The organism is Humibacter ginsengisoli (assembly GCF_054780095.1).
In genome coordinates this window covers 566,063-608,397 of record NZ_BAAGWZ010000011.1, presented here as the reverse complement: position 1 = coordinate 608,397, position 42,335 = coordinate 566,063, and the positions used below count along the sequence as shown (strand labels likewise).

38 protein-coding genes (1 of these 38 cut by a window edge) are annotated in these 42,335 nt (G+C 67.0%); 19 read left to right on the top strand and 19 right to left on the bottom strand.

Annotation, left to right across the window (positions count from 1 at the left end):
- Window positions 1-229: 229 nt before the first annotated feature.
- Window positions 230-670, top strand: a complete 441-nt coding sequence (locus ACYVI5_RS17035; protein WP_460581279.1) for a hypothetical protein — start codon at window positions 230-232, stop codon at window positions 668-670.
- 1,465 nt (window positions 671-2,135) lie between these two features.
- On the opposite strand, the gene ACYVI5_RS17030 is transcribed toward ACYVI5_RS17035, so the two are convergent.
- Complete coding sequence (locus ACYVI5_RS17030; protein WP_460581278.1) at window positions 2,136-2,336, bottom strand: hypothetical protein; 201 nt, start codon at window positions 2,334-2,336, stop codon at window positions 2,136-2,138.
- 334 nt (window positions 2,337-2,670) lie between these two features.
- Between ACYVI5_RS17030 and ACYVI5_RS17025 the strand changes: the two genes are divergently transcribed.
- A complete protein-coding gene (locus ACYVI5_RS17025; RefSeq protein WP_460581277.1) occupies window positions 2,671-5,895 on the top strand; it encodes a LamG-like jellyroll fold domain-containing protein in 3,225 nt (1,074 codons plus the stop codon).
- A gap of 14 nt (window positions 5,896-5,909) precedes the next feature.
- Here ACYVI5_RS17025 and ACYVI5_RS17020 read toward each other — a convergent pair whose 3' ends face one another.
- From ACYVI5_RS17020 to ACYVI5_RS16985, 8 genes are all read right to left on the bottom strand, one after another.
- Window positions 5,910-6,077 carry a hypothetical protein gene (locus ACYVI5_RS17020; protein ID WP_460581276.1) on the bottom strand — a complete coding sequence of 56 codons (168 nt, stop codon included), beginning with the start codon at window positions 6,075-6,077 and terminating at the stop codon, window positions 5,910-5,912.
- A 177-nt stretch (window positions 6,078-6,254) separates the two neighbouring features.
- Window positions 6,255-7,355 carry a substrate-binding domain-containing protein gene (locus ACYVI5_RS17015; RefSeq protein WP_460581275.1) on the bottom strand — a complete coding sequence of 367 codons (1,101 nt, stop codon included), beginning with the start codon at window positions 7,353-7,355 and terminating at the stop codon, window positions 6,255-6,257.
- A 118-nt stretch (window positions 7,356-7,473) separates the two neighbouring features.
- On the bottom strand, window positions 7,474-8,799 hold the full coding sequence (mmsB, locus tag ACYVI5_RS17010) for a multiple monosaccharide ABC transporter permease (protein WP_460581274.1): 1,326 nt from the start codon (window positions 8,797-8,799) through the stop codon (window positions 7,474-7,476).
- Window positions 8,796-10,319, bottom strand: a complete 1,524-nt coding sequence (gene mmsA, locus ACYVI5_RS17005; RefSeq protein ID WP_460581293.1) for a multiple monosaccharide ABC transporter ATP-binding protein — start codon at window positions 10,317-10,319, stop codon at window positions 8,796-8,798. Before mmsA ends, mmsB begins: the two co-directional genes overlap by 4 nt.
- 290 nt (window positions 10,320-10,609) lie before the next feature.
- On the bottom strand, window positions 10,610-11,854 hold the full coding sequence (locus ACYVI5_RS17000; protein ID WP_460581273.1) for a sugar ABC transporter permease: 1,245 nt from the start codon (window positions 11,852-11,854) through the stop codon (window positions 10,610-10,612).
- A 5-nt stretch (window positions 11,855-11,859) separates the two neighbouring features.
- Window positions 11,860-12,756 (bottom strand): sugar ABC transporter ATP-binding protein, encoded by an 897-nt coding sequence (locus tag ACYVI5_RS16995; RefSeq protein ID WP_460581272.1) that lies wholly within the window; start codon window positions 12,754-12,756, stop codon window positions 11,860-11,862.
- The gene (locus ACYVI5_RS16990; protein ID WP_460581271.1) at window positions 12,753-13,850 is read right to left on the bottom strand and encodes a type 1 periplasmic-binding domain-containing protein; all 1,098 of its coding nucleotides are present in this window, start codon (window positions 13,848-13,850) and stop codon (window positions 12,753-12,755) included. Before ACYVI5_RS16990 ends, ACYVI5_RS16995 begins: the two co-directional genes overlap by 4 nt.
- Complete coding sequence (locus tag ACYVI5_RS16985) at window positions 13,847-15,061, bottom strand: ROK family transcriptional regulator (protein ID WP_460581270.1); 1,215 nt, start codon at window positions 15,059-15,061, stop codon at window positions 13,847-13,849. Before ACYVI5_RS16985 ends, ACYVI5_RS16990 begins: the two co-directional genes overlap by 4 nt.
- 173 nt (window positions 15,062-15,234) lie before the next feature.
- Between ACYVI5_RS16985 and ACYVI5_RS16980 the strand changes: the two genes are divergently transcribed.
- The 4 genes from ACYVI5_RS16980 (at window position 15,235) to ACYVI5_RS16965 (ending at window position 18,467) form a co-directional block, all read left to right on the top strand.
- On the top strand, window positions 15,235-15,678 hold the full coding sequence (locus tag ACYVI5_RS16980) for a MarR family winged helix-turn-helix transcriptional regulator (protein ID WP_460535363.1): 444 nt from the start codon (window positions 15,235-15,237) through the stop codon (window positions 15,676-15,678).
- Between the two features lie 154 nt (window positions 15,679-15,832).
- Window positions 15,833-16,465: an NAD(P)-dependent oxidoreductase gene (locus ACYVI5_RS16975; protein WP_460581269.1), complete on the top strand. Its 633-nt coding sequence runs from the start codon at window positions 15,833-15,835 to the stop codon at window positions 16,463-16,465.
- A gap of 131 nt (window positions 16,466-16,596) precedes the next feature.
- The gene (locus tag ACYVI5_RS16970) at window positions 16,597-17,154 is read left to right on the top strand and encodes a hypothetical protein (protein WP_460535367.1); all 558 of its coding nucleotides are present in this window, start codon (window positions 16,597-16,599) and stop codon (window positions 17,152-17,154) included.
- Window positions 17,155-17,156: 2 nt separating this feature from the next.
- Entirely contained in the window at window positions 17,157-18,467 is a 1,311-nt protein-coding gene (locus ACYVI5_RS16965) for an FAD-dependent oxidoreductase (RefSeq protein WP_460581268.1), read from the top strand.
- Window positions 18,468-18,511: 44 nt separating this feature from the next.
- Here the strand turns inward: ACYVI5_RS16965 and ACYVI5_RS16960 are convergent, their stop codons facing one another.
- The 4 genes from ACYVI5_RS16960 to ACYVI5_RS16945 form a co-directional block, all read right to left on the bottom strand.
- Window positions 18,512-20,182, bottom strand: a complete 1,671-nt coding sequence (locus tag ACYVI5_RS16960; RefSeq protein WP_460581267.1) for a CocE/NonD family hydrolase — start codon at window positions 20,180-20,182, stop codon at window positions 18,512-18,514.
- The gene (locus tag ACYVI5_RS16955) at window positions 20,179-20,574 is read right to left on the bottom strand and encodes a DUF1304 domain-containing protein (protein WP_460535371.1); all 396 of its coding nucleotides are present in this window, start codon (window positions 20,572-20,574) and stop codon (window positions 20,179-20,181) included. The genes ACYVI5_RS16960 and ACYVI5_RS16955 overlap by 4 nt, the downstream gene beginning before the upstream one ends.
- 107 nt (window positions 20,575-20,681) lie before the next feature.
- A complete protein-coding gene (acuI, locus tag ACYVI5_RS16950; RefSeq protein ID WP_460581266.1) occupies window positions 20,682-21,686 on the bottom strand; it encodes an MDR family oxidoreductase in 1,005 nt (334 codons plus the stop codon).
- 77 nt (window positions 21,687-21,763) lie between these two features.
- Complete coding sequence (locus ACYVI5_RS16945) at window positions 21,764-22,228, bottom strand: hypothetical protein (protein ID WP_460581265.1); 465 nt, start codon at window positions 22,226-22,228, stop codon at window positions 21,764-21,766.
- Between the two features lie 119 nt (window positions 22,229-22,347).
- Between ACYVI5_RS16945 and ACYVI5_RS16940 the strand changes: the two genes are divergently transcribed.
- The 3 genes from ACYVI5_RS16940 to ACYVI5_RS16930 all read left to right on the top strand — a co-directional run bounded on the left by ACYVI5_RS16940 (window position 22,348) and on the right by ACYVI5_RS16930 (window position 25,686).
- On the top strand, window positions 22,348-23,607 hold the full coding sequence (locus ACYVI5_RS16940) for a multidrug effflux MFS transporter (RefSeq protein WP_460581264.1): 1,260 nt from the start codon (window positions 22,348-22,350) through the stop codon (window positions 23,605-23,607).
- 42 nt (window positions 23,608-23,649) lie between these two features.
- Entirely contained in the window at window positions 23,650-24,693 is a 1,044-nt protein-coding gene (locus ACYVI5_RS16935) for an NAD(P)-dependent alcohol dehydrogenase (protein WP_460581263.1), read from the top strand.
- A 117-nt stretch (window positions 24,694-24,810) separates the two neighbouring features.
- A complete protein-coding gene (locus ACYVI5_RS16930; protein WP_460581262.1) occupies window positions 24,811-25,686 on the top strand; it encodes a helix-turn-helix transcriptional regulator in 876 nt (291 codons plus the stop codon).
- Here ACYVI5_RS16930 and ACYVI5_RS16925 read toward each other — a convergent pair.
- The 3 genes from ACYVI5_RS16925 to ACYVI5_RS16915 all read right to left on the bottom strand — a co-directional run bounded on the left by ACYVI5_RS16925 (window position 25,672) and on the right by ACYVI5_RS16915 (window position 28,884).
- Complete coding sequence (locus ACYVI5_RS16925) at window positions 25,672-26,958, bottom strand: sugar ABC transporter permease (RefSeq protein WP_460581261.1); 1,287 nt, start codon at window positions 26,956-26,958, stop codon at window positions 25,672-25,674. The genes ACYVI5_RS16930 and ACYVI5_RS16925 overlap by 15 nt on opposite strands.
- On the bottom strand, window positions 26,955-27,707 hold the full coding sequence (locus tag ACYVI5_RS16920) for a sugar ABC transporter ATP-binding protein (protein WP_460581260.1): 753 nt from the start codon (window positions 27,705-27,707) through the stop codon (window positions 26,955-26,957). Before ACYVI5_RS16920 ends, ACYVI5_RS16925 begins: the two co-directional genes overlap by 4 nt.
- 118 nt (window positions 27,708-27,825) lie before the next feature.
- On the bottom strand, window positions 27,826-28,884 hold the full coding sequence (locus ACYVI5_RS16915; protein WP_460581259.1) for a sugar ABC transporter substrate-binding protein: 1,059 nt from the start codon (window positions 28,882-28,884) through the stop codon (window positions 27,826-27,828).
- Window positions 28,885-29,155: 271 nt separating this feature from the next.
- Between ACYVI5_RS16915 and ACYVI5_RS16910 the strand changes: the two genes are divergently transcribed.
- Window positions 29,156-30,667: an LssY C-terminal domain-containing protein gene (locus ACYVI5_RS16910; protein ID WP_460581258.1), complete on the top strand. Its 1,512-nt coding sequence runs from the start codon at window positions 29,156-29,158 to the stop codon at window positions 30,665-30,667.
- 6 nt (window positions 30,668-30,673) lie between these two features.
- Here ACYVI5_RS16910 and ACYVI5_RS16905 read toward each other — a convergent pair whose 3' ends face one another.
- Complete coding sequence (locus tag ACYVI5_RS16905; protein ID WP_460581257.1) at window positions 30,674-31,621, bottom strand: aldose 1-epimerase family protein; 948 nt, start codon at window positions 31,619-31,621, stop codon at window positions 30,674-30,676.
- Between the two features lie 108 nt (window positions 31,622-31,729).
- Between ACYVI5_RS16905 and ACYVI5_RS16900 the strand changes: the two genes are divergently transcribed.
- The 4 genes from ACYVI5_RS16900 to ACYVI5_RS16885 all read left to right on the top strand — a co-directional run bounded on the left by ACYVI5_RS16900 (window position 31,730) and on the right by ACYVI5_RS16885 (window position 35,677).
- Window positions 31,730-32,431, top strand: coding sequence for a YoaK family protein (locus tag ACYVI5_RS16900; protein WP_460581256.1), 702 nt, complete (start codon window positions 31,730-31,732; stop codon window positions 32,429-32,431).
- Between the two features lie 198 nt (window positions 32,432-32,629).
- The gene (locus ACYVI5_RS16895) at window positions 32,630-34,348 is read left to right on the top strand and encodes a glycosyltransferase family 39 protein (protein WP_460581255.1); all 1,719 of its coding nucleotides are present in this window, start codon (window positions 32,630-32,632) and stop codon (window positions 34,346-34,348) included.
- Complete coding sequence (locus ACYVI5_RS16890) at window positions 34,345-35,103, top strand: polyprenol monophosphomannose synthase (protein WP_460535401.1); 759 nt, start codon at window positions 34,345-34,347, stop codon at window positions 35,101-35,103. Before ACYVI5_RS16895 ends, ACYVI5_RS16890 begins: the two co-directional genes overlap by 4 nt.
- 55 nt (window positions 35,104-35,158) lie before the next feature.
- Complete coding sequence (locus ACYVI5_RS16885; protein WP_460581254.1) at window positions 35,159-35,677, top strand: YbhB/YbcL family Raf kinase inhibitor-like protein; 519 nt, start codon at window positions 35,159-35,161, stop codon at window positions 35,675-35,677.
- 51 nt (window positions 35,678-35,728) lie between these two features.
- Here ACYVI5_RS16885 and ACYVI5_RS16880 read toward each other — a convergent pair whose 3' ends face one another.
- A complete protein-coding gene (locus ACYVI5_RS16880) occupies window positions 35,729-36,367 on the bottom strand; it encodes a LysE family translocator (protein ID WP_460535405.1) in 639 nt (212 codons plus the stop codon).
- Window positions 36,368-36,474: 107 nt separating this feature from the next.
- Between ACYVI5_RS16880 and ACYVI5_RS16875 the strand changes: the two genes are divergently transcribed.
- The 3 genes from ACYVI5_RS16875 (at window position 36,475) to ACYVI5_RS16865 (ending at window position 39,831) form a co-directional block, all read left to right on the top strand.
- Entirely contained in the window at window positions 36,475-38,013 is a 1,539-nt protein-coding gene (locus ACYVI5_RS16875) for an MmgE/PrpD family protein (protein ID WP_460581253.1), read from the top strand.
- A gap of 43 nt (window positions 38,014-38,056) precedes the next feature.
- On the top strand, window positions 38,057-39,187 hold the full coding sequence (locus tag ACYVI5_RS16870) for a citrate synthase/methylcitrate synthase (protein WP_460581252.1): 1,131 nt from the start codon (window positions 38,057-38,059) through the stop codon (window positions 39,185-39,187).
- Between the two features lie 95 nt (window positions 39,188-39,282).
- Window positions 39,283-39,831 (top strand): acyl-CoA thioesterase, encoded by a 549-nt coding sequence (locus tag ACYVI5_RS16865; protein ID WP_460581251.1) that lies wholly within the window; start codon window positions 39,283-39,285, stop codon window positions 39,829-39,831.
- 1 nt (window position 39,832) lies between these two features.
- Here the strand turns inward: ACYVI5_RS16865 and ACYVI5_RS16860 are convergent, their stop codons facing one another.
- The gene (locus ACYVI5_RS16860; protein WP_460581250.1) at window positions 39,833-40,690 is read right to left on the bottom strand and encodes a helix-turn-helix domain-containing protein; all 858 of its coding nucleotides are present in this window, start codon (window positions 40,688-40,690) and stop codon (window positions 39,833-39,835) included.
- A 101-nt stretch (window positions 40,691-40,791) separates the two neighbouring features.
- Between ACYVI5_RS16860 and ACYVI5_RS16855 the strand changes: the two genes are divergently transcribed.
- Window positions 40,792-41,487 carry a Rossmann-fold NAD(P)-binding domain-containing protein gene (locus tag ACYVI5_RS16855; RefSeq protein WP_460581249.1) on the top strand — a complete coding sequence of 232 codons (696 nt, stop codon included), beginning with the start codon at window positions 40,792-40,794 and terminating at the stop codon, window positions 41,485-41,487.
- A gap of 48 nt (window positions 41,488-41,535) precedes the next feature.
- A protein-coding gene (locus tag ACYVI5_RS16850) for a DNA-3-methyladenine glycosylase family protein (protein WP_460581248.1) crosses the window boundary here: on the top strand, window positions 41,536-42,335 show its 5' portion. 193 nt of this gene lie beyond the right edge of the window; 800 of the gene's 993 nt are visible here — the first part of the coding sequence; it begins with the start codon at window positions 41,536-41,538; the stop codon falls past the right edge of the window.

Here is a 42,335-nt window from a genome sequence, read left to right as displayed (position 1 = left end):
GGTCTTCCCATATCGGACTCTCCGTTCAGGACTCAACTAACAGCCCTGCCACAAAGTCTGACGCGCGACAACGCGAACCAACGGCGGCGACTCCGGGGACAGCGGCGCACCACTGATCACCCACGTATCGCCGCCGAAACAATCGTTGCTCTCGCCGACCTCGCCAGGGCCGCAGTCTGGAGGGAATGGAACAAATTCCGCTGACGGGGGTGACAATCTCCATTCGGGGATGTTCGGTATTCATGTTCCATGGCTCGATACATGGAGCACCGACAATCTCGATCTTCTGAGCGCCGCGTTATCAGCCGCAGCTGCGCTCGCCGGAACGGCAAGCCTTGCACTAGACGCTTCAACGTTGCTCGGAAATCCGGCGGGGCCAGAGCTCGGGGATTCATTGGGCTGGGTGTCTGTGGGTCTGACCGGCGCGGCCGGCGTCGTCGACTGTGGCGTGCTCGACGCCGCAGTATCATGCGCGAGCGACGTCGTCGGCGTCGGGATCGGCAGCGTCGGTGGCATCTTCGGGTTGGGGGGCGTTGACGAAGGGATTGACTCCGCACTAACGGCAGCCAAGGTTGGTCATCTGGTCGCTAGCGCCGTCGGTGTCGACTGGGGATGGTTTGGGACCGCAGTTGCGGGTGGGCAGGCATATCATGACCGTGTAGCGCAGTAAGTGCGTCGAAAAGAAGGTCATGATGTGCGGCGGGGGAATATGAAAGCAGTGACGGCACTGCGAATGGCGCCATATTCGATCATTGCGTTTCTTGGATTTGGTGCTTTGGGATTTCTCCTCAGCTGGTTACAGAGTCCTCTTGCGGGTTGGTCGTGGCTACTTTGCCTCGTGGGATTCTTCTTTTACGGGTTCTGTCGCATAGGGGGCGCCGTCCTGCGCTCTAGAGAGTTCGCACGAGGATACACAACAATAAAAGCGTTCGCAGGCGAATATCGATACATTAAGAATACGTCCAAATTAGGATCAGACGACCTGGCCGGAGAAGGCACCAGATCCAGCAGTATTGACACGAAGATGCCGGTTCGCTCCGTAGAGACACCGCATCCGGAGTCACCTGCGTTGTTGAGCGCTCGACTCAAATATCGCCGCGTAGCGATTGGAACAATCGTTCTATTGGTTCTGGCTTGGATTGCGCTTATCGTCGTGCGGTTTTGGATGATCAAGGCTGGCGAAAATTCCGCGCTCGCTTTGGATTACGTACTGTTTCTCGGTGCCGGTTTCGTTCTTCTTTATGGTGGCATTGCGGCAACGCAGATATACATAGCGTCACGCGGTTATCGACGAGTACGGGCACGAGACGCGGGCCAATTGTTTCTTTCTCTTCGAAGTCCGGAGATGATAAGAGCGGCCATCGCTTCAAACCAGAGTACAATAATACGAACCTATATTGTGATCGGATTTGACGAATCCGGCATTCGGGTTTGGAACATAGCAGGTAGGCGTTCGAAGAGTCCCGCATACAAGATCGCTTGGTCTGACGTTATTAGGCTCGCGGACGCGGACGAGCAGTCTGAACGATCTCATAGTGGTGTCGCAGTTGTGGTCTCGATCGATGGGCGGGAACTTGCAATTCCCTTCCGAATTTGCAACCCATACATTCCCATTGTGCCGTCCGGGGGTGTATATCGAGCCCGGGTTATTTCACAGCTCTCTTCTGCATACGCTTCAAGCCCGGCTTAGCTTGCCGTCGAAGAAACGCCAATTGAATTCGGCAAGCGGGATCGTCGCCGGTTTGCTTCCGGACGGTCGAGATGTCGTGAACTTCTTAGGTGGACTCTAGAATGACACGATTGGGGACCGGCCCTAGTATCGCAATTGTCCTCGCGAGAGCCATCGCTCTATGGGTGATCGTTCCTGTGGGAGCCCTGACGTGGCTAGCTGTGATTGTGTGGTTCCGAGGGATCACTCTGGGCGCATTTCTTGGGTGGCTCGACTTGAATGCCGTCTGCGTATTAGAGCGGGCCATGTTGTTTCCTCAATTTGGAGTACCGGTCTCTGGCTGGACAGCGTGGCGCGATATTCGGACGGTCAAACATAGAATTGGTTGGTTGGATCTTCCGTAAGGAATCGCGGTGCGGTCGATGAGCGCGGACGTCGGTCTTCCACTTGTGGAGACCCTCCGGGTTCATTCGCTGGCGAGTGCCGCCGTGGGGAGGACGTTGTCGTCAGCTGCGTCGCGGACCGCGTCGAGCATCATCGCGTCGGTGACGGTCGGGCAGCCAAGCCCACACAGGTACGTGCAGCGATCTGCTCTCCCGCGAAGAAGGGCGTCGCCGCTTTCGGCGCGTTCTTCACCGGTCTGCCCGTCGCGGTCGCCCGCGTCCATCTCGGCCTGCGCAACCCATCAGCGCAGCGTTTCCGCACGATCGTCCTCCTAACGGGCGAAGGTTGCGAGCGCCCTCGGCCGTCAAGCGTCTCGGTCCTGTGCGTGAGAACGAATCTGCCAGCTCGTACCTGGAGCGTGGGATCAACCTCGTTCGGCATGGCGCCGTTCTTGCAACCCAGAAGGAACCGGCATCGAACCCGCACGGTCCAGGTTGGTTGACTGGGGCGTAAACGCTGCGGATATTGGCACCCCGAGTGCTATGTCCCCTGGACGGGTTCATGCTCTAGCGTCGGCGCCAGCCCATCTTGTTTGCGATGGGAGAGGTGCGGCAGGGATGTCTTTCAGTAAGCGAACAGTGGTCGCCGGTTCGGTTGTGGCGCTCAGCGTAGGGACGGGGCTTGTGCCGATCGCCGCATACGCGGTGGGTTCTGCGTCGACTCATCCGGGTCTGGCCGCGGGCGTGGTTGCGGATGCGTCGTCGGCGGGTTCGGAGGCGGATGCGTCGGCGATCGCTCGTGCGCACAATCACGTGGTGGTGGTGGATTCGGAGACGACGCCGACATCGCAGATCTCCGCGTTGCCGAACGGGTCGTTCCAGTACGAGGCGGATTCGGTTCCGGTGCGGGTGAAGCGAAACGGTGCGTGGGGCAAGATCGACACCGCGTTGACGCGGCTGAGCGATGGCCTGTGGGCGCCGACGGCGTCGGCGGCGCAGGTGCGCTTCGGTTCCGGCGGTTCGAACGTGCTCGACAAGGTGCAGACTGCTGGCGGGGACTGGGTCACCGAGACGTGGCCGTACGGGAACCTGCCGACACCGTCGGTGTCGGGCTCCACTGCGACCTATGCCGACGTGCTGCCTGGTGTTGATGTTCGTCTGACGGCTACGGCGTCGGGCATGTCGGATGTGCTCGTGATCGACTCGGCTACGGCGGCGTCGAACCCGAAGCTGCAATCACTGAGCCTCCCGGTTTCGGGGGCGACGATGGCGGCTGGGACGGCGGACACCGCGAAGGCACGTGCGGCGGATGGTTCCGCGGTGGTGTCGGCGTCTCCGTTGTGGTGGGACTCCTCGGATGGGTCTAGCGCGAAGGGCCCACACGGGGACGCGCCGGTGCGCCCCTTGCAGCATTCGACTGATGCGCACGGTGTGACGATGAACATCGCCTCCACGATCGCGGCGGCGAAGCCGATGTACCCGGTGTTCGTGGACCCGGACTGGTCGACGGGGGCGAACGCGTACTGGTTCACCGACGCCGCGTATCCGAACCAGTCGTATCTGAACGGCAACTATGCCGACGGGATCCAGGCCGTGGGCGTGTACGACCCTTACCGGTCGGACATGTTCTGGCAGTTCCCGATGGGCGCCGTCGCCTACAAGCACATCCTGAGCGCGGTAGTAGACACCACCCAGGTCTGGGCCGGCACCTGCTCGCTGTCACCGATCAGCGTTCACCTTTATGGGAACAACGGCCCGCAACCGGTGGGGTTCACCTGGAATCAGGAGCAGTCCTGGTCCGGGCAGTGGTGGGGTGCCGAGGATGACCAGAACCCAACCGCGGGTTGCCCTGGTCAGGGCGCAGGTGCGGTGGGCTGGAATGTGACTCCGGGGGTTGCGTTGTACGCGGAGTATGCGGATCCGAATATTCAGTTCGGTTGGACGTACGACAACCCGAACAGCAACTATTCGCGTCGGCACTATTCGCAGTCCGCGGCCCTGATCGTCACGTACAACACGCCTCCGAACACGCCGACGAACCCGGTGATGACGTCGCCGCCGCGCGGGTGTGAGTCGTCAACGTCACCGACGGCGGTGAACGGCAACGAGCCGATCACCCTGCAGGTCTACGTGACCGATCCGGATGCCGGCCAGTTAGTGAACACCGCTTTCTACGTCGCGGATGGTTCAACCCTGGCGCAGGTATGGCGTGGTGGTGTCCCTGATCAGGCGCAGGGCAACGCCGCGGCCACTGTTCCTGCGGGCACCTTGAGCAACGGAAAGACCTATGCGTGGCGAACTCAGTCGGGCGATGAGATCGACCTCTCACCTGGGTTCAGTCCGTGGTGTTACTTCACGGTTGATGACGTGGCGCCGGTGGTGCCGGTGTTGCCGGCGGGGCCTATCAAGGGTCTTACGGTGGGTACGGCGGCGAGTGTGGCGGTCACTCCGGGTGGTGCGGTGGGTGACGCGGCGGAGTTCGAGGTGTGGGTGAGGCCGGGGACGGCCTCGAGCACACCGCCGGTTCCGGGCGGTCAGACGACTTTGGTGTTGCCGGCTTGCGGTGCGGTGCAGGGTGGCGCGGTGTTCGTGTGTCCGGGCTCGGGCGGGACGGCCACGGCGTCGGTGGCGCCGGTGGATGTGACGAGCACGGTATGGGCGACCGCGATCGATGCTGCGGGGAACATGTCTGCACCTGTGGGAGTCGAGCTGGACGCGGCGGGCGCATCAGAAGCCGGGGCGCATGGCTGGCATTTGCAGTCGTATGCTGCGGGAGCTTTACCGACGACTCTGACGGACGATAACACCGCCGCGGGAAGCGGATTGGCCAGCGAAGCTGATCTGGCTGTTGGTAATGGCATAGATCCGACGAGGACGGATACGGTGCCGACGGCGGTGAGCGCATCGGATGTGCTTTCGCTCTCCGGTCTCGTGCTGGTGACCCGGCAGTACAACGGCACGTATCACGGGGCGAACACCGAGGGTGACATCATGCCTGGCTACCACCATGAGGTGGGTGAGGACGGGCAGATCCTTCCGGTCTCCAGCGGCGGTGTCTCACCGTGGGGTGGGTCCACGATCGAGATCTATTTGTGTACGTTCCCGGATGGGCAGACGATGCTCTCCTCGAACTCCGGATGTGAGGGCACGGGTGCCTCGGCGACTCCGATCGGTTACTCGTTCTCGTCGCAGCCGACCGCGTTCGGTGTCACCTCTGAGCACATTTACCGGTGCACACTCGGCGCGGATCACATGACCACTATCAGCCCGACGTGTGAAGGCTGGAACAAACCGGCGGATGGTCAGTTGGGCTGGTTCCTCACTTCGGGCACGATCCATACGGCTGCGCAGGCGATCGACACGACGAAGAGTTTCACGGTGTCCGCGTGGGTGAAGCCGGCGATCGTTGCATCGCCGATGTGGCACACGATCCTGGCGGAGTCCGGCCCGGCGAGTTCCGGGTTCTATCTCCAGGAAGACAACAGCGGGCACTTCCAGTTCTGCTTGAACGCGCAGACCGCGAACCCGACGATGGTGTGTGCCCGCGCGTCCGACCCGGTCACGGCCGGGAAATGGATGCTGGTCACTGGTATCTACGACCCCGCGAACCAGCAGGTGCGGCTCGTCCTCGGTGGCACGCTGACAGGCTCGTCAACCGTCGCAACCCGTGCACCAGTCAGTGGTGAGGTGTCAGCGAACGGCCCGATCACGGTCGGTTCCGCCGAGACGCAGACACTCAGCGTGGATCAATGGGACGGATACATCGCCGACCCCGTTGCCATCCCCGCAGTGATCGACTCCGCCCAACTCACGAACCTCTACTACGAAACCCCCATCGACTAAACCGACGGGGTCAGTCAGGAGCGTTCGATGTCGTCCAGTGCGTCGTAGAGTTCGCGATCGGATGACGCGTCGATGCCCGCGCGGACATGGCCGCCCTCGAACACCGGTAGCTCGACCTCCGCGCTAGTCGCCGCAGCGAGATGTTCACGCAACGCTTCGTCGACGTAGCGGTCCAGGGTCACTTCGCGTTCGCCTCGAGGAGCGCGTCGTCGATGGAGAGCGTGATGCGCATGGAGCGGATTCTGCCGCATGGCCACTGCCACGAAGCGAACGAAGCCGAACCGTACAGGCGCAGCGACCTGCCGACGCAAACGGGGCCGCCCGCGCGAACGCGGACGGCCCCGAGGTGACGCGCGAGCCTACTGGTTGGCGGTGGCCAGCTGCTCGAGGGTCGAGTTGTTGGCGTACGCCTTGACGGCGTTCTCCTTGGTGACGAGAACCGGCGTGAGCGGCTTGTACGGAACGGTGATCGTGCCGTTGTACGCGTTCGCCTTGTCGTTGTACACGACACCGGCCGGCTTCTTCTTGCCGGCGGCGAGGTCGTCGATCAGGTCGACCGCGGCCTTCGCCTCCTCGTCGGTGTTCTTGTAGATGGTCGAGTACTGCACGCCCTTCATGATCAGCGGGATCGACGCGGTCTCGGAGTCCTGACCGGTCACGATCGGCACCGGAAGACCGGCCTGCTGAACGGCCGTGATGATCGAGCGGCCGAGCGTGTCGTTCGGGGAGAGAACGCCGTCGAGCTCGGTGCCGCTCGAGTACGTCTTCGTGATGATGTTGGTCATGCGGGTCTGGGAGTTCTTCGGGTCCCAGTTGTCCGTCTGCACCTGCTGGAAGGATGTCTGCCCCGACGGCACCTTCAGGTCGCCCTTGTCGATCAGCGGCTTGAGCACGCTCATCGCACCGTTGTAGAACACCTTGGCGTTGGCATCCGTGTTCGCGCCGGCGAAGATCTCGATGTTGTACGGACCGTTCGGCTTCTTGGCCTTCATGCCGTCCAGCAGCGCCTGAGCCTGCAGCTGACCCACCTTGTAGTTGTTGAAGGCGGCGTAGAAGTCGACGTTCTTCGTGTTGAGGATGTTGCGGTCCCACGCGATGACCGTCGCGCCGGCCTTCTTCGCCTGGGCGACCTGCGTGCCCAGCTGGCTGCCGTCCTGCGCCGCGATCACGATGACCTTGTCGCCCTTGGTGACCATGGACTGGATGACGTTCTGCTGGTCGGCGACGCTCGCCGAGTACTGAACGTCGGACTTGAAGCCGGCATCCTTCAGCGCCTTCTCGAACGACGCCTTCGCGAGCACCCAGTTCTGCGACGTCTTCTGGGGCAGGGCGACGCCGATGGTGTCACCCTTCTTCACCTCGGAGCTGGCGGAGTCGGAGCTGGCGCGGGACGAGCATCCGGTCAGCGCCACACCGGCAAGGGCCACGGCCGTGAGGCCGATGAGCAGTTTCTTGCGCATGTTGTTCCTTCTTGTTGTGGATTGCAGGGCGGCCGGTGGGGCCGCTCTTCTTCGAAAGCCGTCCGTTGCCTCTGGACGGCGCACGTGAATGGATGCCTGCGACGGGCACCGCAGCGGCCTACGACAGGGTGTCGACCTTCTCGACCTGCTCACCGGCGGGCTTGTCGATGCCCTGTGGCTGCGCGTCGATCGCCTCCTCGGTGGCGGTCGGCTTCTTGCGGCCGATGCCGATGCCGCGCAGCAGCAGCCCGACGATCGACGGCCGGCCCTGCGTCTTGTTGTAGACGTCGAACGCGACGGCGGCGATGAGCACCAGACCACGGATGATCGACACCCACGAGCTGTCGAGTCCGAGCAGCGACAGACCGTTCGAGAGGAACGCCATCACGAACGCACCGATGATCGAGCCGGCGCCGGTTCCCACGCCACCGAAGATCGCGGCGCCGCCGACGAAGACCGCGGCGATGGCATCCAGCTCCCATCCGGTTCCGTCGAACGGACCGGATGCCTGCGCGTTGCCGATGAACACCATGCCGGCGACCGCGGCCAGGATGGACATGTTCATCATCAGCAGGAAGTTCACCCGGCGGGACTTCACACCGGACAGCACAGCTGCGCTGGGGTTGCCGCCGACCGCGTAGATGTGACGGCCGAACACGGTGCTCGAGGTGAGGAAGCTGTAGAGCAGGATGAGCAGTCCGGCGATGATGCCGACGATGGGGAAGCTCGTGCCTACGCGGCCGGTGGCGAACAGGTACGTGGCGAAGATCGTGACACCGCAGAGCAGGACGAGCTTGACCACGCTCACCCACACCGGCTGCAGCTGCGCGCCCATCTTGACGCGCTTGCGGCGGTCGTGCAGCTCCTTCCAGATCAGCGCGACGATCACGATGAGGCCGAGGATGAGCGTGGGATTGCTGTAGCCGAAGTCCGGTCCGAAGTCGGGCAGGTATCCGTTGCCGATCCAGTTGTACGACGCGGGCGTCGGCACAGCCGTCGAGTTGCCCACCACCTGGTTCGCACCGCGGAAGATCAGCTGACCGGCGAGCGTGACGATGAATGCGGGCACGCGCACGTAGGCGACCCAGAACCCCTGCCATGCACCGACGAGCGCTCCGACGACGAGGCCGAGAAGCATCGCGACCCCTGCGGGCAGATGCCAGACGGCCATCGACTGTGCGACGACGACGCCGACGAACGCGGCGACCGAACCGACCGACAGGTCGATGTGGCCGGCGATGATGAGCATGACCATCCCGATCGCGAGGATCAGGATGTACGAGTACTGCTGCACCATGTTGATCACGTTCGTGGGGTCGAGCGTGTAGCCGCCGGTCCAGATCTCGAAGACGAGGATGATCACGACCAGCGCGATGATCATGCTGTACTGGCTGATTCCGCGACCCCCGGTCAGGGTGCGCAGGCCTTGGGAGAACTTGCTCATGCTGCTTGTCCGGTCTTTCGGGTGGAGGTCATGCTGACCATGAGGGATTCGGGGTTGGCCTCTTCTGCCGGCAGCACGTTCGTGATCTGGCCCTCGAAGATCGTGTAGATGCGGTCGGACATGCCGAGCAGCTCGGGCAGCTCGGAGGAGATCAGCACGATCCCCTTACCCTGCGCGGCCAACTGGTTGATGATGTTGTAGATCTCGTACTTGGCGCCGACGTCGATGCCTCTCGTCGGCTCGTCGAGGATGAGCAGGTCGGGGTCGGTGAACATCCATTTCGCCAGCACGACCTTCTGCTGGTTGCCGCCGGAGAGCTTGCTCACGCCCTCGTCGACCGAGGTCGCCTTGGTGCGCAGCGCCTGCCGGTATTCCTCGGCGACCTTGTACTCGAGCAGGTCGTCGACGACGCCTCCGCGCGAGATCTTGTCCAACCGTGCCGAGACCGTGGCTCGCTTGATCGTGTCGAGCAGGTTCAGCCCCAGCGTCTTGCGGTCCTCGCTCACGTAGCCCATGCCGTGCTGGATCGCCTCATGCACGTTCGCGACCTTGATGCGCTGGCCGTCCTTGTAGATCTCACCGCTCAGGTACGTTCCGTAGCTGCGCCCGAACACGCTCATCGCCAGTTCCGTGCGCCCCGCGCCCATGAGGCCTGCGAACCCGACGATCTCGCCGCGGCGCACGAAGAAGCTCTCGTTCTTGCACACCAGGCGTTCCGGGTCGACCGGGTGCTGCACAGTCCAGTCGCGCACCTCGAAGAACGTCTCGCCGATGTTCGGCGTGCGCTCCGGGAATCGGCTCTCCAGCGAGCGCCCGACCATTCCGCGGATGATGCGGTCCTCGTCCACGCCACCGGCTGCGACATCCAGAGTCTCGATGGTCTTGCCGTCGCGGATGATCGTGATCGAGTCGGCGACGCGCTCGATCTCGTTCAGCTTGTGGCTGATCATGATCGACGTCATGCCCGACTTCTTGAAGCCCAGGATGAGATCGAGCAGGTGCTGCGACTCGGCCTCGTTGAGCGCCGCGGTCGGCTCGTCGAGGATGAGCAGCTTGACGTCTTTATGCAGCGCCTTCGCGATCTCCACGAGCTGCTGCTTGCCGACGCCGAGCGTCTTGATGGGGGTGTCGGGGTCTTCCCGAAGGCCGACGAGGTCGAGCAGCTCGCGGGCGCGCTTCTGCGAAGCGACCCAGTCGATGCGGCCGAACCGGGTGATCTCGTTGCCGAGGAACAGGTTCTCGGTGATCGAGAGCTCGGGAATGAGCGCGAGCTCCTGATGGATGATCGCGATTCCGGCGGTCTCGCTCTGCTTCGTGCTCGAGAAGCGAACTTCGTCGCCCTCGAAGACGATCTGGCCCTCGTACGTGCCGTACGGGTAGACGCCCGACAAGACCTTCATCAGCGTCGACTTGCCCGCGCCGTTCTCGCCGCAGATCGCGTGGATCTCGCCGCGCGCCACGGTCATCGTCACGTCCGAGAGTGCGACCACGCCGGGGAAGCGCTTCGTGATCTCGCGCATTTCCAGAATGGGGGCGGTTGCCACGGATGATCCTCTCGCTGTGCGGGGCGAGGCATCCGTGCGTCAGCTCTGACTGCCTGACGCGGGGGTTCGACGCCCTCGTCCCGTGGTGCTGCGGCCGTACCGGCCGCTTCGTGTTGCCTCGGGTGCGGCAACGAAACGCCACGCTAACACAACTGCGTTCATGTGTTGAACACAAGCGCGAAAATGAGCACGCGACGAGGTCCGCGGCTGAACGCAATCAGGTCTAGGCGAGCGCGCACGGCCCGTGAATGCACGGTATTCGCGGGTTATGCACGCCCGTGAGTCACGCGCGAGCGTCTGGAAAGTGAATCCACGATGACGGCGAGCAGCAGCACGGCCCCGGTGATGATGTAGCGCACCGAGGCGTCGAGGTTGAGCAGGGTGAGCCCGCTGGAGATGGCCGAGATGACGAGCACGCCGAGCACGGCGGACCATGCGCTGCCCCGGCCGCCGAACAGGCTGGTGCCGCCGATGATCGCTGCGGCGATGGCGTTGAGGTTCGTGTCGGCGGACCCGGTGAGCGTGGTCGCCGAGCCGAGGCGTGCCGCGGAGAGCACGCCGCCGAGTGCCGCGAGCGCCGAGCAGATCACGAAGGCCGTGATCAGGGTGCGGGTGACGGGCAGGCCGGCGCGGCGCGCGGCATCCACGTTCCCGCCGACCGCGAAGACCGATCGGCCCCACCGCGTGCGCCGCAGCAGATACGAGACGACCACGACGAGCAGAAGGAAGAGCACCGGCATGATCGCGGTTCCGCGGTCGAGCGAGAGGTACCAGACCACGATGCAGAGCGCGATCAGCAGCGACGCCGCCTTCACGATCGTGACCGACGGATGCTCCGCCGGCAGCTGTGCGAGCATCCGTCTGTGCCTGCGCGCCAGCCCCGTGCCGAGCACGGCCAATGCGGCGACGCCCACGATGATGTACGCCACCCATGGCGGCAGGAACCACGTGTTCGCGAACTGGACGAGCGGGTCGGTGAACGGGATGTTGATGGATCCGCTCGGCCCGAGCAGCGCCAGCTGCACCCCGAGGAACGAGAGCAGTCCGGCGAGCGTGATCAGGAAGCTGGGCACACCGAAGCGGGTGAGCAGGAACCCGTAGAACGCGCCGATCGCCGCGCCTGCCGCGATCGCCGCCAGCACGCCGACGATCATCGGCCAGCCCAGCCGCATCGCGAACACGCCCACCACAGCGCTCGCAAGGCCGCTGACCGAGCCGACCGAGAGGTCGATCTGCGCGACCAGCAGCACGATGACCGTTCCCAGCGCGATGACGCCGAGCGGAGTCGCCTGCAGCGTGAGGTTCACCAGGTTCCCGGGCGCCAGGAACCGCGGGTTGAGGGCCTGGAACAGCACGGCGATGACGATGAGCCCGAGCACGACGGGGAGGGAGCCGAGCTCGCCGTCGCGCAGCCGGCCGAGGAACCCGGATGCCATGTCGCGCAGCGTGTAGGCCGCCCCCGGCTCCGCCTGGCCGCGTGCCGGCCTGCGCGGAACTGCCGCGCGATCCATCGCGTTCATCGGCCGCCCTCACCGGGGAACGGAGAGTCGCCGCTCTCGTCGCCTGCTCCAGCATCGCCGAACGGTCCGTCGAGGAGACGGTCGCGTGGATCGTCTTCCGGGGTTCCCTCCTCGAGGTTCAGCACGCCCGTGATCGACGCGATGATGTCTTCGTAGCTGAGATCGGGTGCCCTGAAACGCCCGTTCACCCGACCGAGCCGCAGCACGATCACCCGGTCCGCGACCGCTTGAACGTCGGCCATGTTGTGGCTGATCAGCACGACGCAGTGCCCGCGGTCGCGCAGCAGCTCGATGAGGTTGAGCACTTCCGCCGTCTGCGCGACGCCGAGTGCGGCGGTCGGCTCGTCGAGGATGACGACGGTCGGCTCCCCGATCAGCGAGCGGGCGATCGCCACGGTCTGACGCTGGCCTCCGGACAGCGTCGCCACGGGCATCCGCACCGAGGGGATGCGCGCAGACAGCTGCCGCAGCAGTTCCCACGAACGCTGCTCCATCGCCTCCTCATCAAGAGGCCCGTTGCCGAGCTCCTGCCCGAGGAACAGGTTCGCGACCACGTCGAGGTTGTCGCACAGGGCGAGATCCTGGAACACGGTCGCGATACCCAGCTCGCGGGATGCCGCCGGCGTCGGGATCGAGACCGTGCGGCCCTCGTAGGCGATGCTGCCCGAATCCGGCGGGTGCACCCCGGCGAGGATCTTCACGAGCGTCGACTTGCCCGCGCCGTTGTCGCCGACGAGCGCGACCACCTCGCCGCCGTAGAGGTCGAGGTCCACATTGCGCAGCGCCTGGATGTGCCCGAACGACTTGCTGATGCCGCGCATGCTGACGACGGGTTCGAGCGCTCCCGCCAGCCGGGCGGCATCCGCGCTCAATCCAGCGTCTCCCCCGCTCATGAGATGGCGTGCTCCTTGCAGTAGGTCTCGTACGCGGGCGTGCAGATCTCGGCGACGGTGTGGAACCCGCTGTCGATCACCACCTTCTTCACGTTCTGCAGCGTCACGGTGACCGGTTTGAGCGTCACGGTCGGCACCGGCTTGCCGGAGACCTTCGTGGTGGTCGTGCCCCTCGGATGCCCGCCGCGCACGATCGTGAGTGCGGCATCCGCGGCGATCTGCGCCTGCTGCCTGATCGGCTTGTACACGGTCATGTACTGGGTTCCCGCGATGATGCGCTGCACGGCGGCCACTTCGGCGTCCTGCCCCGTCGTCGGCGGAACCGGGCGCACGCCTGCCGCCTGCAGGGCGGCGATGGCACCCTGAGCGAGGCCGTCATTGGCCGCGTACACACCCGTGATGCGGGTGCCGAACTGCGTGATCTGCCCGGCGACCCAGGTCTGCGCCTCCGATCCGGCCCAGTCCGGGGTGTCGTACTCGGCCAGCACCTTGTAGCCCGACGAGTCGATCACCGAGTGCGCGCCCTCTTTGTAGGCGCGGGCGTTGTTGTCGGTCGGAGATCCGTTGACCATGAGGATGCCCGACCCGGCGGGCACGTTCAGCTCGCGCAGGCGGTCCACGAGTGCCTGCGCCTGGAGCACTCCCACCCGCTCGTTGTCGGCGGAGACGAAGAACGACAGGTCGGGGCTGTCGATGATGCGGTCGTAGGCGATCACCGGCACGCCCTTGGCGACCGCCTCGTTGACGATGGATGCCGCAGCCTCACCGTCGACGGCATCCAGAACCAGAACCGCGACCCCCTGGGCGAGCATCGACTCGGCCTGCTGCTGTTGTCGTGCTGCGTCGGCGGAGGCGTTCTGGTAGGCGACGCTGCAGCCCGGGCACTTGTCGTGGATGCGTGCCTCGAACGCCGGCCGGTCGGCCGATTCGTAACGGGTGTTCGTGGAGTCGGGCAGCAGCAGCCCGATCGTGGCGTGCGCCGGGTCGATGGCGGCGTGCGAGGTATCGCCGGGCGCCACCGCGTTGGAACACCCGACGAGGGCGAACACGCAGGCGGCGACCGCGAGCAGCGAACCCGCGCGGAGCGCCTTCATTCCGCGATGTCCTCCACCGGTGTCGACTCGTCGGACTGGATTTCCTCGGGCTGAATGGAGACGCGGTCGACCGCCAACGCGACGGCACCCATGGCGGCTGCGCCGGGGCCGAGCTGGCCCTGCACGATCTCGGGTGCGAACGTCGTGCCGGCCAGCACGGCCCGCTCCACCTCGCGCCGCATGGGGCCCAGCAACAGCTCTCCCGAGCGACCCAGCTCGCCGCCGACGACGATGCGTTCCGGATCGAGAAGGTTGCACAGGTTGGCGGTGGCGATACCGATGGCGGTGCCGGCGTCGGCGATCGCGCGGACGGCATCCGCATCGCCCGACATGGCGCGCACGATCACGTCTTGCAGCTTGATGCCGCGGCCCGCCGACTGGAGGCGCTGGATGAGCGCGCTTCCGCCGGCGATCGCCTGCACGCATCCGCGGTTGCCGCACTCGCACACCGGGCCGTCCTCCTGGATGACGGTGTGCCCGAGCTCGCCCGCCATGCCGCCGTGGCCGGAGTACACGCGTCCACCGAGCACGAGCCCGGCGCCGATGCGGTCGCCTACGTCGATGAACACGACGTCGTCTTTGCCGCGGGCGGCGCCCAGCCGCAGTTCGCCGAGGGCGGCGGCGTTGGCATCCGTGTCGACGAACACCGGGCGCTTGAGGCGTTGCTGCAGCACGTCGGAGACCTCGACGCCGTCCCATCCGCGCAGGATGCCCCGCCGCGCGATGCGCCCGGTGCGGCGGTCGACGGGTGCCGGGAGCGCGACGCCGACCGCGAGCAGGTCGAGCATGCCGGCTCCGGCGGACTCGAGCATGTCGGCCAGCAGCAGCATGACGCGGTCGAGCTCGTTGTCGGCGCGGTGGTCCTTGGCGAGCGGCATGTGCGACTCGGCCACGACCGTGTAGGCGACATCCGAGATGGAGATGCGCAGGTGCCGTGTGGAGAAGTGCACACCGGCGACGAGTCCGAGCGCGTGCGCCAGCGTGACGTGCTGGGCGCGGCGACCGCTGCGGGTGCCAGGTGCGGTGTTCAGCACCCCGGCGCCGCTGAGCTCCTTGACGATGTTGGAGACGGTCGCGGGGGAGAGGCCGGTGAGCCCCGCGAGCTCGATCTGGCTGAGCCCTCCGTACTTCTTGACGGCGTCGACGATTCGGCCGCGATTGGCTTCACGAAGTGAAGTCTGCGACCCCGGCGTTCGACGGGCGGCTACCACGGATTCACCCTACGCGATACCACCTCTGCACGGGCAGGGTGAACACCTATGAAGTGTCGCCATGTGATCAGCAGAAGACGCCGCGCGCCGGTGGCTTGTCATCCGGGCCTCCAATCATCGCAGTAGTCAGATATCTTTACTGGATGGGCCGGGTGAACGGAGACGATAGCGACATGGATGACGAGCAGTCGGCCGATCTCGGGGTGTTGCTCTTCATCCCGTACCGATACACCGAGGATCGGATGTTCCGAGCCCTGCAGGATGCCGGGTTCGATGACTGGACGCTCGCGCAGTGCCGGGTCTTTCAGCGCGTCGCCCCGGATGGGTCGCGCCTCACGGATCTCGCGGACCAGGCGCAGATGAGTAAGCAGAGCGCCGGAGTGCTCGTCGATCAGCTCGAACGCCTGGGCTACGTTCGCCGGGCCCCTGATCCCACGGATGGCCGAGCCCGATTGATCGTGATCGAGCCGCGCGGCCGGCGAGCCGTCGAGGTGGCCAAGTCGACGCTCGACGAGATCCTCTCCGAGTGGAAGGCCTATCTCGGCACCCGCAACTTCACCCTGTTGCACCAGATCCTGACCCAGCTCCGCGAGATCACCGATCCCTACCGGCGCTGAATCCTCCCACCTTGACAATGGTCAGAAATCCTGACTAATATAGTCAGATATCCTGACGACTCTCCGTTGATGTGCGGGCAGTTGCCACTGCGCGGGGGCCGGCGAACGACCGCTTGCCTGAACGCCATTCATCCCTCGACGGAAGACGAAAACCATGAAGTTCCTTGTGCTCGGAGCAACCGGCCGCACCGGCGTTCACCTCGTCAAGAAGGCGCTCGATCAGGGGCATGAGGTGACCGCTCTGGTTCGGAGGGCAGACGCCGCTCTCGACCCGCGCGCGCAGTTCGTCACCGGCGACGTCACCGATGCCGCTGTGGTCGCGAACGCGGCCAGAGGGCACGCCGCGATCATCAGCGCCCTCGGGGCGAAGAACGTCCGCGAAACCCCGACGCTGGTCACCGACATGGTCCGCGCCGTCATCACGTCGGCGAAGGTTTCGGGCGTGAACCGTTTCGTCCTCCTCTCCGCATTCGGCGTCGGCGACTCGCTCGCCAGAGCGTCGTTCCTTGCCGGCCTGATATTCCGCACCGCGTTGCGACGCAAGTACACGGATAAAGCTGCATCGGAAGTGCTGCTGAAGGCGAGCGATCTGAAGTGGACGATCGGGTACCCGGGTGCTCTGAACGACCGAGAGGGCACTCGATACCACTCGGAAGTTCTCCAGCACGTCACGAAGCTGCCGATCTTCCCTTCGACCTCCCGCGCAAATGTCGCCGACTTCCTGCTTCGCTCTGCCGTCGAAGGCGCCTTCGTCCGTCAGACAGTCGTCGTCACCGACGCCGAATAGGTTCGAAACCCGGGTCGCCGCGGAGTGGGGTGGAGTGCGTTCACGGCGCACAGAGGCCTCAGTTCGGTAACGTCTCGCATCGCCGCGAGCACATGCCTCGACGGCTCAACGTGACCCGGCAGACTAGTGACATGGCCGACTTCCACGTGTACCGCGATCGTCTTGAGATCCGCCTCACCCGTGCGGAGAAGCTGCTATCCCTACGACGCGACGACATCGTGGTGCCGCGCGACAACATCCGCTCGGTGGCCATCACGGCCGACCCGTGGATCTGGATCCGCGGCGTGCGCGCGCCGGGCAACAGCATCCCGCTGACGCTCGCCGTCGGCACCTGGAAGTTCCACGGCGGCAAGGACTTTCTCGTGCTCAAGGGCAAGCAGCGCTCGGCCGTCGTGATCGACATCGAGCAGCCGGATGCGCGGGGCTCGGAGGATCCGTCCGGGGACGAGTCCGCGTCGTCGGATGCCGCGACACCCGCACCGTCGTCGCCTCCGGAGGTGGCGGCCGACGCGCTCGCCGGCGGTTCAGGCGCGCTGCCCGGAGCGGCGGAGAGCCTGCCCGGCTCGGGCGAGGTCGCCGACGGCTTCTCGCGGGTGATCGTCTCGACACAGCACGCCGCGGAACTGGTCGAAGCGCTGCGTGAGATCCATCCCGGGTCCGACGGCCCTGCCGACGAAGTGATCTCGTAAGGATGGCACGGGCTCCCCGCTCGAAGCCGGGCACGAGCGCGCCCGTTCGCATCGACGTCGACTGCTGCATCGTGGGCGGTGGCCCAGCTGGCGTCATGCTCGGGATGCTCCTTGCTCGCGCCGGAGTGCAGGTCGCCGTCCTCGAGAAGCACGGCGACTTCCTGCGCGACTTCCGTGGCGACACCATCCACCCGTCCACGCTGCAGGTGCTCGATGAACTGGGCTTACGCGACGCGTTCCTCACACTGCCGCACACCTCCGTCTCCACGCTCGACGCCGTCGTGGACGGCACGCGCATCACCCCCGTCGACTTCGACAGCCTGCGCGGGCGCAACGACTTCCTCGTGCTGATGCCGCAGTGGGACTTCCTCGACTTCCTCGCCGAGAACGCGAAGGCGTACCGCGGCTTTCGGCTGCTGATGAACACGGATGCGACGCAGCTCGTCACCGACGACACCGCCGGCGGTCGCGTGACCGGGGTGCGGGCGACCGGACCCGACGGACCCGTCGAGGTGCACGCTGCGCTCACGGTCGCCGCGGATGGTCGCGATTCCGTGCTGCGGGCGGCATCCGGACTGCCGTCCACCGACTTCGGAGCGCCGATCGACGTGGTGTGGTTCCGGCTGCCGCAGCCGGCCGATCGCCCGCCCGACACGCTCGGCTACATCGACGAGCACCGCCTCGTGCTGACCATTCCGCGCGAGGGCTACTACCAGATGGGGCTCGTCATCCCGAAGGGCGGTTTCGATGAGCTGCGTCGCGAGGGGCTCGAGTCAGTTCGCGACGCGATCGTTCAGACAGCACCCTTCCTGGCATCGGTCGTCGGTGAGCTGAAGTCCTTCGACCAGCTCAAGCTGCTGTCGGTGCAGATCAACCGGCTCGAGACCTGGTGGCGTCCTGGGCTGCTCTGCATCGGCGACGCGGCGCACGCCATGTCGCCGGCCTTCGGTGTCGGCGTGAACTTCGCCGTTCAGGATGCCGTCGCGGCCGCGAACAGACTGGCGCCGCTGCTGTGCGGGGCCGGCTCGGCTGCCGGCGCACGGGCATCCGCTCTCGATGCCGCCTGCGCGTGGGTGCAGCGGCGACGGATGCCGCCCGTTCGCGCCATGCAGGCCGTGCAGCTGGCAGCGCACCACGTGATCAACGGCGCGGGCGTGCAGCTGCTGCCGTCGCCGCTCGGCGAGCCGCGACGCATCGTGCTGTCGGCGGTGCTCCCCGTGGTGCGGCGACTGGCCGCACGGATGATCGGCCGCGGCTTCCGCCCGGAGCACGTCGCGTCGCGAGTGCGCGGTGCAACGACCCGAGCTCACTGAGCTCCGTTCCGCATCTTCAGCCGGCGCCTGTGCTCAGTACCCGTTCAAGGGCTCGGGATGATCGGTATCTCAAGGCAGGATGGGCGCTCCGCGGACCAGTGGACGGTGAGCCCGCCCGCCTTGCTCCGCCGGTAGTGGGCGGGGAAGGAGCCGAAGAAGGGGTTGCGCGGCTCGAGGTACCGGCCCGCCAGGATCAACCGCAGGGAGTCTCCGGCGCGGAACAACGTGGCCGATGGGGTGAGCGGGATGCGCACCTCCACGACCTCGCCCGCGGCGACGGGCTCGAGCCTGCGGAACGTGTGCACGGGTTGATGCGGTGTGCTGCGTTTGGAGTCGAGCTCGCGCAGTGCGACACGAAGACGCCCGGATGCCACGCGGTCACGTCCGTAGCCGTACGAACCCTCGAATGGCACATATCGCGTGCCTGACCACTTCTCGACGCCTGCAAACAACTCGGGGTCGGCCGTTCCCTCGCACGACACCCAGAGTCTCAGCGACATCGGACCCGTGATCTCCGTGTCTTCGCGGAAGTCGTAGCGGAACGCCAGCGAACCGCGGCGCAGATCGAACGACGCGCTCCCGGCCGGGATGTCTCCGCCGCCTTCCCTGTACAGCGTGCGGCCTGCGAGGCGAAGGCCGGTCCACAGCGTCCGCTCCAGTGGCCACTCGTTCTCGGAGCGCACCTCGGCGACGCTGTCACCGGCATCCCGCACCTCCAACCTCATTCTCGGTGGGGCGGGCACATCGCGGTGCCGTAGGTAGCGGTCGAAGAACGCCAGCTGGGCTCGCTGGGCATCCTCGCCGTAGAACGTCGCCCACTTTCCGCCGCGATGCGCATACGCGAAGCGGTCCTTCGACCCGGCGTGCTGGAACGCCCGCATCGAACCGACACTGTGCAGATTGCCGTCGGAGAAGCTCGTGCAGACGAGCATCGGAACCGCGATCTCCGCGAGGTCGGGGGTCAGGGCATCCCACCAGTTGTCGCGAAGCGGATGTCTCCGACGCTCGGCTGCGAGATCCGTACCCACCCGGGCGACACGCTTGGTCAGGAACAGCCAGATGCGTGCAAAGCCGTTCTCGACGATCCCACCGGAGGTGAAGAAGTCGCGATACGGGTCGGTGAAGCCCTCCCAGGGGCAGATGGCCTTGAGCGACGGCGGATGCAGCGCCGCCGCCTTGTACTGCGAAATCGCAAGGTAGGAGACGCCGAGCATCCCGACATCGCCGGTCGACCACGGCTGTGAGCCGGCCCACTCGATCAACTCGTAGATGTCACGAGCCTCTTGATCGGAGAGGAGGTCGCCGGTGCCCTCGGAGTGCCCTCCGCCCCGCGTGTCAGCATTGACCACGGCATAGCCCTGCGACGTCCACCACGCTGGATCGGGCGCCTCCCAGCTGGTCTCCGCCGAGAAGCGGACCGGTCGCGACTGGTTCATGATGCGGTACTGCGGGCTGAACGACCAACCGCGCCGCCTCTTCTTCGGCAGCACGTCTTTGCCGTAGGGATGGGCGCAGAGGATCACCGGGACAGGCCCGTCGCCACGGGGCCGGTACACGTTGACGCGCAGCACCACGCCGTCGCGCATCACAACACCGACGTCGTGGTCCTTGACCAGATCGTCCGCCGGGTACACGGTGACCGGCGGTCGGATCAACGCGATCGCCCGCCGCCGTGCGTAGGAGAAGGCGCCCGGCCTGCGCCAGGGGGCTCTCACGTGGTGATCGGGTCGCTCAGGAAGATCAGCACGATGCCGGCGAGCGGCAGGATGCCCTGGATGATCGCCGCACGGATGTAGCGCGCACCAGTGGTCACGAGCACCACGGCGGCCAGCACCATGCAGGTCATCGTGAAGAAGACGAGCGTGAGCCCGACCACGTGCTGCCCGACGCCGTACGCGATGACACCGACGAGCGCACCGATCGCGAGGAAGAGGTTGTAGAAGCCCTGGTTGTACGCCATCGGCTTGGTGATGTCCGCGGATGCCTGATCCGGAACGGCGAACCGCTTCCACACGCCCGGCCTCGTCCAGAACACGCTCTCCAGGGCGAAGATCAGCACGTGGAGCACGGCGGCGAGTGCGACCACCAGTGTCGCGATCACGATCATGCGGTCAGCTTATGCCCGCGTTCAGGTCGCACTTTTCGTCGCCTCGCCCGGCTTGTAGCGACAGAAACTGCGACCTGAACGAGAGAGGATGGCCGGCGTGTGCGCCGTCACCGATGCACATCCACTACGGTGCGGCCTCGCACCTGCCCGGCCAGGATGCGGCCCGCGGCGCCGAGGGCATCCTCGAGTCCGATGGTCGTCGTCATGCTGTCGAGCAGGTGCAGGTCGAGGTCCCGGGCGAGGCGGTCCCAGGCATCCTGCCGTCGAATGCGCGGCGCCTCGACGGAGTTGATGCCGGCCAGGGACACCCCGCGCAGGATGAACGGCATCACGCTCGCGGGAAGGTCCGGCCCGCCGGCCAGCCCGCAAGCGGCGACAACGCCGCCGTACGAGGTCTGCGCCAGCACGTTCGCGAGCGTCGTGCTGCCGACGGTGTCGATCGCGCCCGCCCAGCGCGCCTTCTGCAGCGGGCGCCCGGGCTCGACGAAGTCGGCACGGTTCACGATGGCGGATGCCCCGAGCTCGCGCAGGTAGCCGGCCTCGCTGTCGCCCCGTCCGGTGGACGCCGTCACCGAGTATCCGAGCTTCGCCAGCACGGCGATCGCCACGGACCCCACGCCGCCGGCCGCCCCCGTGACGAGCACGTCGCCGGAGGAGGGCGTGACACCGCCATGCTCGAGGGCCAGCACGGCGAGCATCGCCGTGAAGCCCGCGGTACCGACGGCTGCCGCGTGGTGCAGCGTGAAGGCATCCGGAATCAGTACGAGCGCCTCGCCTCGAACGGCGGCACGCTCGGCGAGACCGCCGTTCAGCGACTCGCCGATCCCGTCGCCGTTCAGCACCACATGGTCGCCGGGCACGAAGCGCGGGTCGGCGGATGCCCGCACCCGCCCGACGAGGTCGATACCCGGAATGAGCGGCGACTTCCGGAGCACCCCGGGACGCCCTGCAAGTGCGAGTCCGTCCTTGTAGTTCAGCGCCGAGTACGCGACATCGACCTCGACGTCGGCCGGCTCGAGCGCGTCGTCGTCGAGCGTGCGAAGCCCGGCTTCGTGCTCGACGATCGCACCGTTGTCGATCTGCTGGGTCACCTGAAGCGCGCGAAACGACATGGGCTCAGGATAGGCGCCACCTCACGTCGCACGGGAGCTTGTCACAGCCCACCGAGCGTGGTATTCGGCAGGGTCTCCTAGGCGGTCGGCGGTGCGTACGCGCGGGCACGCGTGGCGAAGTACGCGTTCGCCGCAGGCACGTACATCAGCACGATCGCGACGATGACGATGACCACCTGGACAACGGACGAGAACGACGTGGAGTTGAAACCCGACGAGAACAAGGGCGTGATCGAGCCGATGACCGACAGGATGCCCAGGATCGTGAGCACCACCCGAGCCCAGTTGCGGCCGTCGCGCATCCGGTTCACGATGACGAGTTCGATGATCGCGACGATGAAGACGAGGATCGCGAAGATCAGCACGACCAATCCCACCGCCGCGCCGGCCACACCACCGACCGCCGCTCCCGCGCCGAGTGCGACGATGCCGACGAAGAGCGCGAAGATCGATCCGATCAGCGAGACGATCGCGCCGATCAACCAGATGACGTATGCCGCGGTGACGGCTCCCGGCCGCGGAGCGGGTGTAGTTGTGCTCATGACATTTCCCCCTGTCAGTCGCCGCACAGCCTACTCGGGGCCGAGCAAAAGGGGTTCTGCCGTAACCCGTATGACCGGGGCTCTCGCTACCGCGCGAGCGCTCGGCTGGGATGGAATTCATGAGCACCACCTCCCGCCGAATCGGTCCGGCGCTGTCCGCGTTGCTGATGGTGCTGACCGTGTTCGGCCCGATCTCGATGGATCTCTACCTGCCGGCGTTGCCCGCGCTCACGCGTGAGCTGGGGACGACGACGTCCGTCGCCCAGTTCACCATCACGGCCTGCCTGATCGGCCTCGCCGTCGGCCAGCTGATCGCCGGGCCGCTTTCCGATCGGTTCGGCCGCCGCGGACCGCTGCTGATCGGCATCACCGCGTTCGCTGCCGCATCCGCGCTCTGTGCGGTGAGCCCGACGATCGAGACGCTCGTCGTCGCCCGGCTGGTGCAGGGTCTCGCGGGAGCGGTCGGCATCGTCATCTCGCAGGCGGCCGGTCGCGACGTGTACGAGGGCGGTGCGCTGATCCGCTACTACGGGCGTCTGACGGTGATGGGCGGTCTCGCCGCGATCGTCGGACCCGTGATCGGAGGCCAGCTCGTGCGGTTCACGGATTGGCGCGGTCTCTTCCTCTTTCTCGCCGGTATCGGGGTTCTGCTGCTCGTGCTCTGCCTGGTGATTTTCCGCGAGACTCTGCCGGCGACCCAGCGCACAACCGGCGGACTGCGCCATACCGGCCGCGATTTCCGTCGGCTGCTGTCGGATCGGCTGTTCGTGGGCGCCGTTCTCATCACCGGGTTCGCCTTCGCAGCGATCTTCGCCTACCTCGCCGGAGCGACCTACATTCTGCAAGGCATCTACGGCCTCTCCCCGCAGGGGTACTCCGTAGCGTTCGGCGCCAACTCCGCGGGCGTGATGCTCTTCGGCTACCTCGGCGGACGGTCAGCAGAGCGTTGGTCGGAACGGGGAACGCTGGTCGTCGGCCTCGCCATGTGCGCTGCAGGTGCGCTCGGCCTCCTCGCCACGGGGCTGTTCGCGCTCCCGCTGCCTGTGGTGCTGGCATCCCTGTTCATCATGGTCTCCGGAGGTGCGGGCGCGACGGCGGCGCCGACCACCTCGCTCGCGCTCGCCGACTATCCGGAGCTCGCCGGAACGGCATCCTCCGTGTTGGGGCTCACCCGATACGCTTTCGGCGGTGTCGCCGCACCGCTGGTCGGCCTCGCTGGCGCGAACAACGTGCTTCCGCTCGGCATCGTGACCACCTGCGCCATCGGCCTGGCCGGAGTGACGTACGTCGCCCTCGTCGGGCGGGAGCGCAACCCGCGCATCGCCGACTCCGTCGCGTTCGCCGCTGTGGAGGCGAACCAGCGGGTGACGAGCGAATAGACGTCTCGCGACCCGCATCCACCAACCCATCAAGGAGAATCAGTGCTCACCGTCAACGCGTACGCCGCACCCACCGTCGACGCTCCGCTGGAGCCCGTCACCATCACCCGCCGCGACGTCGGGCCCAAAGACGTGCTGATCGAGATCAAGTTCGCCGGCATCTGCCACTCCGACATCCACACCGTGCGCGAGGACTGGGGGCCCGTCCAGCATCCGCTCGTGGTCGGCCATGAGATCGTGGGCATCGTCTCCGAAGTGGGGGCGGATGTCACCAAGCACGCCGTCGGAGACCGCGTCGGCGTGGGCTGCATGGTCGGCTCCTGCCGCGAGTGCGAGAACTGCCTCGCCGGTGACGAACAGTACTGCCTGAAGGGGATGACCGGAACGTACGGCGCCGTCGACGCCGACGGAACGATCACCCAGGGCGGGTACTCCACGCACGTCGTCGTCGACGAGGACTTCGTGCTGCGCGTGCCGGAGTCCCTCGACTTCGCCGCCGCCGCTCCGCTGCTCTGCGCGGGCATCACGACCTATTCGCCGCTGCGCCACTGGAACGCCGGACCGGGCAAGAAGGTCGCGGTGGTCGGCATGGGCGGGCTCGGCCACATGGCCGTCAAGCTCGCACACGCGATGGGTGCAGAAGTGACGGTGCTCTCCCGGTCGCTGTCGAAGAAGGATGACGGCCTGCGCCTGGGAGCCGACCACTACTTCGCGACGGAAGACCCCGGCACATTCGCAAGCCTTAAGGACGAGTTCGACCTCATCGTCAATACCGTCTCCGCTCCGCTCGACCTCGACGCCTACCTTTCACTGCTGCGCCTGGACGGCACGATGGTCAACGTCGGCGCCCCGCCGCAGCCGCTGCCGGTGACCGTGTTCACCCTGTTCCGCAACCGCCGCTCGTTCGCCGGATCCAGCATCGGCGGCATCCGGGAGACGCAGGAGATGCTCGACTTCTGCGCGGAGCACGGCATCGTGCCCGACACCGAGCTCATCGACGCCAGCTACATCAACGAGGCGTGGGACCGGGTGCTGAAATCGGATGTGCGCTACCGCTTCGTCATCGACGCCAGCACCTTCGCCTGAGCGGGGTCTCGTGCACGATTCGGGCCCGCGCCGCCGAAACCGGCCCCAGGCGGTCGCGGCAGTGCGGGCCTGAATCGACCAGGTCTGAAATCGAAGGAGAGGCCTACCGTGGGGATCATGGACAACAGGGTCGAGGTGCGCGAGTTCCTCGTCTCCCGTCGCGCGCGGATCACCCCGGAGGTGGCCGGGATCGACGCCGTCGGAACCCGGCGTCGGGTCAAGGGGCTCCGGCGTGACGAGGTAGCCCGGCTCGCCGGGGTGAGCGTCGACTACTACACGCGACTGGAGCGCGGCAACCTCTCCGGCGTGTCCGACAGCGTTCTCGACGCCATCGCCGGCGCGTTGCAGCTAGACCGTGCCGAGCACGACCACCTCTACGACCTGGCGCGAGCCGCAGCCTCGTCACGCCCGAAGCCGAAGCCGCCCATCCGCCAGGTACAGCCACCGCTGCAGTTCCTGCTCGACGCGATCACCGGCGCGCCCGCCTTCGTGAGCAACAACAGAGAGGACGTGCTGGCGGCCAACCTGCTCGGCTACGCCATGTACAGCGAGATGTTCCGCGGCAGCTCACGGCCCGCGAACTACTCGCGGTTCATCTTCCTCGATCCCCGCGCCCGCGACTTCTATGCGGACTGGGAGCGTGCAGCGAACACGAACGTAGCCATCCTGCGGCGCCAGGCAGGGCGGTTCCCGCACGACAAGAGCCTGGCCGAGCTGATCGGCGAACTCTCGATGCGCAGCGACGACTTCCGCACGCGGTGGGCGGCGCACAACGTGCACCGTCACTACACGGGAACGAAGCATTTCAGGCATCCGATCGTCGGGCCGCTCGAGCTCACGTTCGTGCAGACCGAGCTCGACGAAGACACCGGGCTCACGCTGACCGTGTACCCCGCTGTGCCGGGCAGCGAGACCGAGCAGGCGCTGAAGCTGCTGGCCTCGTGGGCGGCGACGGAGAACCTCGCCGCCCACGAGGTCTCACCTGCGGAATAGGCTGCCGCCGGCACGCACGCGAGAGACGGCATCCACCGTCGCCGCGAGGATGAGCACACCACCCGTCACGGCATAGTTCACGCCCGCAGGTAGATTCAGCAGGCCCAGCCCGTTCGTGATGATCGCGATCACGACCGCGCCGATCGCAGCGTGCATCAGGCGCCCGCGCCCGCCGAAGAGGCTGACGCCGCCGACCACTGCGGCGGCCACACCGCTCAGAACGATGGAGACACCGGCGGAGGGGTCCACCGAGCCGACCTTCGAGATGCTGAACAGCTGCGAGACGACGGCGAGGAACGAACAGATCACGAACGCCACCCAGCGGATCGTGATCACCTTCACGCCGGAGCGCCTAGCTGCCTCCGCGTTGCCGCCGACGGCATAGAGGTAGCGGCCGTACTTGGTGCGGTCGAGCACGAACGTGCCGATCCACAGAATGGCAAGCGTGATCGGCACGACGATCGGCACGCCCTCGACCTTGACGAACCCGGTGCCGCGGTTCTGGCTGAGCAGGCCGACGACGATGCCGCCGACGACGGCGACAGCGACCACCTTGATCCACACCAGGATGACCGCTCGGTTCGGAACGCCTGCCCTGCGCCGCCGTGCGCGATCCCAGAACGAGACACCCATCGAGATGAGCACCATGATCGCGAGCATGACCCAGCCGCCCCAGATGGGCAGGTTGTTGTTCATGATCGCGAGGATGGCCGGGTCCTGCACGTTGTACAGTCCGCCGTTGCCGATGATGATCAGCTCGAGGCCCTGGAACCCGAGGAACAGGCCCAACGTGACCACGAACGACGGGATGCCCACCCTCGCCACGAAGAACCCGATGAAGCCGCCGGTGGCCAACCCGATCGCGAAGCCGACGCCCAGCGCGAGCCAGGTGTTCCACTTCAGCACGTCGACCAGCACGATGAACGCGCACATGGCCACACCGCCGGTGACGCCCGCGGAGAGGTCGATCTCGCCGAGCAGGATGACGAACACCAGCGCCATGCCGAGCATGACGAGGGTGGCCGACTGCGTCAGCAGGTTGGCGAAGTTGCGCTCGGTGAGAAAGTACGGGCTCAGGATGGCGAACAGGATGCCGAGCACGACCAGGCCGCCGATGGCCGGAAGCGCCCCCATCTCGCCGCCGCGCAGGCGCTGGAAGTACGCCCGCACCTGGTCCCCGATGCCGCCCTCGACCCCGCTGCCGATCATGTCCGCGACCATCGGGTCGGGCAGCGCCTCCGTGGTCTCCGCTTCGCGCGCTTCAGTGCTCATGCCGGCTCTCCCGAATACGTCTTGCTTCCAGTGATGTAACCCACGACGTCGTCGTACGTGGTCTCGGATGTCGTCACGGATGCCACCATGCGGCCCAGGTAGAGAACACTGATGTAGTCGGCGACCTGGAAGACATCCGCCAGGTTGTGGCTGATGATGATGACCGCCACGTTCTGCTCGGCCAAGCGCTTCACGAGACCGAGCACCTGCTCCGTCTGGGCGACGCCGAGCGCCGCGGTCGGCTCGTCGAGGATGACCAGCCGGGAACGGTTGATCACGGACCGGGCGATCGCCACGGTCTGGCGCTGGCCGCCGGAGAGGGATGACACCTTCTGCCGCACCGACTTCACGGTGCGCACCGAGAGCTGGCGCAGCGCGCGGCTGGTCTCCAGCTCCATTCGACCCTCGTCGAACGTTCCCCACTTGGTCTCCTCGCGGCCGAGGAACATGTTCTGCACGATGTCGAGGTTGTCGGCCAGGGCGAGGTCCTGATACACGACCTCGATGCCGAGCCTGGATGCCTCGCGCGGGTTGTGCAGGTTGACCACCTCGCCGTCGAAGCGCACCTCGCCCCCGTCGTAGGGCTGCACGCCGGCCAACCCCTTGATCAGCGTCGATTTGCCTGCGCCGTTGTCGCCGACCAGGGCGGTCACCTTGCCGGGGTAGGCCTTCAGGTCGACGCCCCGCAGCACGTCGACGGGGCCGAAGCTCTTCGTGACTCCCGTCAGCGAGATGAGCGGCTCATCCATGTCGGGTTCCTTTCATTCGGATGACCATCGCGAGCATTCAGGCTCGCTCTGCATGACCGCAGGGGGCTTCGCGGACCGATCGGTCCCTTTGCGAAGCCCCCTGCGTCAGGCGACGCGCTTAGTGCACGCCGTACTTCGTGCAGGCCGCCGCCACTGCACCGGTGCAGATGTCGCTCGCCTTGGCGTTGCCGTCGTCGATGACCTTCTGAATGTTCTTCGCGGTGATCAGCTGGGGCGTCTCGGCGATGAACGGAACCCCGTCCACCTTCTGCGTGATGCCGGTCGGCTTCTTGCCCTTCAGAAGCGTGATCGCCAGGTCGGACGCCGCCTTCGCCTCGTCCTGATACGGCTTGTAGACCGTGGAGGTCTGCTTGCCGAGCAGGATGTTCTGCAGGCCGGCGGTGGAGGCATCCTGTCCGGTGACGGGAACGGTCAGACCGTTCTTGTCCAGCACCGAGATGACGCCCGACGCGTTCGTGTCGTTGGCGACCCAGACCGCGTCGACCTTGCCGCCGAGCGATGTCAGCGCCTGCTCGAAGTTGGTGGCCGACTTGTCGGCGTCCCAGATCCCCGGCGGCTCGGCGGCCGGCTTGATGCCCGCTGCAGACATGATCTTGACTGCCCCGTCGTGGAACATCTTCGCGTTGCCGTCTGTCGGGTCGCCGCCCATGTAGACCACCTTGGCGCTCGCCGGGTCTTTACCCTCGGCCTTGAGCGCGTCGACGATCGACTGACCCTGGAGCTCGCCCACCTTCACGTTGTCGAATGACACGTAGTAGTCGGCGCCCTTGATCGGGCGGTCGTATGCGATGACAGGGATGCCCTGCGCCTTCGCCTTCTTGGCCACGGTGACGCCCGCGCCGTTGTAGTCGACGAGCAGCATCACGCCGCAGCCCTTGTTGAGCTGCTGATCAGCGATGGTGGCGTACTTGCCCGTGTCGCCCTGGGCGTTCTGGATGTCGGCTTGGAAGCCGGCGTCCGTGATCGCCTTCTGCAGGGCGGGCCGGTCGCCGTTCTCCCAGCGCGGGGACGACACGGCGTCGGGAAGGATCACGCAGGCGCGTGTCTTGCCGCTCGCGCTGGTGCTGTTGCCGCCGCTTCCGCTCGAACAGCCCGCCAGCAGAAGTGCTGACGCGCTGGCGAGAACGGCGACAGAAATCAGTGCAGATTTCTTCACGTCTCTCTCCTTTGATGAGACTCGTCTTCGGGATCGCCGCGTTCAACTTCTGAATGCGGCTGACGTGATCATGCCCGGTTTTGTTCGGCGCCGGTACGTTTCGTCAGACACGATCCGATAACGGTTGAGCAACCGCATTCCCGGACCCCTTGCCGCGAGGGTGCGCGTTCGTGCTCCCGAGCGTGCGCATTCGTCCCCGCGAGGGTGTGCGTTCGTCCGCGCCAGAGTGCGCGCCCTTCTCCGCGAGAGTGCCCGCCCTTAGCATGGGGCCATGCCGGTAGGGGGAACCGCTGACGGGACGGCCGCTGCGCGCGACGCGGCGCCCGCGGCAGTCTCTGCCCCCGATCAGGTCAGCGTCGGCGATCCACCTGCGCCGGACACCGCGATGCTGCCCGGCTCTGCCGGTCGCGCGCCGGGCGGCGAGCAGGAGCCGAAGAAGCGCCCGGCCCGCAACTTCACACTGCGCCTCGCGCGCGCGATCGACTACGGGTACTTCCTGATCGCCACGCTTGCCGCGATCTGGCTGGCCTGGCTGCTGGCATCCGAGAGCTTCGGCTGGGGCTGGTGGCTGATCCTCTTCTTCGTGCTGTTCTGGGCGCTGCTGGCGTACCTGGTGCTGCCGCGATTGCACAGCATCCTCACCCGCATCTACGTGCCGAACTACTTCATCGGTCGGGCGCGCACCAGCGACGGCCTGCTCGGCGACCCGATCAACCTCGCGCTGCTCGGCTCGCAGGCACAGCTGGAGACGGCGATGGCGGCCGCCGGCTGGACGCGCGCCGACCCCGTCACGGCGCGCTCGAGCTGGCGCATCGTGACGTCGACGCTGCTGCGTCGCAGCTACGACGAGGCGCCGGTGAGCCCGCTGCTTTTGTTCGGCAGGCAGCAGGATCTCGCCTACCAGCAAGAGGTGCTGGGCAACCCGGCGAAGCGTCACCACGTGCGGTTCTGGAAGTGCCCGGACGACTGGCGGCTCCCGGGCGGCGAACGTGCGGACTGGCTCGGTGCCGCCACGTTCGACCGCCGAGTCGGGCTCTCGCTGTTCACGCTGCAGGTGACCCATAAGATCGACGCGAACACCGACATCGAGCGCGACTACGTGGTCGGATCCGTCGGTAAGGCGGATGCCTCGGTGCACGTCGGCGCGATCCGCGACTTCTCCACCGGGTACCACGCGCGCAACGGCGGAGGCGACTCGATCATCACCGACGGCAACCTGCCCGTGGTCGATCTGCGGAGCATCCGATCGCGCCCTGAGTTCGAGAACGAAACGGATGTCGTCGAGGCGGCGGCCGACAAGCGTCCGGTTTCGATCGCTTTGGGCTGCGCGCTCCTAGCGCTGAGGGCGCTCGTCGGCGTGCTCTTCGTAGTGACCACGGCGACGAACTGGACCGCGTACGTGCGGGCGCTGACCGTGGATGTCGAAGGCGTACCCGATGACGTCTCGCGCAACCTGACACTCGTGATCGCCGGCATCTCGATCGGTGTCACGATCTTCGGCCTGCTCGTGCAGTTCGCCTTGATCACACTGATCTTCCGAGGGAGCAACTGGGCCCGCATCCTGTCGATGACGCTCAGCGCGATCGCGGTCATCGCCGCCGCCATCGACTTCGTGGGCGCCGGGACACAGGTCAATCTGCGCGCGAATCTGCTGGGGCTTCCGCTCGACATCCTCGTACTGCTGGCGCTCTCGTCGGAGCGGTCGAGCGCCTGGACCAGGCGCATCCGCTACCTCAAGATCGAACGCCGCTGGGCGAAGCGGCATCCGCACTCCGCCGCTTGAGCGGCGTCAGATCGCGGCGATCGTCCACCCCGCGGTCGTCGACTCACCTGGCTGCAGCACGATGAGGTCGGTGCCGGAGTTGAAGGCGTCCGGCGGGCAGGTCATCGGTTCCACCGCGAGCCCGAGGCGGCTGCGTGCGGTGTCGGGCTGGTCTGCGGTGTGGATCTGCACCCACGGGCACGCCGCGTTCCAGCGCATCGCGACGCCGTGCCCGTCCGGGGCGGTGAGCCGCACGGATGCCACACCGTCCGCATTCCGAGACAGCCCGGTGAACGCGTGGTCGATGAACACATCGCCGATGGGGCGTGCGGAACGGAAGTCGAAAGCGCCCGTCCGATCGGTGCCTTCGACATCGCCGCTCACGTCGGCGAGTGCGACCGGCGCGAGCCGGTCCGGTGTGACGGTGAGCACCCGGTCGGCGGGAAGGGTGAGCGTCCAGTCGTCGACGTGCCCGGCGCCCGCGACAAGGTAGGGATGTGGCGCGGTGCCGAAGGGTGCGGCATCCGTTCCGGTGTTGCGGGCGGTCACCGCGGAGTACAGGCCGTCGTCGCCGAGGCGGAACAGCACGGTCACGTCGAGCCGGTGCGGGTAGCCCTGCTGCGCCTGGATGGTTGCCGCCAGCTCCACGAAGTCGTCGCCGCGGTCGCGAACGTCGTAGTCGAGCCAGGCGGCGAGGCCGTGCAGCGCGTTACCGCGCTCCGGCTCGGTCAGCGGCACCTGCTGCTGAACGCCCTCGAACGTGTACCGGCCGTCGACGATGCGGTTCGGCCAGGGCACCAGGGTTGCGCCTCGAAAGGCGGGCCGCAGCTCGTCCACGTCGAACGGCACGATGAGGTCGCGGCCGCTGTGCGTCAGGGAGCGCAGCGAGGCGCCGATGCTCGCGATGGATGCGCGATAGTCGCCGTGGGCGAGGTCGATGGGGGTTCCGGAGAGGGGGATGCTCACCCGACCCATCCTCTCGTACACTCGCGGTCGGCGCGTTCACGCACTCTCGGGCGGACGAAGTCGCACTCACGGGCGTGTGATGATCGTTCGGATCACCGGAGCAGGACGGAGTACGGCATGGCCAGGCAATGGGGACTGCATGAACGCACGCACCTCGGACTGATGCTCGCGCTCACCTTCTCCACCGGCGTCGTGGACGCCGTCGGCTATCTCGGCCTCGACCATGTGTTCACCGGCAACATGACCGGCAACGTGGTCATCCTCGGCATGGCCCTGCTCGGCGCGGACAATCTGCCGATCATCGGCCCGGTCATCGCGCTGGTGTGCTTCATGGCCGGTGCGGCGATCGGCGGGCGCGTGCTGCGCCGAGTGGATGCCGGCTGGACGCGGCTCTCCACAATCGTCTTCACCGGGGTCGGAGTGCTGTTGCTGGCGGCCGCGGTGGTGCTGTTCGTGACGGGCAGGCATCCGCAAGAGGGGCTGCAGTGGACGGTGACCGGGATGCTCGGCCTTGCGATGGGCGGGCAGGCCGCCACCGCGCGGCACATCGCGGTGAAGGACGTGACGACCGTCGTCGTGACGTCGACGCTGGCCGGGCTCGCGGCGGATTCCGTGTTCGGCGGCGGCAAAGGCCAGCCGTGGGCGCGTCGCGCCGGAGCGGTCGTGCTGATCGGGCTGGGCGCCGTCGTCGGGGCAGCCGCCGTGCACGTCGAGCCCGCCATCGGGCTGCTGGTGTCGGCCGTCATCGTGCTCGTGGTCGCCGCGTGGGGACATCGCGCGACGGGCGGCCCGGTGCCGCAGGTGGTCGCAGAGGCATAAGCCTTCAGCCGGTCGTCGGCGAGGCACGAGCCGTGCCCGGCGCGCGGCGGGCCCTGAAGCAGCACACAGGTGGCACACCCCTGTGAAGAAGTTCACGTGCGGTCCACGCCCAGCCGGGGCGATGCCCAGCGCATGCCTGTTCCCTGGTCAGATGCCTGATCGGCGCGCCGGTCGGAGACCAGTGGCCGGGGAGGTGCGGTGACGAGCACGAACGTGAATCACATCCTGTCGGCACCGTATGCTGCCCGGAGCGCTAGGGCGGCGCGGGTCGTGCGGATGTCCTACCGTGCACCCCTTGCCGCCGCCGTCGTCGGTCTCGTCGCACTCGCCATCTCGCTGCTCGGATCGTGGGCGCCGTCGTTCCGGAGCGATGAGGCCGTCAGCATCCTGTCGGCCGAGCGCCCGGGCGCCACGCTTCTCGGCGAGCTGGTGCGAGCGGATGCGGCGCACGGCGCGTACTACTCGCTACTGCACGTCTGGATCGACTTCTTCGGGGCATCCGCATTCGCCACGAGGCTGCCGAGCGCGATCGCCGTCGGGCTCGCCGCCGCCGGCATCGTGGTGCTGGTCGGGCGGTACGGCGGGCTGCGTCTGGGCATCCTCTCCGCACTGATCTTCGCGGTGCTGCCCGGTACCACGGCGACCGGATCCGAAGTGCGGTGGTACGCGCTCGGCACGGCCTTCGCCGTGTGGCTCTCGGTGCTGTTCCTGCGGCTCGTGACGCGCAGATCAACCGGCGTCCTGCCATGGGCCTGTTTCGCCATTGCGTACGCGGCGTGCAGCTACGCCTACCTCTATCTCTCGTTGCTCGCGCTCCCGTTCGCGGCGGTGCTGCTGTGGGATGCCCGGGGGCGCGTGCGTGCGACATTCGCGGCGATCGCACGCCCCGGCTCAGCAGCTACGGCGGACGTCGCCGTGCTGCGCTCGGTGATGGTGCGATGGATGCTCGCCACCGCCGCCGGCGCCGTGCTCGTCTCGCCGCTGGCCTACGCCGCGATCCTCCAGCACGGTCACACCGCCACGGTCGATGGTCCGGCGCAGATCGACCTCGCCACGCTGGTGGTCGCGCCCTGGTTCGGGCGCAGCCCAGCCCTCGCGGTCGTCGCTCTCGGCACTCTCGTCGCGCTCGCCGTGGCCGGCCTCGTCGTCTGGCGCCGTCGCTGCACGTCGGAAGTGCGCCGGATGCTTCGCACCGACCGCGCGCGCCTGCTGCTGTTCGCGGTCGCCTGGCTGGTGCTCCCGATGGCGGCGATACTCGCGGTGAACCCGTTCGTGCGCGTGTACGAGGCCCGGGCGCTGTCGTTCACCGCGCCGGTGCTGGCCGTGCTGCTGGCCGTCGCGATCGATGGCACAGCCCGCTGGATCGTGCAGCATCGGGCGCGGCAGCCCGGCGCGCTATCGGCTCCACGCACGCGGCTGGCAGCAGCCGCATCGTTCGCGGGGGTCGCGCTCATCGCGGCGATCGCCGCACCCGCGTATTTCGGGCAGCGCACGCCTTCCGCCACGGGCAGCGGAAGCGACTGGGACGGCGTCGCCGCGATCATCCACCGGCATTCCAAGGCAGGGGACGACGTCGTCTTCGACGAGGACGCCCCCGCAGCCCACCGGCCGCGCCTGGCGATGCATCTCTACCCGCAGCAGTTCGCGAACGTGGTGGATGTCACGCTCGCGGTTCCTTACGAGAACCGCGACTCGCTGTGGGACAAGACGTACAGCATCCCGCAGGTCGGCTCCCGCATCGCCTCCGGAAACGGCCGGGTCTGGCTCGTCGAATACCGCGGCAAGACGGGGGATGCCGACACGGTGGGCATGCATCAGCGGGTCTCCGCCCTCGACTCCCTCGGGTTCTCCGTTGTGCACAGCTATCGGGTGCACAGCGACGTCGTCTACCTTTTTACGAGAGGATCAGTGTCGTGAACGTGGTCGTCATCATCCCGACCTACAACGAAGCGCAGAACATCGCGTGGATCGTGGGTCGCGTCAGAAGCTCGGTGCCGAACGCAACCGTGCTGATCGTCGACGACGCGTCGCCCGACGGCACCGGGGACATCGCCGACGAGCTCGCCGCCGGCGACATCGCGGTGCGGGTGCTGCACCGCGCGGGCAAGGAGGGCCTCGGTGCCGCCTACCGTGCCGGCATGCGCTGGGCGCTGGAACGCGGACACGACGTCGTTGTGGAGATGGATGCCGACGGGTCGCATCGCCCGGAAGACCTGCCTCCCATGCTCGCCGCGCTCAGCACGGCCGACGTGATCGTAGGCTCTCGCTGGGTGCCGGGCGGCGGCGTTGTCGGATGGCCGTTCTACCGGAAGGCGATCTCGCGGTGTGGAAGCGCGTACGCCCGCTTCGCGCTCGGCGTTCCGGTGCGCGACATGACCGGTGGATACCGCGTCTTCACCGCCGATGCCCTCGAACGGATCGACCTCGACGCGGTGCTCAGCCAGGGCTATTGCTTCCAGATCGACATGCTCTGGCATGCCCAGGTGGCAGGGCTTCGCATCAAAGAGGTGCCGATCACGTTCCCGGAGCGCGAACGCGGCAGCTCGAAGATGTCGGGCGGCATCGTCGTCGAGGCCATGCTCCGCGTGACCGGCTGGGCGATCGGCTCCCTGCCGGCGCGGCTGCGCCGTGCCTTCACGAAGCGTCCGCAGACGGTAGGCTCCCGCAGCTGAAGCGCGCCCCGCGGCGTAGTTTGCCGATAGCGGATGTCGATTGCAGGAGGTAGCAGTGGCCGAAGACCCCTACGAGCGGTTCGGAGCCGTTCCGTCGTTCACCGTGACGAGCGAGGATGTCGCTGACGGGCATCCGATCGCCGTCCAGTTCCGCGCCAGCGGAGGCAACACGTCGCCGCAGCTGTCGTGGAGCGGATTCCCTGCGAGCACGAAGAGCTTCGCGGTGACGATTCACGATCCGGATGCCCCGACCGGCTCCGGATTCTGGCACTGGGCGGTCTACAACATCCCGCCATCGACGACCTCGTTGGAACGCGGTGCAGGCAGCGGCGGTCCGCTTCCACAGGGTGCCGTGCAGTTGAAGAACGAGCTGCGGCAGGTGGGGTTCACCGGCGCGGAGCCGCCTGAGGGCACGGGCGTGCACCGCTATTACGTGGTCGTTCATGCGGTGGATGTCGACCACCTCGACCTCGACCCGGAGTCGACCCCCGCCGTGCTCGGGTTCAACCTGCACTTCCACACGCTGGGGCGCGCCGTGATGGTGCCGACGGCGTCGTACGGCGACGACGTGTAGCGGCGCGGCCTCGACCTTGACCGTGGCCTTGCCGACGGTCGGTCTCGCGGGTCAGCTCTTGTTCCCGGTCAGCGCGAGTACGCCGCCGAGGCCGATGAGCATGACCCCTCCGGTGGCGGAGAGCCGCTCCGAGTTCTTCGGTGACTTGGCGAACCAGCCGCGGGCGAGCGCTGCCAGAACCACCCAGGTGCTGTCGGAAAGCACCGCGATGACGAAGAACACCACGCCCAGCATGAGCATCTGCAGCGGCACAGCTCCGGCGTGAAAGTTCACGAACTGGGGCAGCACGGCCACGAAGAACACGAGCAGTTTCGGGTTGCTGATGCCGACGAAGAAGCCCTGTCCGAGCATCCGCATGGCAGATCGCTTCGGGCCGTCTGCAACGGCGGTGAGCGCTCCGTCTTTGCGGTGGCGGATCGCCTGCACGCCGAGATACATGATGTAGAGCGCGCCGACGAGTTTGATCACCGTGAACAAGACGACGGACTGCGCCACGATGAAACCGAGCCCGAGTGCGACAGCTGCCACGAGGGGGATGATCCCGAGCGAGTTGCCGAGCACGCTCAGGAAGCCTGCGCGCCGCCCGAGCGCGAGCGAGCGTCCGATCGCGAACAGAACGCTCGGACCGGGGATCACGATGATGACGAACGCGGTCAACGCGAAGGCGCCCAGAGTGGCGATGGAGGGCATCCAGCAACACTACGGCGCAGCCGGCCCGCTTGTCGCTGCCTGAGAACACACCCGAATGGGGGACATGCGGATGCCGTGCCGCACCGGTGCCAGGTAGGTTCGATCCTGTGAACACCACGCACGTACGCACGCATCGCAGCGACGATAACCTGCCGCGCGATGAGCAGCTCGCCTACAAGATCGCCCAGGTGGCCGCCGACCCCGTCGAGGTGACGCCCGAGGTGACCGAGATGGTCGTGAACAGGGTGATCGACAACGCGGCGGTCGCGGCGGCGTCGTTGCTCAGGCATCCGGTCGCCGCGGCGCGCGCGCAGGCGCTGGCGCATCCGGTGTCGGTGGGCGGCAGCGGCTCGAGCGTGTTCGGAACGGATGCCGCCCGCCGCGTCAGCGTCGAGTGGGCGGCCTGGGCGAACGGCGTGGCCGTGCGCGAGCTCGACTTCCACGACACGTTCCTCGCGGCCGAGTACTCGCACCCGGGCGACAACATCCCGCCCGTCGTCGCCGTGGCGCAGCACCTGGCCACCGAGCGCGGCCTGACCGGCAACGACGTCGTGCGTGGTATCGCGACAGGGTACGAGATCCAGATCGATCTGGCTCGTGCCATCAGCCTGCACGCCCACAAGATCGACCACGTCGCACACCTCGGACCGTCGGCCGCGGCAGGGATCGGAACGGTGCTGGGCCTCGACGCCGAGACGATCTTCCAGGCCATCGGCCAGGCGCTGCACACGACGACGGCGACACGGCAGTCGCGCAAGGGCGAGATCTCCAGCTGGAAGGCGTTCGCCCCCGCGTTCGCCGGCAAGATGGCCATCGAATCCGTCGACCGGGCCATGCGCGGCGAGACCAGCCCGACGCCGATCTACGAGGGCGAGGACGGCGTGATCGCCTGGCTGCTCGACGGACCGGACGCCGTCTACGAGGTGACGCTGCCCGATCTCGGCGAGCAGAAGCGCGCCATCCTCGACTCGTTCACGAAGGAGCACTCTGCCGAGTACCAGGCGCAGGCCTGGATCGACCTGGCCCGCAAGCTGCACAACGAGTACCCGATCATCTTCGACGACCCCGAGCGCGTCGAGTCGATCGTGCTGCACACCTCGCACCACACGCACTTCGTAATCGGGTCGGGCGCGAACGACCCGCAGAAGTATGACCCGAACGCGTCGCGGGAGACGCTCGACCACTCCATTCCGTACATCTTCACGGTGGCATTGCAGGACGGCGCGTGGGATCACGTCGCCTCGTACGCACCACAGCGCGCGAACCGCGCGGACACCGTGGCGTTGTGGCGCAAGGTCTCCACGCAGGAAGACGAGGAGTGGACGCGCCGCTACCACTCACTCGACCCGAAGGAGCAGGCGTTCGGCGGGCGCGTCGAGATCCGCTTCACCGACGGCTCGCAGATCGTCGAGGAGATCGCGGTGGCGGATGCCCACCCGCAGGGCGCGCGCCCGTTCGGTCGCGACGACTACGTGAACAAGTTCCGCAGGCTCGCGGCCGACGCGTTGGAGGCATCCGAGATCGACCGGTTCCTGGATGTCGCGCAGCGGCTCCCCGAGCTCACCCCCGAGGAACTGCCGGGGCTGAGTTTCACCGCACGCCACGGCCTGCTCGCCTCGGTCGACAGCCCCCGCGGGTTGTCCTGACACCCGCGTCGGATGACAGACTGAACCGGAGCGAAGGAGCACCATGAGCGAGGAAACCCCCGAGATCCACAAGGGTCTTGCCGGCGTCGTCGTCGACACGACGGCCATCTCGAGCGTCAACCCGGCCACGAACTCCCTTCTCTACCGGGGATATCCGGTGCAGGAACTCGCTGCGAAGTGCTCGTTCGAAGAGGTGGCGTACCTGCTCTGGCACGGCGAGCTGCCGGGTGACGACGACCTGGAGGCGTTCGAGGCGCAGGAGCGCGCGCAACGCGCCCTCGCGCCGAACGTGAGGCGTGCGATCGACGACATTCCGACATCCGCTCACCCCATGGATGTGCTGCGCACGGCCGTCAGCGTTGTGGGCGCCGACGACCCGGACGGCGCGTTCGGCCAGCTCGACGACCCGTTCGATGCGGTGTACCCGAAGGCGTTGCGGCTCATGGCGCAGCTGCCGGCCATCGTCGCGTACGACCAGCGTCGTCGCCACGGCCTGCCGCTCGTCGAGCCGCACGACGAGCTCGACTATTCGAGCAACTTCCTCTACATGACCTTCGGCGAGGTGCCCGATCCGGTGGTCGTCGACGCCTTCCGCGTCTCGCTCATCCTCTACGCGGAGCACTCCTTCAACGCGTCCACGTTCACGGCACGCGTCATCGCCTCGACTCTGTCCGACGTGTACAGCGCGATCACCGGGGCGATCGGTGCTCTCAAGGGACCGTTGCACGGCGGCGCCAACGAGGCGGTCATGGTCGCATTCGACGAGATCGGATCGGCCGACAAGGCCGAGGCCTGGCTCGACGACGCCCTGTCGAAGAAGCGCAAGATCATGGGCTTCGGCCACCGCGTGTATAAGAACGGCGACTCGCGTGTGCCGACGATGAAGGCGTCACTCGACAAGCTCGTCGAGTACTACGACCGGCCCGAGGTGCTCGACCTGTACGAGACGCTCGAGGCGGCGATGGATGCCCGCAAGGGCATCAAGCCGAACGTGGACTACACGAGCGGCCCGGCCTACAGCCTGATGGGTTTCGACACCGAGACGTTCACGCCGATCTTCGCGGCGGCTCGCGTCACCGGATGGACGGCGCACGTGATCGAGCAGCTCACGTCGAATTCGTTGATCCGCCCGCTGTCGCAGTACGACGGGGTGCCGGAGCGTCACCTCTCGTAGCTCTCTCCGGGATACGGCGGCACTCGGCGCCTGCTCGTTGTCGGATGCCGACACGCGAGTGGGCGCACGTCACGCGGCCCGCATAACGTGTCTGCATGCACATGCTCCTGCGCACGATCCTGCACGCCTGGATCTCCCGCTTCGGCAAGCGGATCGGCCACTACGACGTGGCGCACACCAGGTTCCGGGTGCTGCCGACGGATCTGGACATCCTCAAGCACATGAACAACGGCGTGTACCTGTCGATCTTCGACATCGGACGCTTCGACATGCTGCGACGCAACGGGGTGTGGCAGATCTTCGCCGATCGCGGCTGGTACCCGGTGGTGGCATCTGAGACGATCACGTTCCGCAAGTCGCTGCAGCTCTGGCAGCGGTTCGAGGTGGAGTCGCGGATCATCGGCTTCGACGACAAGGCCGCATACGTGCAGCACCGGGCGGTGGTGGGCGGCGAGATCTATGCAGAGGCGTTCATCAAGGCGAGGTTCCTGAAGCGCTCAGGCGGCATCGTCGGGATCGAGGAGATGCTGGACGCCGTGGGGCCCGCACCCGCGGCGCTCGGGCTGCCCGAGTGGCTGGTGCGTTGGGGAGACGACGTGCGGCTGCCCTCGACCCGCCACGCGGCGCCCAGCGTGTGGGAGTGAGTCACTCCACGGTCGCGAAGCTCTGGATGCCCGCCACGCGCAGCAGGTCGAGTCGCGCGGCATCCTCCGATCCCGGCTCGGCGGTGTAGAGGATCACACGAAGGTCGACCGCAGGAACGTGCAGCACGTCGCAGTCGAGCGTGATCGGCCCGACCACCGGATGCTCCACCGTCTTGCGGCTCGCCGCGCGGGGAACCAGCTCGTATCGTTCCCAGAGCGTGGCGAAGCGGTCGCTTCGGTCGACGAGGTCGCGCACGAGGGTGGCCAGCAGATCGTCCCGCGGGTACTGCAGCACCGCGCGGTGCAGGTCGGAGACCATCTCGCGTTCGAACTCCGACGCCGATTCCGGATCGTGTCGCGTTCGAGAGTCGCCTGCGACGAAGTGCCGCCACGCCACGTTCCGCTCGGGCACGGGCCTCGCACTGGGGTCACCCTGGAGGGCAGTCCACAACTCGTTCCAGAGCAGCGGATCCCAGGCCGCGGTGAAGACGCAGACCGGGGTGTCGGCGAGGCGGTCGAGCATGCGCTGGATCCCCGGGGTCACCGTTCGCGGAACGGTTCCCGCGCTCGGTGCGGCCGAGCCGGCGAGCAGGTACAGGGCGTCGCGTTCCTCGTCGCGCAGCCGGAGTGCTCTCGCCAGCGATTCCACGACCTGGGGAGACGGATTCTCGGCGCGCCCCTGCTCCAGCCGCACGAGGTAGTCGACGGAGACGCCGGCGAGGGCAGCGAGTTCCTCTCGTCGCAGACCGGGCACTCGGCGCTCGCCGCCGGCGGGAAGCCCGGCCGCGGAAGGCGTCACGCGGTCACGCCACGCGCGGAGTGCGGTGGCGAGCTCGTGTCGGCGGCCGGTGTCGGTCATCCCTCCATTGTGTTCGCGTTTCCGTTCGTGCGAGTGGTACCGCCATTCCTACCGTCGCAGCGGACCTGGCCGGCGTGAGGTCGCGAGGCGAGCCTGGGGTCATGACAACGACATTGATCACGGGATCGAACAAGGGACTGGGTCGCGAGACGGCGCGGCGACTGCTGGCGGCGGGACACGATGTCTACATCAGCGCGAGGGACGGGGCTGCCGGCCGTGCCGCCGCCGAGGAGCTCGGGGCACGGTTCGTGCAGCTGGACGTGATGGACGACGCATCCGTTGAGGCAGCGGCCGCGCGCATCAAGGCGGAGGCTGGCCGGCTGGATGTGCTCGTCAACAACGCGGGCATACCGGGCGGATTCGTGCAGCCGGGAGACCTCACTGGCGACGACGTGGACCGCGTGCTGCAGACCAATGCGGTGGGGATGGTGCGGGTCACGCACGCGTTCCTTCCGCTGCTTGCCGAGTCGGAGCATCCGGTGATCGTCAACGTCGCGAGCGGGCTCGGCTCGTTCGGGCTGATCACCGATCCCGACAATCCGCACTACTCGTATCCGACCATCGCGTACTCCATGTCGAAGGCCGCCGTCACCATGTACACGGTGCAGCTGGGCAAGGTGCTCCCGAACGTGAAGGTCAACGCCGTCGATCCCGGCTACACGGCGACGGATCTCAACGGTTTTCGCGGTGAGCAGACCGTGGAAGAGGGCGCTGAGCCGATCGTGCGCATGGCCTTGATCGGCGCAGACGGTCCGACGTGCACGTTCCAGGGGAGGCAGGGCGAGCTGCCTTGGTAGGGCCGCGTCGGCAAAGCTGTGTCGGCACGGACACGTAGCCTGAGACGCGTGACCACGATCGTCGATCCGCCGAAGGATGCCCACCCTCGTGCGGCAATCGCGGGCGGTTCGGCGATCGACGCGGTTCCGCTGCGCTGCGACTACCGGCCTGCCCAGCCGATCGACCTGCGCGGCACGCTCGGCATCCTCGGCCGCGGCCCCTACGACCAGACGACGATCTGGGATGACGCAGGCGTGTGGCGCACGTTCCGCACTCCGCACGGGCCGGCCACATTGCGTCTGGTGCAGCGGCGTGACGGAGTGGATGCGGCCTCCTGGGGACCGGGATCGGAGTGGGCGATCGCGGGCGTGCCTGAGCTGCTGGGCTCCGGCGACGACTGGGACGCGCTCGACGTGGGCAGGCATCCGTTTCTGGTGGAGGTGCGGCGACGCCACCCGGGGATGCGGCTGGCGCGCACTCGCCGCGTGATCGAGGCGCTCGTGCCCGCGATCATCGAGCAGAAGGTCACGAGCCTCGAGGCGTATCGGGAGTGGGCGCGGCTCGTGCGCTGGTTCGGCGAGGTCGCGCCGGGCGTGGCCGAGGGGGTGGCGCCCCGCGAGCTGCGCGTGTGCCCCTCGGCGCACACGCTGCGGCACGTCCCGTCATGGGAGTGGCACAGGCTCGGCGTCGACCCGACGCGATCGCGAACCGTGGTGCTCGCGTGCCGCGTCGCGGAAGCCCTGGAGCGAACCATCGACGACACCGGGGCGGATGCCGCAGCCAAGCTGCGCACGATCCCCGGCGTCGGAGTGTGGACGGCCGCCGAGACGCTGCAACGATCGCACGGCGACCCCGACCAGATCAGTGT

Bases quoted from the DNA above. Each gene is read 5' to 3' on its own strand.
- ACYVI5_RS16900 (WP_460581256.1), top strand. From the start codon at position 31,730: ATGGCCAGGCAATGGGGACTGCATGAACGCACGCACCTCGGACTGATG.
- ACYVI5_RS17015 (WP_460581275.1), bottom strand. From the start codon at position 7,355: ATGCGCAAGAAACTGCTCATCGGCCTCACGGCCGTGGCCCTTGCCGGT.
- ACYVI5_RS16970 (WP_460535367.1), top strand. From the start codon at position 16,597: ATGGCCGACTTCCACGTGTACCGCGATCGTCTTGAGATCCGCCTCACC.
- ACYVI5_RS16920 (WP_460581260.1), bottom strand. From the start codon at position 27,707: ATGGATGAGCCGCTCATCTCGCTGACGGGAGTCACGAAGAGCTTCGGC.
- ACYVI5_RS16880 (WP_460535405.1), bottom strand. From the start codon at position 36,367: ATGCCCTCCATCGCCACTCTGGGCGCCTTCGCGTTGACCGCGTTCGTC.
- ACYVI5_RS16975 (WP_460581269.1), top strand. From the start codon at position 15,833: ATGAAGTTCCTTGTGCTCGGAGCAACCGGCCGCACCGGCGTTCACCTC.
- ACYVI5_RS17030 (WP_460581278.1), bottom strand. From the start codon at position 2,336: ATGGACGCGGGCGACCGCGACGGGCAGACCGGTGAAGAACGCGCCGAA.
- ACYVI5_RS16930 (WP_460581262.1), top strand. From the start codon at position 24,811: ATGGACAACAGGGTCGAGGTGCGCGAGTTCCTCGTCTCCCGTCGCGCG.
- ACYVI5_RS16995 (WP_460581272.1), bottom strand. From the start codon at position 12,756: ATGAGCGGGGGAGACGCTGGATTGAGCGCGGATGCCGCCCGGCTGGCG.
- ACYVI5_RS16855 (WP_460581249.1), top strand. From the start codon at position 40,792: ATGACAACGACATTGATCACGGGATCGAACAAGGGACTGGGTCGCGAG.
- ACYVI5_RS17000 (WP_460581273.1), bottom strand. From the start codon at position 11,854: ATGGATCGCGCGGCAGTTCCGCGCAGGCCGGCACGCGGCCAGGCGGAG.
- ACYVI5_RS16955 (WP_460535371.1), bottom strand. From the start codon at position 20,574: ATGATCGTGATCGCGACACTGGTGGTCGCACTCGCCGCCGTGCTCCAC.
- ACYVI5_RS16870 (WP_460581252.1), top strand. From the start codon at position 38,057: ATGAGCGAGGAAACCCCCGAGATCCACAAGGGTCTTGCCGGCGTCGTC.
- ACYVI5_RS16940 (WP_460581264.1), top strand. From the start codon at position 22,348: ATGAGCACCACCTCCCGCCGAATCGGTCCGGCGCTGTCCGCGTTGCTG.
- ACYVI5_RS16990 (WP_460581271.1), bottom strand. From the start codon at position 13,850: ATGAAGGCGCTCCGCGCGGGTTCGCTGCTCGCGGTCGCCGCCTGCGTG.
- ACYVI5_RS17035 (WP_460581279.1), top strand. From the start codon at position 230: ATGTTCGGTATTCATGTTCCATGGCTCGATACATGGAGCACCGACAAT.
- ACYVI5_RS16980 (WP_460535363.1), top strand. From the start codon at position 15,235: ATGGATGACGAGCAGTCGGCCGATCTCGGGGTGTTGCTCTTCATCCCG.
- mmsB (WP_460581274.1), bottom strand. From the start codon at position 8,799: ATGAGCAAGTTCTCCCAAGGCCTGCGCACCCTGACCGGGGGTCGCGGA.
- ACYVI5_RS17025 (WP_460581277.1), top strand. From the start codon at position 2,671: ATGTCTTTCAGTAAGCGAACAGTGGTCGCCGGTTCGGTTGTGGCGCTC.
- ACYVI5_RS16910 (WP_460581258.1), top strand. From the start codon at position 29,156: ATGCCGGTAGGGGGAACCGCTGACGGGACGGCCGCTGCGCGCGACGCG.
- acuI (WP_460581266.1), bottom strand. From the start codon at position 21,686: ATGTCGTTTCGCGCGCTTCAGGTGACCCAGCAGATCGACAACGGTGCG.
- ACYVI5_RS16865 (WP_460581251.1), top strand. From the start codon at position 39,283: ATGCACATGCTCCTGCGCACGATCCTGCACGCCTGGATCTCCCGCTTC.
- ACYVI5_RS16860 (WP_460581250.1), bottom strand. From the start codon at position 40,690: ATGACCGACACCGGCCGCCGACACGAGCTCGCCACCGCACTCCGCGCG.
- ACYVI5_RS16905 (WP_460581257.1), bottom strand. From the start codon at position 31,621: ATGGGTCGGGTGAGCATCCCCCTCTCCGGAACCCCCATCGACCTCGCC.
- ACYVI5_RS16945 (WP_460581265.1), bottom strand. From the start codon at position 22,228: ATGAGCACAACTACACCCGCTCCGCGGCCGGGAGCCGTCACCGCGGCA.
- mmsA (WP_460581293.1), bottom strand. From the start codon at position 10,319: ATGCGCGAGATCACGAAGCGCTTCCCCGGCGTGGTCGCACTCTCGGAC.
- ACYVI5_RS16965 (WP_460581268.1), top strand. From the start codon at position 17,157: ATGGCACGGGCTCCCCGCTCGAAGCCGGGCACGAGCGCGCCCGTTCGC.
- ACYVI5_RS16925 (WP_460581261.1), bottom strand. From the start codon at position 26,958: ATGAGCACTGAAGCGCGCGAAGCGGAGACCACGGAGGCGCTGCCCGAC.